Source organism: Thermococcus sp. (assembly GCF_026988555.1).
Classification (GTDB): Archaea; Methanobacteriota_B; Thermococci; order Thermococcales; family Thermococcaceae; genus Thermococcus.
On the sequence record NZ_JALSLB010000036.1, the window covers coordinates 1 to 56,582 of the forward strand.

Annotated in this window: 54 protein-coding genes, 1 tRNA gene, 2 pseudogenes and 1 CRISPR repeat array (1 of these 58 running past the window's edge); of the genes and pseudogenes, 26 read left to right on the plus strand and 31 right to left on the minus strand. The window is 52.7% G+C overall.

The window, feature by feature from the left end:
* Positions 1-29 precede the first annotated feature (29 nt).
* Positions 30-1,338: direct repeats of the CRISPR family, unit length 30 nt; unit sequence GTTTCAATTCTCCTAGAGTCTTATTGCAAC.
* 455 nt (positions 1,339-1,793) lie between these two features.
* The 4 genes from MVK60_RS05125 to MVK60_RS05140 all read right to left on the minus strand — a co-directional run bounded on the left by MVK60_RS05125 (position 1,794) and on the right by MVK60_RS05140 (position 4,917).
* Complete coding sequence (locus tag MVK60_RS05125) at positions 1,794-2,354, minus strand: Maf-like protein (RefSeq protein WP_297437140.1); 561 nt, start codon at positions 2,352-2,354, stop codon at positions 1,794-1,796.
* Positions 2,355-2,452: 98 nt separating this feature from the next.
* Positions 2,453-2,821 (minus strand): hypothetical protein, encoded by a 369-nt coding sequence (locus tag MVK60_RS05130; protein WP_297437221.1) that lies wholly within the window; start codon positions 2,819-2,821, stop codon positions 2,453-2,455.
* A gap of 46 nt (positions 2,822-2,867) precedes the next feature.
* Positions 2,868-3,056 carry a hypothetical protein gene (locus MVK60_RS05135; RefSeq protein WP_297437142.1) on the minus strand — a complete coding sequence of 63 codons (189 nt, stop codon included), beginning with the start codon at positions 3,054-3,056 and terminating at the stop codon, positions 2,868-2,870.
* 52 nt (positions 3,057-3,108) lie between these two features.
* On the minus strand, positions 3,109-4,917 hold the full coding sequence (locus tag MVK60_RS05140; protein ID WP_297437144.1) for a PINc/VapC family ATPase: 1,809 nt from the start codon (positions 4,915-4,917) through the stop codon (positions 3,109-3,111).
* 95 nt (positions 4,918-5,012) lie between these two features.
* On the opposite strand from MVK60_RS05140, the gene minD reads away from it, so the two are divergent.
* The 6 genes from minD to MVK60_RS05170 all read left to right on the plus strand — a co-directional run bounded on the left by minD (position 5,013) and on the right by MVK60_RS05170 (position 12,056).
* Positions 5,013-5,759: a cell division ATPase MinD gene (gene minD, locus MVK60_RS05145; protein WP_297437146.1), complete on the plus strand. Its 747-nt coding sequence runs from the start codon at positions 5,013-5,015 to the stop codon at positions 5,757-5,759.
* A 137-nt stretch (positions 5,760-5,896) separates the two neighbouring features.
* On the plus strand, positions 5,897-7,339 hold the full coding sequence (locus MVK60_RS05150) for an asparagine synthase-related protein (protein WP_297437148.1): 1,443 nt from the start codon (positions 5,897-5,899) through the stop codon (positions 7,337-7,339).
* Between the two features lie 132 nt (positions 7,340-7,471).
* Positions 7,472-8,680, plus strand: coding sequence for a hypothetical protein (locus tag MVK60_RS05155; RefSeq protein ID WP_297437150.1), 1,209 nt, complete (start codon positions 7,472-7,474; stop codon positions 8,678-8,680).
* Positions 8,681-8,717: 37 nt separating this feature from the next.
* A complete protein-coding gene (locus MVK60_RS05160; protein ID WP_297437152.1) occupies positions 8,718-9,752 on the plus strand; it encodes a glycosyltransferase family 4 protein in 1,035 nt (344 codons plus the stop codon).
* Between the two features lie 41 nt (positions 9,753-9,793).
* The gene (locus MVK60_RS05165) at positions 9,794-10,813 is read left to right on the plus strand and encodes an L-threonylcarbamoyladenylate synthase (RefSeq protein ID WP_297437223.1); all 1,020 of its coding nucleotides are present in this window, start codon (positions 9,794-9,796) and stop codon (positions 10,811-10,813) included.
* A 61-nt stretch (positions 10,814-10,874) separates the two neighbouring features.
* Positions 10,875-12,056: a hypothetical protein gene (locus MVK60_RS05170; protein ID WP_297437154.1), complete on the plus strand. Its 1,182-nt coding sequence runs from the start codon at positions 10,875-10,877 to the stop codon at positions 12,054-12,056.
* A gap of 53 nt (positions 12,057-12,109) precedes the next feature.
* On the opposite strand, the gene MVK60_RS05175 is transcribed toward MVK60_RS05170, so the two are convergent.
* The gene (locus MVK60_RS05175; RefSeq protein ID WP_297437225.1) at positions 12,110-12,535 is read right to left on the minus strand and encodes a hypothetical protein; all 426 of its coding nucleotides are present in this window, start codon (positions 12,533-12,535) and stop codon (positions 12,110-12,112) included.
* An 82-nt stretch (positions 12,536-12,617) separates the two neighbouring features.
* Here MVK60_RS05175 and MVK60_RS05180 point away from each other — a divergent pair, with 82 nt between their 5' ends.
* On the plus strand, positions 12,618-13,322 hold the full coding sequence (locus MVK60_RS05180; protein WP_297437156.1) for a nucleotidyltransferase domain-containing protein: 705 nt from the start codon (positions 12,618-12,620) through the stop codon (positions 13,320-13,322).
* A gap of 21 nt (positions 13,323-13,343) precedes the next feature.
* Here the strand turns inward: MVK60_RS05180 and serS are convergent, their stop codons facing one another.
* On the minus strand, positions 13,344-14,711 hold the full coding sequence (gene serS, locus MVK60_RS05185) for a serine--tRNA ligase (RefSeq protein ID WP_297437228.1): 1,368 nt from the start codon (positions 14,709-14,711) through the stop codon (positions 13,344-13,346).
* 100 nt (positions 14,712-14,811) lie between these two features.
* Here serS and MVK60_RS05190 point away from each other — a divergent pair, with 100 nt between their 5' ends.
* The 4 genes and pseudogenes from MVK60_RS05190 to MVK60_RS05205 all read left to right on the plus strand — a co-directional run bounded on the left by MVK60_RS05190 (position 14,812) and on the right by MVK60_RS05205 (position 17,469).
* Complete coding sequence (locus MVK60_RS05190) at positions 14,812-15,288, plus strand: PadR family transcriptional regulator (protein ID WP_297437230.1); 477 nt, start codon at positions 14,812-14,814, stop codon at positions 15,286-15,288.
* Positions 15,281-15,703: a ferredoxin family protein gene (locus tag MVK60_RS05195; protein ID WP_297437158.1), complete on the plus strand. Its 423-nt coding sequence runs from the start codon at positions 15,281-15,283 to the stop codon at positions 15,701-15,703. The genes MVK60_RS05190 and MVK60_RS05195 overlap by 8 nt, the downstream gene beginning before the upstream one ends.
* Positions 15,703-16,700, plus strand: a pseudogene (locus MVK60_RS05200) (ATP-binding cassette domain-containing protein). The gene MVK60_RS05195 and the pseudogene MVK60_RS05200 overlap by 1 nt, the downstream one beginning before the upstream one ends.
* 4 nt (positions 16,701-16,704) lie before the next feature.
* Positions 16,705-17,469 (plus strand): annotated as a pseudogene (locus MVK60_RS05205) (ABC transporter permease).
* Between the two features lie 41 nt (positions 17,470-17,510).
* Here MVK60_RS05205 and MVK60_RS05210 read toward each other — a convergent pair.
* On the minus strand, positions 17,511-18,776 hold the full coding sequence (locus MVK60_RS05210) for a phosphoglycerate kinase (RefSeq protein WP_297437160.1): 1,266 nt from the start codon (positions 18,774-18,776) through the stop codon (positions 17,511-17,513).
* A gap of 142 nt (positions 18,777-18,918) precedes the next feature.
* On the opposite strand from MVK60_RS05210, the gene MVK60_RS05215 reads away from it, so the two are divergent.
* On the plus strand, positions 18,919-21,051 hold the full coding sequence (locus tag MVK60_RS05215) for a restriction endonuclease (protein ID WP_297437162.1): 2,133 nt from the start codon (positions 18,919-18,921) through the stop codon (positions 21,049-21,051).
* Between the two features lie 8 nt (positions 21,052-21,059).
* Here the strand turns inward: MVK60_RS05215 and MVK60_RS05220 are convergent, their stop codons facing one another.
* The 7 genes from MVK60_RS05220 to MVK60_RS05250 all read right to left on the minus strand — a co-directional run bounded on the left by MVK60_RS05220 (position 21,060) and on the right by MVK60_RS05250 (position 30,165).
* Positions 21,060-21,683, minus strand: a complete 624-nt coding sequence (locus tag MVK60_RS05220; protein ID WP_297437164.1) for a hypothetical protein — start codon at positions 21,681-21,683, stop codon at positions 21,060-21,062.
* 58 nt (positions 21,684-21,741) lie between these two features.
* Positions 21,742-23,748, minus strand: coding sequence for a CGP-CTERM sorting domain-containing protein (locus MVK60_RS05225; RefSeq protein ID WP_297437166.1), 2,007 nt, complete (start codon positions 23,746-23,748; stop codon positions 21,742-21,744).
* 33 nt (positions 23,749-23,781) lie between these two features.
* Positions 23,782-24,372: a DUF447 domain-containing protein gene (locus tag MVK60_RS05230; protein ID WP_297437168.1), complete on the minus strand. Its 591-nt coding sequence runs from the start codon at positions 24,370-24,372 to the stop codon at positions 23,782-23,784.
* A gap of 30 nt (positions 24,373-24,402) precedes the next feature.
* A complete protein-coding gene (locus tag MVK60_RS05235; RefSeq protein WP_297437170.1) occupies positions 24,403-25,467 on the minus strand; it encodes an ABC transporter ATP-binding protein in 1,065 nt (354 codons plus the stop codon).
* A gap of 10 nt (positions 25,468-25,477) precedes the next feature.
* Positions 25,478-27,325: an iron ABC transporter permease gene (locus tag MVK60_RS05240; protein WP_297437232.1), complete on the minus strand. Its 1,848-nt coding sequence runs from the start codon at positions 27,323-27,325 to the stop codon at positions 25,478-25,480.
* Positions 27,326-27,527: 202 nt separating this feature from the next.
* Positions 27,528-29,000: an ABC transporter substrate-binding protein gene (locus tag MVK60_RS05245; protein WP_297437172.1), complete on the minus strand. Its 1,473-nt coding sequence runs from the start codon at positions 28,998-29,000 to the stop codon at positions 27,528-27,530.
* Between the two features lie 76 nt (positions 29,001-29,076).
* Positions 29,077-30,165 (minus strand): CGP-CTERM sorting domain-containing protein, encoded by a 1,089-nt coding sequence (locus tag MVK60_RS05250; protein WP_297437174.1) that lies wholly within the window; start codon positions 30,163-30,165, stop codon positions 29,077-29,079.
* Between the two features lie 123 nt (positions 30,166-30,288).
* On the opposite strand from MVK60_RS05250, the gene MVK60_RS05255 reads away from it, so the two are divergent.
* The 3 genes from MVK60_RS05255 to MVK60_RS05265 are packed head-to-tail and all read left to right on the plus strand — an operon-like array spanning position 30,289 to position 34,499.
* Positions 30,289-31,416 carry a tyrosine--tRNA ligase gene (locus tag MVK60_RS05255; RefSeq protein WP_297437234.1) on the plus strand — a complete coding sequence of 376 codons (1,128 nt, stop codon included), beginning with the start codon at positions 30,289-30,291 and terminating at the stop codon, positions 31,414-31,416.
* Positions 31,417-31,446: 30 nt separating this feature from the next.
* Positions 31,447-31,911 carry an Lrp/AsnC family transcriptional regulator gene (locus MVK60_RS05260; RefSeq protein ID WP_297437236.1) on the plus strand — a complete coding sequence of 155 codons (465 nt, stop codon included), beginning with the start codon at positions 31,447-31,449 and terminating at the stop codon, positions 31,909-31,911.
* 5 nt (positions 31,912-31,916) lie between these two features.
* Complete coding sequence (locus MVK60_RS05265; protein WP_297437176.1) at positions 31,917-34,499, plus strand: DEAD/DEAH box helicase; 2,583 nt, start codon at positions 31,917-31,919, stop codon at positions 34,497-34,499.
* A gap of 37 nt (positions 34,500-34,536) precedes the next feature.
* On the opposite strand, the gene MVK60_RS05270 is transcribed toward MVK60_RS05265, so the two are convergent.
* Positions 34,537-35,331: a DUF63 family protein gene (locus MVK60_RS05270; RefSeq protein WP_297437238.1), complete on the minus strand. Its 795-nt coding sequence runs from the start codon at positions 35,329-35,331 to the stop codon at positions 34,537-34,539.
* Positions 35,332-35,395: 64 nt separating this feature from the next.
* Here MVK60_RS05270 and MVK60_RS05275 point away from each other — a divergent pair, with 64 nt between their 5' ends.
* Positions 35,396-36,064, plus strand: a complete 669-nt coding sequence (locus tag MVK60_RS05275) for a hypothetical protein (protein WP_297437178.1) — start codon at positions 35,396-35,398, stop codon at positions 36,062-36,064.
* On the opposite strand, the gene MVK60_RS05280 is transcribed toward MVK60_RS05275, so the two are convergent.
* Together MVK60_RS05280 and MVK60_RS05285 are read right to left on the minus strand one after the other, a co-directional pair.
* Positions 36,051-36,812, minus strand: a complete 762-nt coding sequence (locus MVK60_RS05280) for an energy-coupling factor transporter transmembrane protein EcfT (protein WP_297437182.1) — start codon at positions 36,810-36,812, stop codon at positions 36,051-36,053. The genes MVK60_RS05275 and MVK60_RS05280 overlap by 14 nt on opposite strands.
* On the minus strand, positions 36,809-37,600 hold the full coding sequence (locus tag MVK60_RS05285) for an energy-coupling factor ABC transporter ATP-binding protein (protein WP_297437184.1): 792 nt from the start codon (positions 37,598-37,600) through the stop codon (positions 36,809-36,811). Before MVK60_RS05285 ends, MVK60_RS05280 begins: the two co-directional genes overlap by 4 nt.
* Positions 37,601-37,760: 160 nt before the next feature.
* Between MVK60_RS05285 and MVK60_RS05290 the strand changes: the two genes are divergently transcribed.
* A complete protein-coding gene (locus MVK60_RS05290) occupies positions 37,761-38,279 on the plus strand; it encodes a biotin transporter BioY (protein WP_297437186.1) in 519 nt (172 codons plus the stop codon).
* Positions 38,280-38,283: 4 nt separating this feature from the next.
* Here MVK60_RS05290 and MVK60_RS05295 read toward each other — a convergent pair whose 3' ends face one another.
* Positions 38,284-39,315, minus strand: coding sequence for a pyrolysin (locus MVK60_RS05295; RefSeq protein ID WP_297437188.1), 1,032 nt, complete (start codon positions 39,313-39,315; stop codon positions 38,284-38,286).
* A 128-nt stretch (positions 39,316-39,443) separates the two neighbouring features.
* Complete coding sequence (locus tag MVK60_RS05300) at positions 39,444-40,031, minus strand: molybdenum cofactor guanylyltransferase (protein ID WP_297437240.1); 588 nt, start codon at positions 40,029-40,031, stop codon at positions 39,444-39,446.
* 307 nt (positions 40,032-40,338) lie between these two features.
* Between MVK60_RS05300 and MVK60_RS05305 the strand changes: the two genes are divergently transcribed.
* Complete coding sequence (locus MVK60_RS05305) at positions 40,339-41,517, plus strand: hypothetical protein (RefSeq protein ID WP_297437190.1); 1,179 nt, start codon at positions 40,339-40,341, stop codon at positions 41,515-41,517.
* A gap of 10 nt (positions 41,518-41,527) precedes the next feature.
* Positions 41,528-42,613, plus strand: coding sequence for a hypothetical protein (locus MVK60_RS05310; protein ID WP_297437192.1), 1,086 nt, complete (start codon positions 41,528-41,530; stop codon positions 42,611-42,613).
* 291 nt (positions 42,614-42,904) lie between these two features.
* Here MVK60_RS05310 and MVK60_RS05315 read toward each other — a convergent pair whose 3' ends face one another.
* Positions 42,905-44,800, minus strand: a complete 1,896-nt coding sequence (locus tag MVK60_RS05315; RefSeq protein WP_297437242.1) for a S9 family peptidase — start codon at positions 44,798-44,800, stop codon at positions 42,905-42,907.
* 128 nt (positions 44,801-44,928) lie between these two features.
* On the opposite strand from MVK60_RS05315, the gene MVK60_RS05320 reads away from it, so the two are divergent.
* From MVK60_RS05320 to MVK60_RS05345, 6 genes are all read left to right on the plus strand, one after another.
* The gene (locus MVK60_RS05320) at positions 44,929-47,361 is read left to right on the plus strand and encodes a tRNA(Met) cytidine acetyltransferase TmcA (RefSeq protein WP_297437244.1); all 2,433 of its coding nucleotides are present in this window, start codon (positions 44,929-44,931) and stop codon (positions 47,359-47,361) included.
* 88 nt (positions 47,362-47,449) lie between these two features.
* The gene (locus tag MVK60_RS05325; RefSeq protein WP_297437194.1) at positions 47,450-47,962 is read left to right on the plus strand and encodes a TIGR00288 family NYN domain-containing protein; all 513 of its coding nucleotides are present in this window, start codon (positions 47,450-47,452) and stop codon (positions 47,960-47,962) included.
* Positions 47,959-48,486 carry a TIGR00288 family NYN domain-containing protein gene (locus tag MVK60_RS05330; protein ID WP_297437196.1) on the plus strand — a complete coding sequence of 176 codons (528 nt, stop codon included), beginning with the start codon at positions 47,959-47,961 and terminating at the stop codon, positions 48,484-48,486. Before MVK60_RS05325 ends, MVK60_RS05330 begins: the two co-directional genes overlap by 4 nt.
* 30 nt (positions 48,487-48,516) lie before the next feature.
* Positions 48,517-49,434, plus strand: coding sequence for a calcium/sodium antiporter (locus tag MVK60_RS05335; RefSeq protein ID WP_297437246.1), 918 nt, complete (start codon positions 48,517-48,519; stop codon positions 49,432-49,434).
* Positions 49,435-49,577: 143 nt separating this feature from the next.
* A complete protein-coding gene (locus MVK60_RS05340) occupies positions 49,578-50,735 on the plus strand; it encodes a thiamine ABC transporter substrate-binding protein (protein WP_297437198.1) in 1,158 nt (385 codons plus the stop codon).
* A gap of 62 nt (positions 50,736-50,797) precedes the next feature.
* Positions 50,798-50,874 (plus strand) — tRNA-Arg (locus MVK60_RS05345).
* 263 nt (positions 50,875-51,137) lie between these two features.
* Here the strand turns inward: MVK60_RS05345 and MVK60_RS05350 are convergent.
* The 11 genes from MVK60_RS05350 to MVK60_RS05395 form a co-directional block, all read right to left on the minus strand.
* Positions 51,138-51,491: a hypothetical protein gene (locus MVK60_RS05350; protein WP_297437200.1), complete on the minus strand. Its 354-nt coding sequence runs from the start codon at positions 51,489-51,491 to the stop codon at positions 51,138-51,140.
* 204 nt (positions 51,492-51,695) lie between these two features.
* Positions 51,696-51,839 carry a rubredoxin-like domain-containing protein gene (locus MVK60_RS11230; protein WP_367270849.1) on the minus strand — a complete coding sequence of 48 codons (144 nt, stop codon included), beginning with the start codon at positions 51,837-51,839 and terminating at the stop codon, positions 51,696-51,698.
* Positions 51,832-52,413: a hypothetical protein gene (locus MVK60_RS05355; protein WP_297437202.1), complete on the minus strand. Its 582-nt coding sequence runs from the start codon at positions 52,411-52,413 to the stop codon at positions 51,832-51,834. Before MVK60_RS05355 ends, MVK60_RS11230 begins: the two co-directional genes overlap by 8 nt.
* Positions 52,397-52,651, minus strand: a complete 255-nt coding sequence (locus MVK60_RS05360) for a hypothetical protein (RefSeq protein WP_297437204.1) — start codon at positions 52,649-52,651, stop codon at positions 52,397-52,399. The genes MVK60_RS05355 and MVK60_RS05360 overlap by 17 nt, the downstream gene beginning before the upstream one ends.
* Before the next feature lie 6 nt (positions 52,652-52,657).
* Positions 52,658-52,900, minus strand: a complete 243-nt coding sequence (locus MVK60_RS05365) for a hypothetical protein (RefSeq protein WP_297437205.1) — start codon at positions 52,898-52,900, stop codon at positions 52,658-52,660.
* Between the two features lie 6 nt (positions 52,901-52,906).
* Entirely contained in the window at positions 52,907-53,446 is a 540-nt protein-coding gene (locus MVK60_RS05370; RefSeq protein WP_297437207.1) for a hypothetical protein, read from the minus strand.
* A complete protein-coding gene (locus MVK60_RS05375) occupies positions 53,446-53,736 on the minus strand; it encodes a hypothetical protein (RefSeq protein ID WP_297437209.1) in 291 nt (96 codons plus the stop codon). The genes MVK60_RS05370 and MVK60_RS05375 overlap by 1 nt, the downstream gene beginning before the upstream one ends.
* Positions 53,733-54,074 carry a hypothetical protein gene (locus MVK60_RS05380; protein WP_297437211.1) on the minus strand — a complete coding sequence of 114 codons (342 nt, stop codon included), beginning with the start codon at positions 54,072-54,074 and terminating at the stop codon, positions 53,733-53,735. Before MVK60_RS05380 ends, MVK60_RS05375 begins: the two co-directional genes overlap by 4 nt.
* Positions 54,067-54,759, minus strand: a complete 693-nt coding sequence (locus MVK60_RS05385) for a hypothetical protein (protein ID WP_297437213.1) — start codon at positions 54,757-54,759, stop codon at positions 54,067-54,069. Before MVK60_RS05385 ends, MVK60_RS05380 begins: the two co-directional genes overlap by 8 nt.
* Positions 54,740-54,931, minus strand: a complete 192-nt coding sequence (locus MVK60_RS05390) for a hypothetical protein (RefSeq protein ID WP_297437215.1) — start codon at positions 54,929-54,931, stop codon at positions 54,740-54,742. Before MVK60_RS05390 ends, MVK60_RS05385 begins: the two co-directional genes overlap by 20 nt.
* Positions 54,932-55,160: 229 nt before the next feature.
* Complete coding sequence (locus tag MVK60_RS05395; RefSeq protein ID WP_297437217.1) at positions 55,161-55,598, minus strand: AbrB/MazE/SpoVT family DNA-binding domain-containing protein; 438 nt, start codon at positions 55,596-55,598, stop codon at positions 55,161-55,163.
* 164 nt (positions 55,599-55,762) lie between these two features.
* Here MVK60_RS05395 and MVK60_RS05400 point away from each other — a divergent pair, with 164 nt between their 5' ends.
* Positions 55,763-56,582: the 5' portion of a hypothetical protein gene (locus tag MVK60_RS05400; protein WP_143597840.1), read on the plus strand. 212 nt of this gene lie beyond the right edge of the window; only the first 820 of its 1,032 coding nucleotides appear in the window; the start codon lies at positions 55,763-55,765; its stop codon lies off the right edge, out of view.

Consider the following 56,582-nt stretch of genomic DNA (forward strand, 5'->3'; position numbering starts at 1 on the left):
CTACTGATTTATTTACCTGCCTTATTTAGGTTTCAATTCTCCTAGAGTCTTATTGCAACAGCAAGATGGCAAGTTATACACTAAGAGATGTACTATGTTTCAATTCTCCTAGAGTCTTATTGCAACTTTCTTCAACAGTTGTTGATTGGGCTGACTGGTAAGAGTTTCAATTCTCCTAGAGTCTTATTGCAACATAAAAAATCTCTCGGGATAAAAATTTTTGATGGTACTGTTTCAATTCTCCTAGAGTCTTATTGCAACACTTTCCAAGCTGGTAAATAATCATATAATCGTTGCGTTTCAATTCTCCTAGAGTCTTATTGCAACTAGAAGAGCAGGGAGAGGATGAAGAATGAAGCTAATGTTTCAATTCTCCTAGAGTCTTATTGCAACAGGAGCAAGACAGGCGAGAGACATCATAAAGCTTATGTTTCAATTCTCCTAGAGTCTTATTGCAACGAGAGCCTACAGCTAATTACTACGTTGAGTGTTGTGAGTTTCAATTCTCCTAGAGTCTTATTGCAACGAGGCTTAGGAGCGGGCTAAGGTTCTGTAAACTGAACATCGTTTCAATTCTCCTAGAGTCTTATTGCAACCGTATGCTCTTATCTCCACTCTCATTGTTGCAGTAGGTTTCAATTCTCCTAGAGTCTTATTGCAACGAGGAAGTTCAGGACTATCGCAACCATGACAAAGCCGTTTCAATTCTCCTAGAGTCTTATTGCAACCTGAGTAACTCTAAAGTCTTTGAGCACAAAGTACTTCTCGTTTCAATTCTCCTAGAGTCTTATTGCAACCCCCAACCCTAACCGGCTTGAGTGTTTTTACTCAAAAAGGTTTCAATTCTCCTAGAGTCTTATTGCAACGGTGTTTGAAGTGGGAGTAACCGACACTATAAATAGTTTCAATTCTCCTAGAGTCTTATTGCAACCTATATCTAACGCATATAATGCCCCAATTTCCCTGAGGTTTCAATTCTCCTAGAGTCTTATTGCAACCAATCACCTCCAAAGCCGAACAGGGAGAAACGACGCTTGTTTCAATTCTCCTAGAGTCTTATTGCAACCTGTTGAAACGCTGCAGGGTGATGGTTTCGTTGTTCGTTGTTTCAATTCTCCTAGAGTCTTATTGCAACTTGTGGGGTCGTATGAATACGGGCTGTAGAACAAGACGGTTTCAATTCTCCTAGAGTCTTATTGCAACCTGAGGAAATGAGAAAAATCATTGCCCGGGAAGAAGAGGTTTCAATTCTCCTAGAGTCTTATTGCAACTTGACGTGCATTATCTTGTTCGCGTGCAGGCGCGTGGGTTTCAATTCTCCTAGAGTCTTATTGCAACAGGGCGAAATTTTGGCCCGTTTGCCCTGTAAAGTCCTAAGAACGTTCCAATATTTAAATCTTTCTGGAAATCCCTCCAAAGGAAGTTCCCAGGGGGCTCGAAAATAAGCCATTAAATAACTCGAACATTGAAAACACGAAAGCGGAAAAGCCCGAACTGCTGATGAGCAAAAGCATACACACGATTTCCGGGTCTCAGATAATGCAGAAAACGACAAATAGAAACAGACAAAGGCACCAATGGTAAAAGGAAACGATTTTAACAGTATTTAAGCAGAACCAATTTATTAAACGGCCCTGTTCCAAACCCCGAAGAAAATTCGTTACATTAGTTCAAATTAGTGCGCCAGGAAGTTACAATCAAAAAACCAGTAAAATCGACCCCTCCAAAGCAGGAGGGAGACCTAAACCTACAACCGGACCTGAACAGAACCCCAAAACAAAAAACAAGGAACCTTAATGTGATAGGACCTCAAATCCCAGCTCCCCCAGCTTCCAGATTATCTCAATGGGGAACCCGACGACGTTGTAGTAGTCCCCGCGGATCCACTCGACGAAGAGGGCCGCCTTCCCCTGTATGCCGTAGGCCCCGGCCTTGTCCATAGGCTCGCCGGTGTCGATGTACGCCCAGATGATGTCGTCGTCCAGCTCGCGGAACTTGACCTCCGTAACGGCAACCCCCGAAATCTCCCGGCCCTCATGGATTATGCAGTAGCCCGTTGTGACCCTGTGGACCCTCCCGCTGAGGAGCCGGAGCATCTCGAAGGCCTCCTCTCTGCTCCAGGGTTTGCCGAGGATGTGGCCGTCTATGCTGACGACGGTGTCGGCACCGATAACGGTTCCGCCCACGCGGTCGTACACCTCCCTGGCTTTCCTCCTGGCCAGCTCGAGCGTGTACTCGGCGGGGTTTTCTATGCTGCACTCCTCGCTCGCATTGCTTGGAATAACCTCGAACTCCCGTATGAACCTGGCGAGTATCTCCCGCCGCCTCGGTGAAGCCGATGCCAGAACGAGCATTTCCTCACCCCTCAAAAGTTAAAGGAAAAGTGTCCTACGGTCCTTACGATGATGAGGATTTCGCTAGCTGATGTGTGATGACTACCCCCGCAACTGACCTAGGCGAGGCACTCCTCTATCACCCTCACTATACAATCAACGTCCCTCTCAAACTCAAGGATCGAACCGCGGTTTCCCTCTATCGACGGGCAGTTCTCCGCGATTTTCCTCAGTTTGATGTGGACGGTTCCCTTTTTCCCGTCCTTCTCAATGATGTACTTCCTGTAGAGGACGTCGCACTCATCACCATCCAGCTCCTCAACACTTGCCTTAAAGTTCGCCCTGATGAACCTATCAATGCCATCCACTGCCTCCATGGCTATATCGTAGCTTCTGTCTTCAATGACGATTGGAACGCAGATGTGCTCCATAGTGTGCTTGTCAAAGCGGTGAAAGCTCTCGGGGATTATGACGACATCGTACCTCATGAACACCACCGAAGATGGAAAGGGAGTTAGGGTTTAAAAGTCTGTCTCAACCGGACTGGGGCTTTCCAAAGTTCTTCTGAAGGAATTTGACTGTCAGGTAAACGAAGGCACTCAGCCACAGGAGGTCTCCAATTAGAAACGCTAAGGTGTGTCCTGAAACTAAAACGCCAAGGAGATACGAGAGCAGTCCACCTATGAACAGGGCCCAGAAGAGCCCATCATCCCAGAGCTCCATAATGCCATCCCCCGTGCAGTTGTAGGGAGATCATAAAGAGAAGTTAAAAGGTTTACGTACTGGCCCAGATGGGTATCCCTGCTTCTATGAGTCTTTTCAGCTCTTTTCCTATGGGCGTGCTCTTGCTCACCTTCACGAGACCCTTCTTGCTGGGCGTTGCGGTGAAGACATACTGCTCACCGCCGTAGAACTTGAGCGGCCTCTTCGCGTAGTCCGGCGAGACGTGGAAGACTATGGTTTTCTTCTTCTCCTCGACCTCAACCGGTATCTTCTCCTTTGGCTTCTCTGCCTCGCGCTCGGCGAAGCTTTTGACGTCGATGCTTATGCCGATTCTCTTCTCCAGTTCGGTAATTCTCTTGCCCTTCTTGCCGATTATTGCAGGGATATCGAACTCGTCCGCGTAGACTATCGCCTTGTGCGGGCTGACTACCTCCACCTCGGCGTAGACATCGGGCAGGAACTTCTTTATCTCCTGCTTGAGTCGCCTCTCCGCTAGTTTAAATGCCGGGGATTTCTCCTCCCTTCTGACCGGGACGATGCTGACCTCTTCGCCGTAGGTGTATATCTCGTACTCCAGCTCGCCGGTCTCGAAATCGCGAACCTCTATCACGGGCCTGGCCAGGTCCTCCTCCTTCATGCCACTGGGCACCTTGACAAGGTACTCGAGCGTCAGGACCTTCGAAACGCGGCCCGCCTTTATGAAGATGACGGTATCGGTTATCTGCGGTATCATTCCGAGCTCCACCCTTCCGATGAAGCGCTGGATAGCGTCTATCGGCTTCGTCGCGTGAACAACTCCGACCATACCAACCCCCGCGAGCCTCAAATCGGCATATATCTTGAAGTCGCTGGTTTTTCTCATCTCGTCGAATATCGTGTAGTCCGGTCTGACGAGGAGCAGTATGTCGCCGGTGAGCTCCATCCTGCCGTTCAAAGCGGTGTACTGGGTTATCTCCTCGCCCACCTGCAGGTCCCTCGGCTTCTCCATCGTCTTGACGACCCTACCCATCCCTGCGTACCACTCGGCCAAGGCCTGGGCGAAGGTTGTCTTGCCCTCACCCGGTGCTCCCGCTATAAGGATGCCCTCCGCTTTGTCTTTCAGCCTCTCAAGGAGCTTCTCGCTCAGCTCGTAGTCCTCTATGTTCAGCTTTTTAACAGGTCTGACTGCGGTTATCTCGATTCTGTCCGCGAAGGGTGGCTTGGCGATGACTATGCGGTAGTTCCTGAGCTGGACAACCGTCGCCCCCGGTTCGTCGAGTTCGATGAAAGACTCTGGGTCTCGCTTCGCTCGCTCAACGATGTCATCCGCTATCTCGTGTAACTCTTCATCCATGAGGGATTCCTTTCGTATTGTAACGAGTTGCCACTCCCCGGGTTTCCCCTTCTTGGCAACGGGAGGCATCCCTCCCTTCAGGTGAACGCTCATAGTGGTCTCGTCGAAGAAGTCCTCCAGTTTGTGGCGTAGCTCCCTTTTTGCGTAGAGGTACACCACGTCGATGCCCTTTGCGATGGCGACGTCCCTTTGGACCCTGTCCCCGGTTATCAGTGTGGCACCGAGAGCCTGGGCGACTTCCCTAACCATGTGATCGATCTCACCTGCTTTTGCACGTCGTATCTGCCATAGCTCCGGCCTCCCACCGTAGAACTCGAGGGTTAACTCTCCTCTCTCGGCCATATCACGGAGCTTTTTGAGCTCTTCAAGGCCGGTGTGGCCTATAGCCTTTCCCTCATTTGCCTGATGCTCGATCTCGGCGACAACCGACTCGGGGATGACAACCTTAGCTTCCTCCCCGAGTGCTGAGAGGAACTGTGTAAGCCTCCCGTCAACTATAACGCTCGTGTCAGCGACAAAAACTTTCATCTCTCTCACCCCAGAAATATGAATTTCTCTGTCCTCTGGGAACTCTTTAACTAAAGGTTCATAAAGGTTTAGCAAGATATGGGTACGGTGGGAAAATGGGGCGTCTTATATCCATTGCTTCCGGCAAGGGAGGCACCGGGAAAACCACCACTACCGCTAACCTCTCAATAGCCCTGGGCAAGATGGGGTTCAAGGTTCTGGCGATTGATGCTGACTTAACCATGGCCAACCTCAGTCTTGTGATGGGTATAGACGATGCCAGCATAACTATTCATGATGTACTGGCTGGTAGGGCTGAGATAACCGATTCGATATACGCTACAGCTTTTGAAAACGTCCACTTGATCCCGGCCGCGATCGACTGGGAGCACGTCATCAGGGCGGACCCCAGAAAGCTCCCTGAGAACATAAAGAAGCTCAAGGCCCAGTTTGACTTCGTTCTGATCGACTGTCCCGCGGGCCTTCAGATGGACGCTATGAACGCGATGCTGAGTGGTGATGAGGTTCTCTTGGTCACGAACCCGGAGATCTCGTGCATAACCGACACGATGAAGGTTGGTATAGTCCTCAAAAAGGCGGGTTTGGTTATCTTGGGTTTCGTACTCAATCGTTACGGGAGGAGTGACAACGATATCCCCCCCGACGTGGCGGAGGAGGTGATGGAGGTTCCGCTACTTGCGGTTATTCCAGAGGATCCCTCGGTCAGGGAGGCCACCCTGGAGGGCGTCCCGGTCGTGGAGTACAGGCCCACCTCCAAGGGCGCGGAGGCCTACATGGACTTGGCTAAGGAAGTGGCCAGGATCTCCGGCCTTAAGGCAAAAGTTCTGGGGGGCGCCTATTAGACCCCCCCAGCGCTGATTCATTTGTATCTCCACTTTTTCAGTCTTCTTTCATGTGAGTGTCCCTTTTTTGAAAACGTTTTCATGGAGGAACGGGCAAGGCTTTTCTGTTGGGTTGCCAAGTTTGAGGGGGATAAACCATGTGTCTGGTGGCAGGGGGAATCGGTGAGGGCATCCGGGGAAAGTTCATCGCGATGATCAACGCCGGAAAGCACAGGGGAGGGGATAGCTTCGGTGTTTGGACCGACGGCGGTGTCCTCAAAAGTGAGGACTTCTCCGAGGTTGGTGAGATACCCGACGGTAGTATAGGGCTTCTTCAGTGCAGGCTTGCAATGACGGGTTCCAAGGAGTTTATGCAGCCTTTTTTCAATCGTCTGGTTCTCGTGCACAACGGGGAGGTATACAATCACCGTCCCCTACGGTCTTGGTTAATGGGCAGAGAGGTCTCGTTTGAGAGTGATGTTGACAGCGAGGTCATACTTCGCCTTATCGAGTACCTGCTGGAGAACGGGTTGGGAATCGAGTCCGCGATAAGGAAATCTATGGGGCTCCTGGATGGGGACTACGCTGTGGGGCTGAGCGACGGGAGGGACATCTATCTCTTCCGGGATCCCCTCGGCATAAGGCCCCTCTATTACTCCCGGGGAGGTTTCTTTGCCTCGGAGAAGAAGGTTCTCTGGGCCATTGGGGAGGAAGCCATAGCCGTTCGGCCTGGAGAAGTTGTGAGGATATCCCGAACGGGGGTCGAAAGGAGAAAGGTGTTTGAACTGAGAGCGGTTGGGAAAACCTACCCCAGCATAGAGAGGGCTGAGCTGGCCCTTGTAAAAACCATTGAACCTTCGGTTAAGGGGAGGGTAGGCAGAAAAACGGGTGTCCTCTTCTCCGGGGGGTTGGATAGTTCGGTAGTTGCGCTACTGGCGTCGAAATACTCCGATGTTGTCCTGTACACCGCGGGGGTGGAGGAGAGCCCGGACGTGACGTGGGCCCGCAGGGTCAGTGACGCCCTTGGACTTCCGCTTAGGGAACGCCTCTTCGACGAAGAAGACGTCAAAGAAGCTGTTGAAAGGGTGATCTTCGCCATTGAAGAACCCAGCGCGATGAACCTTGCCATAGGTCTTCCCCTGTACTTCGCCACAAAGCTCGCCAGTGCTGATGGGGTTAAGGTGCTCCTCAGCGGCGGCGGTGCAGACGAGCTCTTCGGTGGCTACGCCAAGTACGTTGGGGACCCCAGCCTGATGGAGGAGGATCTGCGGAACTTGAGTGAGAGGAACCTTGCCAGGGACGATAAGATCACCATGTTGAACGGTGTTGAGGGCCGCTTCCCGTTCCTCTCCCTGCCCGTTGTGCAGACCGCGCTGAAAACGCCCCTTGAGTTTAAGATACGCGGTGACACCCGAAAGCTCATCCTCCGCAGAACCGCCCTCCGGCTGGGCCTTCCAGAATGGGTGGTGAAACGGGAAAAAAAGGCGGCCCAGTACGGAAGCGGGGCCCAGAAAATCCTGGGAAGGCTCGCCAAGAGGAGGGGTCTGAGACTCCACGAATACGCGGAATACCTTTTCAATGGGGTTTTTAAACGGGGGTGAACGGTTCTAAACGTTCCTTAAACTTCCGCCCCTTCACCGCGGCCGTCTTCCTCCAGTTTCAAACCTGACGGAATGGTTTCATGAAAAAGGCTTAAATATGCCGCTTTCGTTATTTTGCAGGAGGGTAGAAGTATGTTAAGTGGAAAATTCGCCGCTCTCTTCCTGGTCATGTTCATCGTACTGGCCCCGCTGGCCTTTTGGCACCCAGTGAGTGCATCCGATTCAAACCTCGTAATCTTGGTGAGCGATAATGAGGCCGACTATGCGCTGGCGAGGGGTGTAGCGACCCTCCTCGGGGCGAAGCTCGTGGTTGCTCCCTGGGGCAACTACAACGCCACTGTAAGCGCCGAAGTTCTAACGGCCGGGCCGGATAAGGTTATCATAATAGGGGGACCGGTCGCGGTCGTGAACGAGTACACGCAGGATCTGAATGATTTCGGCATTCCATACGAGCGCTTGTACGGGGCCGATAGATACGGAACCAATCTCGCTGTTGTGGAGTATCTTAAGATGGAGTTTCCCGGTCAGCTCAGCAAGATCCAGGGTGTTGTGGTGGTCAACGGCCATGACGTACTCGCTATGCAACACTACCTCCGTTACTACAGTGGGATGCAGCTGGGAAAGGGCTGGCTTCTTGTTTTGACCGGTCCGCAGCACATCAACGAGACGTTGGATGTGTTTGAGATGGTCGGCCTTCCAAGGAACCTCACATACATTGCGAGTGTCAGCGAAAACTCCTTGAATCCCATGTTTCCCATTGAGCGGAAGCAACTGGAGGAATGGTTCAGTACACACTTTGGAGGGATACCCTCCGTTAGAATAGACAGAATCTCACCCGGGAGCATGGGAAGGACCTATGAGGTTTTGGTTGATGTCCAGAACAGAACCCGGCGGGCGGAGCGGTACCTCGATGGCCTGAACCTGCCGTATGCCCGAAAGAACCTGGAGAACGCCCGGAGGTATATCTCAAGGGCGTGGGATGCCTACAACTCAGGTGATAGCACGGAGGCATACCTTCTAGCGGTTAAAGCGGCCTTTATGGCGGACTCCGTAATGCTGGAGGTCCACAGGGCCATGAACACGGTGTTCCAGGGATCTCCGAAGCTGCGCCTATCGACGAAACTCCAGTGGATGAAGGAGATCCTGGATTATCTGAAGACCCACGGCTATGATGTTAGTTCGCTGGAGGCCCTGCTCTCGCAGGCTGAGAACGCCCTGAACGCCGGGCAGTTTGAAACGGTTCTGCAGGAGCTTCATCAGATAAAGGAAAAGATGCCGTCCAGTGTTAGGAAGGGCCACAGCCCATGGCACAGAAACGGTGGGGGCCATAGGGGACCATAACCCTTTTTAGCCCCTTTACCTACTTAGCCCGGTCAAAATGAGAATTCTAATGGTAGGTCATTATCCCCCACACGGCGGGGGAGTCGCAACGCATCTGGACAATCTGGTAAAAGAGCTCCGTGTGAGGCATGAGGTTCATGTGCTCACCTACGGGCCGGTTAAAGTTCGAAAATGGGAAGAGGGGCTGGTTCATCAGGTGAACGTTCCGCCGGTCTATGGACTAAGGGGGACGGTTTTTGCCCTTCTGGGGGCACGGAAGATCTTGGAGCTCGATTCCCTGTATGACTTTGATCTCGTGCACGCTCATTTTGTGGGGACCACCAGCTACGCCGCAGCCCTGGCCAAACCCAGAATAAGGAAGCCGCTGGTGATAACCGCCCATGGCAGCGACCTTCAGCACACCGCCACACTGACCCTGGGCAGGTTTTACGTAGTTAAGAGCCTGAAGGCAGCGGATAGGGTTGTAACGGTGAGTCATGAGCTTGCGAAGATCGCGGCAAGGTTGGGGGTAGGCGGTATCAGAGTAATCCCCAACGGAATAAAACACATGAAACGGGGAAGGAACCTCAGGAGAAGACGTTACGTAACTTTTATAGGTGCCCTCCGGGAGTATAAATCTCCTGAAACCTTTATAGAACTTGCCAGGCACTTTCCTGATCGTGGGTTCCTGATCGTGGGTGACGGTCCTCTCAGAAAGAGACTCGAGAAAGCTGCCCCGAACAACGTACGCTTCCTTGGGTATCGGGACGATGTGGGGGAGGTGCTCTCTAAGACCCTCCTCCTCGTGCTCCCCTCCAGCAGGGAGGGCTTTGGACTGGTCGTCCTTGAGGCCAACAGCTTTAATGTGCCTGTGGTCGGACGGGCCGTTGGAGGTGTGCCAGAACTCATCCGGGGCGGAAAGAACGGTTTGCTGTTTCAGACGTTTGATGAACTTCTTAATGCGGTCAGTGTCCTCCTGGAACCAAAATCAAATAGAAAGATGGGGAGCATCGGGAAAAACGTCGTGGAAGCATATCGCTGGGAGAGGGCGGCCTCTGCGATCGAGGGCATTTACCGTGAGCTCGTTGGATAAAGTTTTTAACTCCATTTTTTCGGGATGATGCTGGTGAGATGGTGACGGTTGTAATCAACATGCGAGACGGAATTGACGAGAGGAAGCTTGCCGTGGCCGTCAGGTTCATACTGGATGGCAAACTGGTTGCCTTCCCCACTGAAACCGTCTACGGCCTTGGGGCAGACGCCCTCAACGAAAAAGCCGTCAGGAGGATCTTTGAGGCCAAGGGAAGGCCCGCAGACAATCCGCTTATAGTCCATATAGCGCGTTTTGACGACCTTTACCTGCTTGCGAGGGACGTGCCGGGGGAGGCGAAAGTTCTGGCTCGGAAGTTCTGGCCTGGACCGCTTACGCTGGTTCTCCCCCGCGGAGAGGGTGTTCCCGACGTCACCACCGGGGGCCTGGACACCGTGGCCGTAAGGATGCCCGCTCATCCAATTGCACTTGCCCTGATACGGGAAAGCACACCGGTGGCAGCTCCATCTGCGAACATAAGCGGAAAGCCCAGTCCGACCCTAGCGGAGCACGTGGTTGACGACTTCTACGGCAGGATAGAGTGCATAATAGATGCAGGGGAAACACGCATAGGGGTCGAATCAACGGTGCTCGATCTGAGCTCAGAAAAACCCACCCTGCTCCGTCCTGGGGGTCTGCCCCTGGAAGAGATAGAGGGGGTAATCGGTGAGGTTCGGATACACCCGGCGGTCAGGGGAGAGCTGGTGGAGGTTGCTAGGGCCCCGGGTATGAAGTACAGGCACTACTCCCCAAACGCGCAGGTGATTCTGGTCGAGGGGCCCAGGGATAGGGTCAGGGATAGGGTAACTATGCTGGTGGAGGAGTACCGTTCGAGGGGCCTTAGGGTGGGTGTTATGGCCACCAGGGAGTACGATGCCGACGAGTTTGTGCACCTTGGAAGCACCGATGTGGAGGTTGCTAGGAACGTGTTCAGAGCACTCAGGGAGCTGGACAAACGGGATGTTGACATCATAATTGCCGAGGGTGTGGATGAAAAGGGCCTGGGCTTTGCGGTCATGAACCGACTTAGAAAAGCAGCTGGGTACAGGATAGTGTGGGCATAGACAAGACTTAAATAATGGGGATTCAAAGATAATGTGATTTCAATCACACGGGGTGGGGAATTTGGAGGAGGATATCGGACTTGGATCTCCTGAGGACATGGAACATCTGGCATTCAAAAGGTTCAGCGAGGGTGAAATAAAAGATGGCCTTAAACTGCTTCTCAGAGCGGCGAAAGGATACGAGAGCGAGGGAATGAAAGAGGACGCCGCCAGGCTGTACAAGTACCTTGGACTGCTCCTTGTGAAGAAAATAGGATCCGTTGAAAAGGCCCGCCCCTCTCTCCTTAAAAGCGCGTATCTCTACTTGGATATGATAGACTCCGAACTGGCCAAGCCAGAGGTTGACATTGATCTCCTGGATGAGTACTGCACGAACGTTCTTGAAATATTCCTAGCCCTTAAAGACGAAAGGAACTTGATTAAATACGTGGAAGAGTTCACCACGATATATGAAGACCTGGCCGAGGCATACAAGGACAACGCCGACGTGTCCATGGCCGCCAAAGCTTATGAAATCGCCTACATATACTACAGGATGATAGGCAACGAGGAAGGATATAAGCGGATCTCCGAGACGATGATAACCCTCTATGGTCAACTTGCCGAGGAACGGCTTGAGAGGGGTGATGTTGAAAAGGCCGCCGATGCGTTTTACCGCCTCGCCGCATTCATCCACGCCATCTTTGGATACGACATCCATTTCATCGAGATGATGGATACTGCGGCGAAGAACTACGAAAAAGCTGGAAAACTGGCCTACTCCTCCGGAGACCTTCCAAAGACCACTACCCTCCTTGTCAAGGCCCAGTACGCTTACCTTCTGGCGAGAAACACCAGTAGGGCTAAGCTCATTGGAATCAACACTGTGAAGATGCTGAACCAGCTCGTGAAGAGCTATCGTTCGACTGGGAATGAAGAAAGCGCTTCTAAAAAGCTGGTTGAATTAGCTGAGGCCCTTATAGGCGTGGGGAAATTGGAGGAAGGATTTCAGGCGTACAAAAGGGCCCTGGAAATGCTTACGGGCCTTGAACCCAAGACGAGGGTGCGGCTTGCCGTACTCAAGAAGTTCGCCTCGGAACGGGGTGACGGTGAGGTCTTGGAGAAGATCGAACTTGTTGAGTACTACCTCTCCCGTGGAAAGCAGTCCCGTGCCCTGGACATAGCCGAAAAGGCCCTTATAGTAATCCCCGATGTCGAAAGAATCATGGAGCTGCTCCACAGGGCCGAGGGCATCTACGAGTAAACCGGCTGGTGCCTATGTTGGCATCGGTAAAAGGGAAATGTTCGGGGGTCTGGTCACGACTGGCTCTTGACCTCGACCCTTGGAATCGGGACATGATATGGGAGACGCATCTCCTTGGCCATGATCATGAGCAGAGGTGAGACTTCCTTGGTGATGAAGTTGACTATCTCGGCGAACGTCAGTGACTCCATCTTCTTTTCATCTTCCCAGAGGTTCAGTATCTCGTCTATCTTGTACTTTTGAGGTGGCACGTAGAGGATAACTCCCTCTATGGCTCCGGCCGCTATCCTGGGATTGTACTCTATCTCGTACCTGAACAGAACCTCAATACCGTTCATCTTTCCCGTGGGGGTGCGTATCTCGCCGAGTCTCATCTCGGTGACCCTGGGAGAGAGTCTGACTTCAACCTGTCCCGAAACGGTGCCCACGCCCTCTTTTCCCATCTCGATCTTCGTTATGTTGAATCCAAGTACCGGCATTTTTTTCACCACCATGAACTTGGTAGCTCCATATAAAACGCTATCGGTAGAGATTTAAAAGTTTAGGTAGGAGTATGAGCCGATGCCAAGGGAGAAGGTCGTTAGGATATGGGATGAGAGGGGGGTCATCTATTCCCCGAAGCGATGGAGGTACCTTCGGGAGAAGAGGAAGAAGGCACTCCAGATAATGAGGAAACTGGCCGTTTTTGACCCCCTGTTGTACGGCAGCGTCGCGCGGGGCGACGTGAGGAGGGACAGCGACATAGACATCTTCATACCTATCAGGGCGCCGGGCTATCTTATTGAGTTGGCTCTGGAAGGCCTCGTCAGGAGAAGGAAGATAGTTATGGCGACGCCCTGGCACCTCATCAAGGGAGTAATCGAGATAGACGAGGAAACGACCGTGACGTTTCCATTAATAGAGCCGACCGACAGGGAGCTCGACTTCTACCGCTGGGGTGGAGCGATAGACCTGTGGGGGGTCAAAACCAAGGAGCGCGCTCCCGGCGTTAATAAAAAGCTCATCCTCATAATCCCAACGGAGAGGGGCCACATCGAGAGGGAAGTCGTCGGGCGGGAAAGCGAGGTGGCGAGAGTTTTAGGAGTGAGCACAGACATCGTTACCGAGCGTGTCCATGTTCTCACGAGGAGGGACGCCATCGGAAGGACCGGCATCTACATCAACGAGGAAGTGCCGGACTGGATGAGCTTTGAGGAGGCTCTGAAGCTCATAGCCGACCGCGACCCAGACGTGAGGAGGAAGGTAAGGGAGCGCGGTGGAATATGAGAGAACAGGGAAAGAGGGTGTTCAATTCTCACAGCACCTCTCCTTCATGTAAGCCGGCAGAATCTCCTTGAAGCCCGTGTACTTCCAGATGGCCTTTGGGAGCTTTACGACGCCCTCTGCTGTCTGGTGATTCTCGAGGATGGCAACGATTGCCCTCGACGTTGCTATTGCCGTCGAGTTGAGAGTGTGGACGAACTTGGGCTTCTCGTGGGTCTTGTCGCGGTAGCGGATGTTCAGTCTTCTGGCCTGCCAGCCGGTGCAGTTGCTTGCGCTGACGACCTCCCTGAACTTGCCCTGACCCGCCATCCATGCCTCGATGTCGTACTTCTTTGCCGCAACGTAGCCGAGATCGCCGGTGCAGATGTTCACGATGCGGTAGGGTATCTCCAGAGCCTGGAATATCTCTTCAGCGTTGGCTATGAGCTTCTCGTGCCATTCCCAGCTCTCCTCCGGGCGAGAATAGACGAATTGCTCGACCTTGTGGAACTGGTGAACGCGGAAGATTCCCTTTGTGTCCTTTCCTGCTGTTCCGGCCTCCTTCCTGAAGCACGGGGAGAAACCAACGTACAACAACGGAAGGTCCTTTCCCTCGATTATCTCGTTGGCGTGAAGGCCGGCGAGGGGATGCTCGGCGGTTGGTATGAGATAGAGGTCCTCTCCTTCAACTTTGTATATGACGTCTGCGAAGTCGTCGAAGCTCGTGACACCCTCCTCAACGAAGCGGTGAACCATATATGGGGGTACGACAGGTGTAAAGCCCTTCTCGATGAGTCTGTCGAGTGCGAACCTAACAAGGGCCAGATCCAGTATGACGAGCTCGTTCATGAGGTAATAAAAGCGCGCACCACTGACCTTTGCAGCACGCTCAAGATCGGCACCTTTCAAAAGTTCAAGCAGGTCAACGTGAAGCTTCGGCCTCCATTCCAAGGTCTCGTACTCCATCTTCCCAAGGCTTTCCTCAAGGAACGTGTCCATGAATCCTTTCCACACCTTGGCCTTACCCCAGAACCTTATCGGGACGTTCTCGGTATCGTCCTTTCCAACCGGAACACTCTCGTGGGTGATGTTCGGCAGACGCCAGAGGTAGTAGTCGATCCTCTTCTTGAGCTCCTCGACTTCCTTTTCAAGCTCCTCTATCCCCCTCACTATCTCAGTGCTCTTTGCGAGGAGGTCATCTATGGTTTCACCTGCCTTCTTGCGTTTGCCTATTTCAATCGCCAGCCGGTTGCGCTCTTTTCTCAGCTGATTGATCTTTCTGAGGTCCTCACGCCACCTCGCATCAAGTTCCAGGATCTCGTCAACCCATTTGAGCTTCTCCATCTCCCCACGCTTCAGGAGGTCGTTCTTCACTACCTCGGGATTTTCGCGGATGAGCTTTATGTCCAGCATGAGCATCACCTCTAGATAAGAACGTGGGGAGGTTTAAAAATAATTTGATGGAACCGCAAGGTTTTTAAGTTATCTATCGACCGATACATCGGTGATCATCATGGAGAGACCCAAATACAAAGGACATCTAAAGCTGCTCATACTCAAGATGCTCTCTGAGAAGCCCATGCATGGCTACGGGATAATGGCGGAACTTGAAAAAACATACGGAATTCCACACCCTAGTCCAGGGACCGTTTACCCCATACTCGCTTCTCTGAGGCGTTCCGGTCTCATTGAGATAACGGGGGGAGGGAAGAGGGAAAAGCGTCTCTACATGGCGACGGAGAAGGGGAACGAATACCTGAGGGAACATGGGGAAGAGCTCAGGGAGGTTATGGAGCTGCTCAACCGCTTCAGGGAGTTTTCGCGGCTCGGTGGGAGGGATCTGGGGGAGGCGCTTAAGGAAGTGTTCAACTCCGTCGAGCGGCTCACGGACGAACAGAGACGGGCACTCATAAAGGAATTTGCTGAGTTCACGAAGAGGGTAAGGCTCATCCTCCTCGGCGAGATCCCGGAAGGTGAGGGAGATGAATGATGCACCCGACTGGAGGGGGTACTATAAGGAGATGAAGGATACAGCTCCACTGGTTATACACTACCCTCTCTGCGGAGGCGGGGAAGAGTGCATCTTCGTCTGTCCTTTCAGCGATAAGATCTGGGAAGTCGTGCCAATGAAGGTGAGCCTCTTCGGGGTCAAATACAAAGTCCGTCTCAGGCCCTTCATGGTAAACCCCGAGAACTGCAGAAAGTGCTACATCTGCGTCCAGGCGTGTCCAACCGGCGCGTTGAGGCCCGTTGAAAGGCCTGTAAAGCACCCGGCGCTCGTTTTCCTCTACAATTCTCTAAAACTGCCTTTCAAAAAGAAATACGGTCTTAAGTTTGTCTTCCGCGAGGAGCACGGCGAGAGGTTCAGGCGCAACAACTGGCCGGAGAAGTATGAGGTGGTCTGATGAACGCGATTGAAGTTGAGAACCTCGTTAAGAGATACGGTGACTTTGAGGCCGTCAGAGGAATCTCGTTCGGGGTTAAACGGGGCGAGATCTTCGCTTTCTGGGGCCGAACGGGGCTGGGAAGACGACCACCGTTCACGTTCTAACGACTCTCTTGAAACCCACTTCTGGTGGAGCGACCGTTGCTGGCCATGACGTCGTGGAGGAGCCTGACGCGGTGGGAAGAAAAATCGGTATCGTCTTTCAAGACATGAGTCTGGACAGCGAGCTCACCGCCTATGAGAACATGTTTATCCACGGCAGGATATACGGTCTGGGCGGAAACGAACTCAAAGACAAGATAGAGAGGCTCCTGAAGTTCGTTGAGCTGTGGGGCTTCAGGGACAGACAGGTCAAGACCTTCAGCGGCGGTATGCAGAGGCGGCTTGAGATAGCGCGCTCGCTCCTTCATGAACCAGAGGTGCTCTTCCTTGACGAGCCCACAATCGGCCTAGATCCACAGACGAGGGCCCACATATGGGACTACATCCGGGCCATGAAGGAGGAGCATGACATGACGGTCTTCCTCACCACCCATTACATGGACGAGGCCGAGATGCTCGCCGACAGGATAGCCATAATGGATCACGGGAAGATAATAGCTGAGGGAACGGCGGATGAACTGAAGGGGCTGATCGACAACGACGTGATATACCTCAGAATCAAAGCTCCTGAGGAGCTCAGGTGCCTCAAGGCGAACTTCATCAGGGGGTGCAAACTACTGCCGGATGGCAGGGTGAGGCTCGACGTTGAGAACGCCGCTGGGGCACTGCCAAGGCTCTTTGAGCTCGCATCCCGCGGTGGAATCAAAATCCTTGAGGTGACGTATCACAGACCGACTCTCAACGACGTCTTCTTGCACCTGACCGGTAGGGAGATACGCGAGGATGTCGATGAGAGGGAGGCCATGAGGGTCAAGATGAGGACAAGGATGCGCATGTGGGGACGGCGGAGGTGAGAGGATGAGGGTATTCACGACGATGGTGTATCGCGAGCTGAAGAAGTTCTCCCACTCGCGCGCAAGGGTGGTAGGAAGCATAGTAAACCCCCTGATCTGGCTCATCTTCTTCGGGAAGGGCTGGTCCGGTGTCTTCAGCAATCCGATGGCAACTTCAATATTCGGCGGCGTTGACTACATGACCTACCTAGTCCCCGGAATAGTCGCGATGACGGTCTTCAACATGAGCTTCATGCAGGGGATAACGATAATCTGGGACAAGCAGTTCGGCTTCTTGAAGGAGATACTCGTTGCCCCGGCGAGCAGAACCGAGGCGATACTGGGAAGAATAACCGGTGGAGCGATAAGGGCCATGATGCAGGGCATCATAATCCTGGCCCTAAGCTTTGCGCTGGCTGATTTAAAGCTCCCGGGGGTCCTACCCGCCCTTGGAATGGCGTTTCTGGTCGGGATAGCAATAGCGGGGATGGGCGTCGCGATAGCCCTGAATATGACGAGCATGGAGGGCTTTTAGATGATCATCATGATGATAATGCTCCCGATGACCTTCCTCAGCGGGGCGTTCTATCCGATAAGCACGATGCCCGGCTGGATGCAGTGGCTCGCCAAAATGAACCCCCTTACATACGCGGTCGACGGCTCGCGCTACTACCTGGCCGGTGTCACCCCAGCCTTCGGTATGACTGCTGACTGGCTCGTGCTTGGTGGACTCGCCGCACTCCTTGCGGGGATAGCGGCGCTTGAGTTTAGGAGGGCAACTATAGACTGAGATGGTACGGATGAAAGTGTGGTCTTTAAGGTACCGATGAACTACGGGTGACCGCGGAGTGTGCGGTCTGTACGTCCTTTCACCATATCCCGGAACCTCTCATAACTCACCCTGAACGCTTCAAGAACCGGTAGCCTCTCCCCTGCGAAGAAACTCAGCATAGCACCTCCTCCGGTGGAGACGTGGCTTATCCCCTTTATGTTGTACCGGTATACACCCGCTATGCTGTGGCCACCGCCTACTACGCTGAAGGCCGGACTCTCACCGATTGCCTTGAAGACCCCAACCGTTCCAACAGCAAACTCATCCCTCTCAAAGACCCCCATCGGCCCGTTGGCCACTATTACCTTTGCCTCCATCAGAACCTCGCGGTACTTTCCGATCGTCCTAGAACCGATATCCAGTATCGGGTGATTATCAAACAGCCATTTCTCTTCGCTTAACAGGTCAACCTCGACGCGCTCCCCCCTGTAATCAACAGCGAAATCAACAGGGGTTTTCACCTGAGGATAGAACTCGTCGAGGATTTTCTCGGCCCGATCGATCAGCTCCAGGAGACCCAGCCTTTCCATGAACTCAAGGTTGGCGTCGCCGAGATGGAAACCTTTGGCGAGGGTGAAGACGTGGCCTACCAGCCCACCGGTGAGTATGAGGTCAGCCCTCCCGGTTCTCAGGACGTTCTCGGCAACGCGGAGCGAGTCGCCCACCTTTGCCCCTCCTAGGACGTAAACCCTGGGCCTCTCCTCCGTTCCGTACGCCTTGGTGAGGGCCTTGACCTCCCTCTCCATTAGAAAACCCATTATCATGGGTTTCAGATGGGCGAAGCCCACCAGGGAGGGCTGGGAACGGTGGGCGGCCGCGAAGGCGTCGTTGACCACGTAATCTATGAGTGGGGCGAGTTTTCTCACGAAGAACGTCCTCTCACACTCCTCGATGGGTTTGTATTTGACCTCCTCCGACGCGAAGCGAAGGTTTTCAAGGATCAACGCTTCACCCGGCCTCAACCCCCTGATTTTCTCACGGGCGTACCTTCCGAAGATGTCCTCAACGTACTCCACGTCCTGCCCAAGAAGATCGGTCAGGACCCTTGCGTGTTCCTCCGTGGTCGTGTAGTCCCCCTTGTACGGCTTGCTCTGATGGGTGCCGATGACGACCTTTGCCCCACCTTCGAGGAGGTATATCACGGTTGGTAGGAGGGCCCTAAAACGTGCATCACTTATGATTTTACCCCCCTTCACCGGGGAATTTAAATCGGCCCTGAGAAAAACGGTTTTCCCGTGATAGTCAAAGTCATCGAGCTTGAACATTCCATCACCACGGAAATGTTGAAATTGGTCGGTTAAAAAGTTATTTTGAACACTCCCAGTGATAACGGTGGGAAGAGAAAGAGATTTATAAAATGATAAGGAAAATAGGAGGTGAGTAATTCCTGTTTATCGGGTGAGTGCAATGCAGTGGAACTCTGATCTAATAATGATGGCGCCTGAGGATATCCTCATCAATGGAATCACTGAACTGCTCAGTAGAATGGGTTTCAGGGACTATGAGAGGGTTGCCAACCGTAGGGAGTGGGGAGTCGACATCGTAGCCGTAAGGGACGACCCCCTGACCGGAACGGAAAAGATAGTTATAGCCCTACACAGGCGTGGGCTCGCCTCTTCCAAGGACGTTAACGTTTTTGCCGACCTTGTGAACAAATACAAAGCCGAGAAGGGCATCATAATCTCCCCCGCGGGGTTTACCAAGGACTCCAAGGTTCTTATAGCCCGCGACTATCGCGGTAAAATCGTTCCGTGGGACGGGGATAAGCTGGTTTTTCTCTTCCAGAACTATGGTGTGGAGGCCCCTGAAGAGCTGACTCTTATAAAGAGGGAAGAGGAAAAGGAAGAGAGGTACCCCTTGAACGAGTTCGAGCTGGACGCTCCCCTCCTCTATGAGTTCTCGCCGGAAGGCCTGCTCAAGACAGTTTCCAAGGTAGTAGCCGAGGGGTATCCCATAAAACCAGCTGAGATAAAACTGAAATCCCTTTCCGTGTCCCTCTCCAGTGCGTACATATTCTCCTGGTCCCTGGACGGTGAGGATGTGAGGGATAAGGCGGTTGTGTTTTCCTCCGAGAACGTGACGGTTAAGAGTAGCGAGGATGAGAGGCTCAAGACGCCCGTGACCAAAGCCCTGCTGAACGACAGATCCAGCGTTAGGGCCACCGAGCGTGAGATAGAGGTTTCACTGACTCCCAGTGAGGCGGTTCTCGTCCTCAAAGCCCATGCAGCAAGGGAACTGGGCGTTCCGGAAGGCAGAATCGTAATCCATGAACGGAAAAAGGTTTATATCCCGCTCAGTGCGAGACTGTTGCTCGGTGTGGGAAAGAACACCGCTACGGCATCGGTAGACCTCCGTACTGGGAAAGTCGTGTTTGAAATAAAACCCCTTCCCGATGAGTACTTCTTGAAAACGGCACGCGAGGCAGTTTTCAAAACCGTTAATGAAGAGCCGGAGGTGCTCAAGCTTGAGAGGGATGGTGGGAAGGTTAGGGTAACCGGAGGCACCGCCCGCTTCTCGTTTGAGTTGACCTTCAACGCTTACACAGGGAAACTGGTGCGCCTTGAGTCCCTTATGAACGATGCTGCCCTTGACGGACTCCTGTCCTCGTTGTATCCGGACGGGAACCTTCTCAATCTTGAGAAAGGGAAGAAAGTTGCCGTTGCCGATATCCTGACGGGGGAGGGGATAGCCGTCGTCGAGATAGACCTCACAACAGGAAGGTACTCCAAGGTGAGAAAGCTTCCAAGTCCTGAAACGGCATTTGAGAATTCGAGGGCGATAATAGAAGAGAACTTCCCATTAAGGAACCTCTCACTTAACTCCTACGGGATCCTCGAGCACAAGTACATTGAACTTGAGGCAGTCAGCGGGGACGGGGTTGCCCGGGTCAAGATAGACGGTGCAACCGGGGACATCTTGGATTACTCCGTTTCTATCTCCCCGGAGCGTGCGAGTGAGGTCTTCAGAACGAAGTACCCCGGCTTCAAAATAACATCGCTCAACGAACTGGACGAGGTGTACGAGGTCAGGGCAGAGGATGGACGCCAGGAGGTGACCGTTAAGCTGAGCAAGGACGGCAAGCTTCTGGAGGAAACGGACAGGGTCCTCAAGAGGGAGGTGGTGGAGGAGATAGCCGGGAAGGAAATGGCAGGTATAGACGAGGATGCTACGATACGGGGAGTATCCCTCGATACGAACTGGAGGGTTGAGTTTGCCGGCAGCACAAAGGTCGGAACGCTGACCATTCATAGAAGCACGGGGGAGGTCCTTGAGCGCGACGTCAGGTTCACCGAGATGGCGATTGAGGAGGCGTTCAAAGAGAGGGTCCGGAGGGAACGTGGGGAATCCAACCTCCAGACCGAGAGACTGACCCACTACAAGGACAAGGGCTACATCACGATAAAGCTGTCCGGTGAGAAGGCTCTGTACTACGCTAAAATCGACGTAAGAACCGGAAAAGTGCTCAGTCAGGATAGCGCCCCTGTAAAAGGGATAACGGCGAGATTGAAACAGCTGCAGCTGGACAACAAATATAAATGACGAAGGGACTAAGCCATCAGCATGTTCTCTATCATCCGTATAGCTTCCACGATCTTCTTTTCTGGTTTGTCCTCGTTCTTGGGTATCTCCAAGTTTATGACGAGGCGTTCCTCCTTCTCGTCTTCGAGGTCGTATATCTCAAGCTCCTCCACCTCAACGTCCTCGAATATGCTCTCCAGTTCCGGGCTCAGTATCTTCTTGTCGTTGCCGTAGACCTCAACCCTCACGACATCGTCCGTAGTCGAGGCGACGACCACTATCTCGTACGACCCAACCCGTTTTGTGAATCGGATGATGCTCCCGTATCCCTGTACATCCTCCGTGAATCCCAGACTCTTCATGGTGCTCCGTATCGCCTCGGTCTTGCTCTTTATCCTGGCCAGTATCCTCTCACGGAGTTTATAACTCTCCTGGAGGGCCTTCATTATACCCTCCCCCATCCCTTCAACACTTCCTTCCCATATTCCTATGACTTTTATTCCGGATGATGTTGGTCTGAGCTCCACCCTTATGGATTCAACGTCAAAGTCTCGCATATCGTCTATCTTAAGCTCGCCAACGGTTAGTATATTGAACTCAATTCTCACAAGGTTACCGAAGGCCTTCCCCTTGAACTTCACCTTCATCACCATGGTGGGGTTCAGGGGACGGTTTAAAAACCTTCCCTAAAGGGAAAGAAAAGAAGAGGGCTCACTTCCTCCTTCTCATGAGCAGAGGAAGTATGGCCAGTGCTATGATGGCGGCTGGTCCGCATACGCTCTTACCGGAGCTGCTGGATGTTGTTGGGCTTGGGCTCGATGTTGAGGTCGGGTTTTTAATGCTTACTTCCTTTGTCACGACGGCCTTGTTGCCGTAGAAATCAACCGCCACCAGTTTGATCGTGTAGGTGCCTTGGTCAAGGGGTGGAAGCTCCACGGTGTAGAACGTGTTGTCAGGCTTTCCGCTTCCCACCTCGGCCGGGAACTTGTCCACCTTTCCGTATTTTATCGGGTTCCCGTTCTTGTCGAGGACCTGTGCGTAGAGGTCACGTATTCCGAGGTTGTCCTGGGCCGTGAAGTAGATCATGGAGGTCTTTCCAGGCTTGGGATGACTTGGCTGGAGGTAAGCTATCTGAAGGACGGGCTTCTCTGTATCGGTGCCCTTGGTGATAACTATCTGGGAGACCCCGGTCGGAACCGTTGCGTTCACCATCAGGTAATCGTTGTTGCCTATCTGTCTCTCACCGAGTACGGTGTAGGTGATGTTGGTGTGTTTTGGATCGATCTTCGCCCCGGCCGGTATCGTGAATGTTATGGGTCCGCTTACGCTGTGGTTGAGCTCGTTGATGAATTTGACCGCGGTTCCAAAATCGGTGTTGTGGCGGAACACCATGAACTCCTGCGGAACGGGAACGCTTATGAAGTCGCTCCTGACCTTGTTTCCCTGTATATCAACGGGAGTCAAGGGCATCTCAACGCTGCCGTTCTCCCCCACGAGGAGGAAGTTGGTTCCGTACCAGGTAGGGCTGTGTTTGGGGTTGCTGGCGGGGTTAGTCTCCTTATCGGGGGCTCCTGTTGACGTCAGCGTGAGGAAGTAGTGGACGTGACCCTCCTTGTCAACGTACCTCCAGTACATATCGTGGTGTATGTGGCCGCTCATGGTCAGGGGGATGTTGTACTTGACCACATCTTCAAGGAAGCGCCGCGCGACCGTGAGGTTTCCCTTCCAGTAGTTTCCAACGTAGTTTTCGAGCTCTTTCCAGTCGTTGTCGTTGCTCGGGTCGAGACCGGTTATCACGCCACCGAGGTAGTTCCAGCGCGGGGCGAAGAAGTAGGGGTGGTGGTATAGGATTATTGGGGTGTATCCGGGGTGGTTCTTGAGGACCCCCTCCATCCACGTTATCTCATCCATCGTTGGCCAGCCGCGGTCTCCACCGGTGTCGAGACCTATTATGAGAAACTTCCCGATCGTCACGTAGAACATCGGGTTTGCGATTATCTGCTTGTATATCGTTGGAGGATCATCGTGATTTCCCTTGATGCTGATGTGGGTCTGGCCGTCCGCGGCGGCTTTTTCCATGATGTTGTATATGATGTTGTATCCGACGAGGTCGTTACTGCTGTCAACGTCATCACCGGTGTTTATTATCAGGTCGACCCCCTTCATGGCCCAGTACGTGTAGGCGCTGTCCGTGGCAACAACGCTGTGAAGGGGAATCGGGTTGGAACACATCTTCTCAAGCTGGTAGACGTCGCGCTGGAAGTACGGACCGCAGACGAAACCGATCTTGGCACTGCTCGTGACGTGGGTATCGCTGACCCATGCCACCCTCAGAACCTTGGGCCACTGTTTGTACACTCTCAAACCGTTTGGTAGGACCAGTGTGCCTTTGTTGGTCTTTATCAGGAGGAAGTACTCATCCGGAACCACGTTCTCTGGAACCTTAACGGTCACGATGTTTCCGCTGGTTCCCGTTATTTCAAGGTTGTACGGACCGTGGAGAACTGAAACCGCTTGAACCCCCTCAACGCTCACCCCCTCCTTGACATGGAGTGAGAAGCTGCCCCCAGGCAGGGCAAATGCGGGCACCGCAGGGGCGGGCTGCTGGAGGTAATGGCTGTAGGTGGTGTCGTACTGAGCCGCGCTTGCTGGTACTGCTCCGAGAAGGGCAATAACCCCCATTAAAATGGCAAGACTTGCGATTAACCGCTTGACCATGGTATCACCAAATAATATGGAAAGATGGGGCGGTTAAAAGTTTTCCCGTTGCCCATCAATACGGGGGTTTTCTGAGTTTTTCATTATGTACTCGGCAACCTCCGAGTGTCCCCCGAGTTTCCTGTACTCCCCATACAGCAGTTTTATTTTCTTGGAGAGATCTGGGTCTCTGGAAACAGTAAATCTTGTGAAATGAACCGCCATCTCCAGGAGCATGAAATCCGCCCTGCTCAACGGGAGCTGACGGAGTGAGCCCCCTATCCTACCGGAGGGAACGAACCTCCCCAAGAGCACCTCACTCTCACCGATCTCGTCCTTCCACACTGCCAGCTCGTAGTTCACATCTCCATAGCAACCGGGGAGGCCTGCTATCCACCTAAACCCACCGCCTCCCTCAAATTTGACGTCAATAGGCAGGTTGAGAGCCGCCTTCACGATAAGTTCAACGTCGTTCGTTATCTGTATTGACGCTCGTGGCTTCATCAGAAGGTCTCGGAAGCTCCTGCCCGGGAATAGTTTAAATCTGAGAACGTTGCCTTCTCTGACAACTCCGATTGGAGTGACGTTTGAGGTGGTCACCAGGAGAACCTCGTAAACCTTTCCCTCCTCCATCGAATTCAACATGCTATCACCAAGAAGAATAAGAGAGGGGGTTTAAAGTTGCTGCTTGGGGAGGACGATTATATCGTCCTTCTCTATGTAGAACGTGACGGGCTTTGTGGGTTTTAGGCCTTCCAACCCTCTGTCGCTTATGGTTCTCGCTATGAGCCTCGTCTCTCCGAAGAGACCGATCACTTCAACGAAGAAGCCGTAGTACTCCACGAGGTCGACGGTGCCTGTTAGGGAGACCCCATTCTCCACCTGGTTGAGCCTTATCCTCTCCGGCCTTATGACGAGAACCACGTCATCGCTGTTGTCGGTGTAGTGGAGGCCTTCCATGCGGAAGCTCTCGAACTCCACTGTGACGCGGTCACCGTTCCTCTCGACAACCTTGGCCGGAACTACGTTAGTTTTGCCCATGAACGAAGCGACGAACTCCGTTCTCGGGGTCTCGTAGATCTCCTTCGGCGTTCCGACCTGCTCGACGGTTCCGACGTTCATGACCGCGATCCTGTCGCTTATTGCCATGGCCTCCTCCTGGTCATGGGTGACGTAGATGACGGTGATGCCCAGTTCGCGCTGGATTCTCCTGATTTCCGAACGCATCTCAAGGCGGAGCTTTGCGTCGAGGTTGCTGAGTGGCTCGTCCAAGAGGAGAACCTTGGGTTCGACAACGAGGGCCCTGGCTATTGCGACACGCTGCTGCTGCCCACCGGAGAGCTGGGTCGGATAGCGGTTCTCGAAACCCTTGAGCTTGATCAGTTCAAGTGCCCACTCGACTTTCTTTCTTACCTCTTCCTTTGGCATCCCCTTCAGCTTGAGGCCGTAGGCGACGTTGTCGAAGACGGTCATGTGGGGCCAGAGCGCATAGTTCTGGAAGACAAGGACTGCTCCCTTCTGGTGTGATGGGAGGTACGTCACTTCTTCGTCCCCGAAGTATATCTTTCCGCTGTCCGGGTACTCCAGACCCGCTATTATCCTCAGTGTCGTTGACTTTCCACAGCCGCTGGGACCGAGCAGTGTGAAGAGCTCCCCGTGCTTTATGTCAAGGTCGATGCCCTTGAGGGCAACCGTCTCTCCGAAGGTTTTAACGATGTTTTGAAGCTTAACCTCAACCATCTCAACCACCTCATGTAAGGCCTATGAACGAGTACCTCTGTTTTGTTATCACGTTCGCAATGACTATGGCGAGTATCTGTACTAGCATGAGGAAGACACCCAGAGCCGCCGCGAGGCTGGCACTTCCGACGGCTCCCATGATGAGCTCCCTCATCTTGGCCGTTATCGGATACCACGTGGAGTTGATGGAACCAAGGGTGATGCCGACGCTTGTTTCGCTCATACAGTATACGAAGCTCAGCATGGCTCCTCCGAGCAGGTTCAGGAGTATCATAGGTATGAGGATGCTCGTGAGGGCCTTCCATCTCCCCGCTCCAAGGTTCACCGCTGCCTCTTCAAGGGAAACGTGTACCTGCTGGATCCCCGCGGAGATGGAGCGGGCTGCGAAGGGCAGGCGCCTTATGGAGTACGCTAGTATCAACGCCGCCCCCGGGAAGAAGGCGAGCAAGTTGGTTGGATCCAGTATCGTCCCCTTGAACGGCGGAACCGTGGAGAAGAAGAAGAAATAGCTCATGGCGATGACTATCCCCGGAACCGCTATGGGTATCGTTGCGAGGCTGTCGAGGACAGGTGCGAGTTTGGCCTTCTTGAACCTCCCGGCGGCGTATGATGCGGTGAGGGAGAGCAGTAGGATTATCGCTATGGCTACCGTTGAATATATAAGACTGTTCTCGATAACCCGGACTATGTCCGGTTGAGTCATGAGGGCCTTCATGTTGGCCAGGGTGAATCCCTCGGGCCACGTCCCGTACCACCTCCTGGAAAACGCCAAGAGAACGACACCGATCTGCGGGAAGATGGTGATTAGAAGGAGCGGTACAACCACCAGGTATATAATCGCCGCCTGCCATCCCTTTGGCTTTGCCACCCTTGGCTTCCATCTGCCGCCCTTGCTGAGCATGGCGTACTGCTTCATGCCGACGTACCAGCGTATTGTCAGGAACATTATGAGGGCAATCGTGAGCATGATGAGACTCAAAGCGGCCATCTGGGGATTCCCAATTGCAAACCCTGAAACGAACGAGCTGTATATCTGGAAGGACATGAGTTTTTTGGCTATGGCGGTTCCCTGGAATACTATGGGCGCGGCGAGGTCCTCAAGGCTGAATATTCCAACGAGGGTGGCACCAGCCGCGATTCCCGGGAGGGCCAGCGGAAACGTTACGGTTCTGAAAAGGTGGAACCCCCGGCTGCCCAGGTTCTCGGCCTGCTCCTCAAGGGAGGGGTCGATGTTTATGAAGCTGGCGTAGGCGTTGAGGTACACGATTGGGTAGTACGTTATTGACTGAGCTATGATGACACCCACGAGTCCGTCTATCCATATCGGGTGTGGGAACAGGTGAAGGTGCTGGTAGAATATCCAGTTTATTAGGCCGTTGGGGAGGAACATCTTCTTAACGACGACGACGTTGACGAACGGAGTCACGAGAAGCGGTACGAAGAGGAGTATCCTCATGATGTTCTTCCCGGGAAAATCGTACCTGGCCATCACAAAGGCAAATGTCACACCCAGTATCGTCGTCAGGAGCATGACCGTCAGGGACACTAGGATCGAGTTTATGACCACCCCAAAATCCCAGCCTGAGAGGTAATAAACCGTCTGGTTACCCTGCTGGATGGTCGTCACTAGGGAACCCTCGGGGTGCAACGGATTGAAGTAGTATGGTGACCCGAAGATGCTCTTGAACCAAAAGAGGGATATGTGTCCGTGGTAAAGGAAAGCCGTTAGGAGCATCACGAGCACTGGTATTATTAAAAACGCTATCAGGTAGATAAGCGGGAACAGGAAAGAGGATATAACGACAGCATCCGGCATTGGGGTTCCGAAAAACCTTTCAACCCACTTGTTGACCGCCATGATCTTGACCTCCTCTGGATTTTTCATGCATCACGCACATGCCTACGGTTTTTGATGACCTGAGTTTTAAAGGTTTCTGCAAAGCTCGTTTAAAAATTCAACCCCGACTCATCTCCCCGATGTACCCCGCGGGTCTAAACGCAGAGATGTCAAAAAACTGGGGTAAAGCACTGAAAATTGAAGGAAAAATGGAAACAATTCGTCAGCCGCTCATTGACTTGAGGTCGCTGAGGACCTTGTTGTACTTCTTCTGAGCAGCGGTCCTCCACTCCTGCATGATCTGGCTCTGGAAGCTGGCGTCTGTGGATATCTTGTCGTTTATCTTGGCCGCGTAGGCCTCTGTGAATGTAACGGTCTTCCCCGTGAGCGGGTCCTTGAACTGGATCGGTGCGGTAAGCTCGTTTTCAAGCTGTTTGAACTGGCTCTCGCTTATCTTTCCACCCTTGTAGGCCTTGACTATTGCAGTCCAGGCCTGGTGGAGCGGCCCGTTAACGTCTATGAGTGTTGCTTTGAAGTAATACTGGAGAGAGTTGACGGTTTTAAGGGCTTCGTTGTCGTTGAAGGGTATCCCCTTGCTGGTGAGGGCTATCTGGTAAGCCTTGAGGAGGGCGGGTCTGGCCTGTCCGTAGGTCTTGCCCGCGAACTTGCCGTTGAAGAGAACCTTGGAGTACTCCTGGGTTATGGTCTGGTTAAAGATACCGCCCCATATCGGGAGCCTGTTGATGTCCGGACTCATCCAGACGGCCTGACCCTGGGTGAGGACCCAGTAGATGAAGGCCTGCGCGGCCTCTGGATGCTTGCTGTACTTGAGAAGCGCAATCGGGTCACCGTTGATGATGCTCTCACCCTGCGGGATGACGTAAACACAGTTCGGGTTCTGCTTCATAGCGGTGTAACCATAGAAGTCGATGGTGTTTCCGGCGGCAATCTCACCGTTGATGACGGCGTCCCTGACGGCATCACTCGCCTCATATATCTTGGAGTTGGCGGCGATGAGGGTCATCACACGCCAGCCCTGGTCCCATCCGAAGGCCTGAAGTATGATCTGGTATATCCTGGTGTTTGAGGTACTTCTGGTTGGGTCGGCGATTCCGTACTGCGGCGGGTTAACCGCCCAATCGGGGGTCGCGAGATCTTCCCATTTGTTGGGGAATGGAAGGTTCCACTTCTGGAGTTCTTTCTTGTTGACGGTAAAACCGAAGGACGACAGGGCCGCCGCGATCCAGTAGACCTTGGTGCCGTTCTTTCTGATCATCGGCATGCCCGCGAGGCTCTCGGGTATCTTGGTCCCGATGAGGCTGAGAACCTTCTGGTTGGTTATGGGGACTAGGTACCCCATCTTGTACATGTCATCGAACAGCGTTGGACCTCCGCCCCAGCCGACGTCGGCACCCTGCTTGATGTACTGCGGCCACAGTGCCTCAGGAACGCCTATAAACTTGAGGCCGGTTATGTGGTACTCCTTGGCTATCTCGCTCTTCAGGAAAGTCTGCTTGACCTTGTACTGGATGGTTGCGTCGTGTCTGGTCACAATAACCAGTGTTATGCCGTTGGAGCTCTGGGTGGCGGTGCCGCTTGAGCCGCTACTTGAGCTGCTTCCACTGATGCAGCCGCTGGCTACTACGCTCAATCCCAACACCAGAACGAAAAACAGGGCCATGAACTTCCTCTTCATGTGAATCCCTCCTGGGAAGTTAGGAAGGTTCTTTAAAAAATGCTGTGGTTCAACTATAAAAATAAAGGAAAGGTCGTCACTTCTTCCTCCTCAGCAGGAGTGGAAGTACCGCCAGTCCAACTATCAGAGCCGGACCGCAGATTCCTCCACCGGAGGTCCCCTCCTTCTTGGTCATCTCAAGGCTCCACTCAAAGACGTTGGTTATGACGGTCGGACCGTCGAGGTTGACACCGTAGTACTGGCTGGCCCACATGGGCTCGTAGCCGCCGATCGGGGTCTCACCGCTGACGATGATAACATCGGGGTTCTTTCCACTGAGCTTGACTATCTGGGCGGCTATGATCGGGAACTCGCCTGTCTGGCCGGCCTGGTAGGCGTTTCCAGCGGGGGCGTTGTTCTCTGTGATATCCGAACTGGCGTTGCTATGGACTATAACGTAGGTATCGGCTGGCTTAACGTTGGTGTTGAGTGGGTGCCAGTTTCCGCTCCCGTCCTTGCCGTCAATCCAAGCGACGACGCCAGGACCGTGGGCGAGGATCCTTCCACCGTACTTGAGGTTCTGGGTGAGAATGCTCCTCTTCGGTGTGTCCTTCCATGGGTCGTCAAAGGCGACGACACGGTAGGACTTCCCACCCGCGTTGCTGACGGCGTCCTCAACGGAGGTGAGGTCAACGCGCAGGTTGGTTATGTTTAGCTGGTCGAGGAGGCTGTCGACGAACTGCTGGGTCTTGGCACCGTTTCCGTAGTCGCTGTCACCGGCTATCCAGAGGACGTGGCCACCCTCCTGAAGCCACTGTTTTATGGCCTTTATCTCCGAAGGAAGGAACGGGCTCGTGGGCTGGCCGAGAACGAGTATCGAAACGTTGTTGTTCTTGAGGGCGTCGTAGGTTATCTGTCCCCCGAGGTCCTTGATTCCAAGCTCGTCCTCATATTTGGTGTCGCCGAAGTAGACGAAGGTGTACTGGGTCAGGGTCTCGACCATTCCAGCCGTCAGGGTTTTGTTCTTGTAGGTCACAGGCAGGAGACCCTTGGGGTTCTCCCCATGTATGAGATCAACCGCTATCACTGGCTTTCCGGTTGTTGCAGCGCTGGCCATTGGTGTGGCAAAGACACCAAAAAGAGACAGCAGCACGAGGGCCGCCATTAGTATAGCAACCTTCTTCATGGTATCACCTGCCTATGTAACGCTTTAGAAGTTATAAATCTTATGAATCCTAACTTTAACAAGCCAGAAAAACTTCCGCAAAGTCCTTAAAGGCTTGCACCGTTTTGCCCTCAGGTGGTGAGCATGGATATTGAGAGAAGGATAGAGCTCATTAAGAGAAGGCCCACGGAGGAGCTTCTGACGGAGGAGAACCTCAGGCACCTGCTTGAAGTCGGCGTTCCAATGCAGCACTACATCGGGTTCGAGATAAGCGGTTACATTCACCTCGGAACCGGGCTTATGGCTGGAGCGAAGATAGCCGACCTCCAGAAGGCTGGAATCAAGACGAGGATATTCTTAGCGGACTGGCACAGCTGGATAAACGACAAGCTCGGTGGAGACCTCAAGGTCATTCAGAAGGTCGCGCTGAGTTACTTCAAGGAGGGCATGAAGCAGAGCATAAAGGTCATGGGCGGCGACCCGGAGAAGGTCGAGTTCGTTCTCGCGAGCGAGATACTGGAGAAAGGCGACTACTGGCAGACGGTCATAGACATATCCAAGAACGTTACCCTCGCGAGGATGATGCGCTCGATAACGATAATGGGTCGCCAGATGGGAGAGGGGATAGACTTCGCCAAGCTTATCTACCCGGCGATGCAGGTGGCTGACATCTTCTACCAGGGCGTCACGATAGCCCACGCCGGAATGGATCAGAGGAAGGCCCACGTCATAGCGATTGAAGTCGCTCAAAAGCTGAAATATCATCCCCTTGAGTGGAAGGGGGAGAAGCTCAAGCCTGTGGCTTTACACCACCACCTCCTGCTCGGCCTTCAGGAACCGCCGGTCTGGCCGATAGAGGACGAGGAAAAGTTCAAGGAGCTGAAGACCCAGATGAAGATGAGCAAGAGCAAGCCTTACTCGGCGGTCTTCATCCACGACACGCCGGAGGAGATAAGGCAAAAACTCAGGAAGGCCTTCTGTCCGGTCAGGGAGGTCAGGTACAACCCCGTCCTCGACTGGGCGGAGTACATAATCTTCCGGGAAGAACCAGTCGAGTTCACAATCCACAGGCCGACCAAGTTCGGCGGCGACGTTACCTACACGACCATTGAGGAGCTCAAGAGGGACTTCGCCGAGGGCAAGCTCCACCCGCTCGACCTCAAGAACGCGGTGGCAGAATATCTCATTGAGCTCCTCAAGCCCGTCAGGGACTACTTCGAGAAGAACCCGGAGCCCCTTGAGCTGATGCGGGAGATAAAGATCACCCGCTGATTTTTCCTTCCCTTTTAGCTGGTGGAGCCGATGCCGGGGATAGACGAGAAGGATAGGGAGATACTCAGAATCCTCCGGAAGGAGGGCAGGATAACCCTCACAGAGCTCGGGAAGAGGGTTAGCCTGTCCCCGGCGAGCGTGAAGAACAGGGTAGAAAAGCTGGAGAAGCTCGGGGCAATTAGGGGCTACTCAGCCATCGTTGACCCGGCTTTTCTGAATGAATTTATTCAGGCCCTCTTTGAAGTCCGTTTATCCGTCGATGATAGGAGCGTCGATGGGATCCTCAGGAGGATTGCTTCCTTGGACAATGTCTGCGGGGTCTACCGCAGGACCGGAGAGAATCAGGTTTTGATAAAGGCCCATTTTAGGGACATCACAGGGGTGAAGGAGTTCGCGGGCCTTTTAAAAAGGAGGTACTTTGGAAAGAACCTTGAGAGGGTCGAGGTAACGATAATCCTGGATTCATTTAAGGACAACTGGGTTAAGCTCTGGTGATTCTGATGCTCTTCGTTGTGAGGCCCGGCAGGAAGAAGAAAGAGCTTGAGGCGTTCTTCATCGAGAATGAACCTGAAAAGCTCACCGCGATGAAGAACCTGAAGGCCGATGCGATATATCGCTTCATAATGCATGAGGGAAGGCTCTTTAAGGTCCTTGAGGGGAGCAGCTACCGAAACCCAAAGGAGATGGAGAAGCTCCTCCGCGGGGCGAGACTCGTTCTGGTGAACGCGGACGAGTGGGAGGACTACTTTAAGCGCAGGCTCCAAAACAAGCGCGTTGAGAAGGCCGAGCTCTGCCGTCTCTGCCTCCTCGACGGCAGGATAACCGTCCTCACCGGGGGCAACCGCATTAAATATCACGGCGAGTACATCTGCGAGCGCTGTGCCGAGGACGAACTGAAGAGGGAACTCCGCTTCAGGTTCAAGAGCGTTGCCATGTTCGACCAGGCGAAGAAGCTCCTTGACCGGTTCAGGGACCTCGATAAGGTTCTTTACGCCTTTGACCCGCGCTTCGACCCGACGAGGCACCCGGAGATAACCAAGTGGGACGAGCTGAAGGCCAAGCATCTCAGGGTAGAGAAGGTAAAGGTTGACGAGCTCCCGCTTCCCGGGAAGTTTAAATTCGTTCTCAAAGCTGAAGGCGTTAACGAACTTCTCCCGGTCCAGAGTTTGGCTGTAAAGAACGGCCTCCTTGAGGGCGAGAGTCTCCTTGTGGTTTCAGCCACTGCGAGCGGTAAGACCCTCATCGGTGAGCTGGCGGGAGTTCCAAAGGCTATGAAAGGAAAAAAGCTCCTCTTCCTCGTCCCCCTCGTTGCCTTGGCGAACCAGAAGTACGAGGACTTCAAGCGGCGCTATTCTAAACTCGGCCTCCGCGTGGCGATAAGAGTTGGCATGAGCCGCATAAAGACCCGGGACGAGCTGGTTGTGGTTGATACTGGGATAGATGCGGACATAATCGTTGGAACCTACGAGGGAATAGACTACCTCCTCCGCGCCGGCAGGAAGATAGGAAACGTTGGAACCATAGTTATAGATGAGATACACACCCTGGACGACGAGGAGCGCGGGCCGAGGCTGGACGGTTTAATAGCTCGCTTAAGGAGGCTTTACCCAGATGCCCAGTTCATAGGCCTGAGCGCCACCGTCGGGAACCCCGACGAGCTGGCCAGAGAACTCGGGTTGAAGCTTGTCCTGTACGACGAGAGGCCGGTGGATCTGGAGAGGCACATAATCATAGCGAGGAACGAGAGCGAGAAGTGGCGCCACATAGCGGTTCTCTGTAAAGCCGAGGCGATGAGGAAATCCCCGCAGGGCTACAGGGGGCAGACGATAGTCTTCACCTTCTCGCGCAAGAGGACGCACGAGTTAGCCGCCTACCTCACGAGCAAAGGCCTTAAAGCCAAGCCCTACCACTCCGGCCTGCCCTACAAGCAGAGGAAGCTCACCGAGATGGAGTTCTTAGCGCAGAGGTTGGACGTTGTCGTTACCACAGCGGCTTTGGGGGCTGGCGTTGACTTCCCAGCCTCCCAGGTAATCTTCGAGAGCCTCGCGATGGGCAACAAGTGGCTCACCGTCAGGGAGTTCCACCAGATGCTCGGAAGGGCGGGAAGGCCCCTCTACCACGAGAAGGGCAGGGTCTACCTCATCGTCGAGCCAGGGAGGAAGTATTCCGCCCAGATGGAAGGCAGCGAGGATGAGGTTGCATTCAAGCTCCTTACCGCACCGATTGAGCCCGTCATCGTCGAGTGGAGCGACGAGCTGGAGCAGGACAACGTTCTGGCCCACTCCTGCGTCTTCAACCGCCTCGACGTCATCGAGGATGTCCAGTCCAGATGCCTCGGTGCCAACCAGAGCGCGGAAAAGGTTCTCGAAAAGCTTGGGGAGTTCGGCTTCGTCCGGCTCAGGGGCTCTTTAGTTGAGGTCACGCCCTACGGGCGAGCGGTCAGCATGAGCTTCCTCCTGCCCAAGGAGGCGGCGTTCATAAGGGACAACCTCGGAAAGAAGCCGGCCCGGTGGATAGCAGTCAAGCTCCTGCCCTTCGAGAACCTCTACCTTAGCGGAACCCTCCAGAGGGAGCTTGAGGGCGCAGTTAGGGGAAGGCTGAGTGCAAACGTCTTCTCGCCGAGCTTTGCCTCAATACTCGATGAACTGGATAAAGTGATTCCCGAGCTCAGTCCGAACGCCGCCGAGAAGCTCTTCACTATTTACCAGGAGTTCTTCATGTGTCCCGAGGAGGACTGCACCGACTACGCGATGGAGCGCGTGAGCGATATGATAATCGAGCTGAGGAGAAACGGCAAACACCCGACCCAGATAGCTGAGCACTTCAGGAAGGTCTACGGGCTGATAGTCTATCCCGGGGATGTCTTCACGTGGCTTGACGGCATCGTGAGGAAGCTCGAGGCGATAGAGAGGATAGCTAGGGTCTTCCGCGTGAGGAACGCCGAGGAGGAGGCCAAGCCCCTTAGAAGGGAAATTGAGGAGGGCAGGATGATACGCCGGGATTACGGGGACAAGAGGGGGTATCAAAGGCCTGCAAGCCATAGAGACCAAAGAAAAAGGGGAACACAGGACCAGGCCCAGTGAAGGGCGGAAGGAAGAGGAAAAAGGAACGGCTGAATGCTCAGCCTCCTATCTGCATCACCATTTGCGCCGGATCCCTTACCGCGGGTCCCAGTCCAAGGATATATATGGCCAGGTACCAGTACTTTCTCTCTTCCTCATCTGGCACGAGGTACCTGAGACCGTAGTAAACCGCTATCAGTATCACCGTTATCCAGGGGTAGTAGACGTAGGCTCCGAACCAGTCCACCAGGTGGTGCTCTATCCAGTGAACCTCGTAGTAACCGTAGAAGTGGATGGCAACCACGGTTGACCCCATGTCGTAGAGATGTGCCAGTACGGGATAGAGGTACATCCGGTCAAAGGGCCTCCATCTATAGAACGCCAGAACGAGGGCCCAGCTGATGAATGTGTGCAGGAGCGTTAGCCCGTAGGGTTCCCAGCTCTTTGCGTGGGTGAAGAGAAGGTAGTTCGCCCATAGCGCAAGGAGGGTGCCCCACCCAACGGTGACCTTTGGGTACATCTTCGTCTTCGCGTCTATCACGAGCGCGGGCACTATGAGAATGAACGCGGTGAAGAAGATTCCCGGCGTCAGAATCCACGGGTTCTCCGGCAGGACACCGCCGTCCACAAGTGCCCTCACCGTGGCGCCGAAGACGACCATGGGCGTGACGGCCCAGAACAACCTCTCATCAACCTTTATCTTGAGGGGTTTTATTATATACCTGTATGAGTATATGACACCGAGTCCAAATAGGAACGCGTACAAAAACGTGTTAACGGCGTTGTATCCGCTGCGGGTATACATGGGTGTTATGAAGTACTGATTGAGGAAGTTCCACAAGGATTCGAGCATTCCCATCCCCCCATTAACTCGGCCGCCCCCTTTAAAAGTTCTCCCCTCGAAATCTATAAAAGGAATGGACGACTATATCCCAGCGATTAAGATGCCGGTATTCATAAAGCCATCCGATATTCAATTGAGGGAGGTCAAACCGTTCGACGCGTTTCCCCTGGGATTTTCCGAAGGCAGTTTATCGGCCCTTCTTTTTGGAGATGAGCTTTCAAAGGCCCTCTTCATGCGGGGCATCATTTCCTCGGTCCCCTCCGAGACGGGGATATATAACATCGGACCGGCCGGGTTGATTCCCCCGAAGGGTCCCTTGGGTGGCACCGAGAACCTATACCTTGGCAGGGTGTACTCCCTCGATGAACTGGTCTCGGCACTGGGCCTCGTTGAGGAGGCCTCTATCGTCGTTGTTAGTGGATTTTCGGCCCTGCTTAACAGGAACGTGGAGGGGCTTGTTGAGACGCGGCGTATCGCCGATGAGAGAGGCCTGACCCTGATCCTCACACACGAAACAATGGAGATGAACGAACTCAACCTTCCCGCGGAGTTCACCGAGCACTTCCTGCTCCCAGGGCTGTTCGATTCCCTCATCGTTCTAAGAACGAACTCATACCGCGGCCACTACCGCCTGAACATAACCATCCTGAAGGCGCCACTGGACGCCGTATCCGCCCTAGGTGACCACTCCATCCCCGCGGACTCCCTGGTCAAGCCCCTTCTGAAACTCATCCGTGAATGATGATGTGCCCCATCCCAAGGCCGTAACGGATGTACAACGCCGCTGCTAGAAGGAGTAGAACGGTCGCCATCGCCGCGTAATCACGACGTTCCATCCGTATGTCATGGAGGAACGTTCTCTTTTTGCTCGCGCCAAGTGCCCTGCTCTCAAGGGCTATGCTGAGTTCGTGGGCTGTTTTTAGGGATGAGATAAGGAGGGGAATGAGAACAACCGTCGTTTTTCGGATCCTCGTTATCATGTTCCCCTTTTCCATCTCCCACCCCCTGCTCTTCTGTGCGTCCATGATGTTGGTTGCCAGGAGATACAGCGTTGGAATGTAGCGTAGGGCTATGCTTACTGTCAGACCGAACTCGTAGGGCAGGCCTAACCTAACAAAGCCGAGGATCAGGTCCCTCTGCTGGGTCGTCATCAGCAGGAGAAAAGTAACGAGGGCGAACGTGAGGAGTCGAAAGCCGAAGGAGATCCCAAACAGAAGTCCCCTCAGCCGCGGGGTGTAGATTATGGGCCACAGGATCACGGTGATCATGGAAATTGGGAAGATGGGTTTCAGGAGCTTCAGCTGCTCCTTTATCCCTGTTCTTCCCAGGAACCTTCCTCCGAACAGGATGAGGAAGAACAGTCCCATCAGCACCGCAGGATCGTTAAAGAGCAGCATGGCAGCTATTCCTGCGCCACTCCCCACTATCTTGACGCGTGGGTCGAGTCTGTGAAGGAGTGAATCTCGCTCTACATAAAATGAGTACATCATCCCCCATCGCCCCGAATGGCGTCTATGAGTTCGTGGGAGTCCCTCACAAATCCAACGCCCAGTCCCTCGCTTATCCTCAGCAGCTCCGGTTTGACAAGGGCGTATCCCTTGAGTTCCATCTTGAAAAATTCCTCAACGGGACCGTCGAAGATCTTCTCACCCTCAAAAAGCAACACAACTCTGGACGCCACCTCCAGAACCAGCTCCATGTCGTGGGTGATGAGGAGGATCCCGTGTCCTTCCGAGTGGAGCCTTTCGATGACCTCAACAACGCTCCTCGTGCTTTTAGCGTCCAGTCCCGTAGTCGGTTCGTCGAGGATTATATAGCGTGGTCTCATGGCCAGAATGCACGCTATGGCCAGCCGTTGCTTCTCTCCCCCGCTGAGCGAGTAAGGTGTCCTCTCCTCGTAGCCTTCAAGATTGACTGCCTTAAGCGCCCACTCAACACGTCCATCTATCTCCTCTTCACCTAACCCAAGGTTTCTTGGACCAAAGGAGACTTCCTTATAAACCGTCTCCTCAAAGAACATGTTCTCAGGGTTTTGAAAGACGTAGCCAACCTTCCTTGAAATTTCGGCGACGGTGCTTTCTCGCGTATCCAGACCATCAACCGTTACCCTGCCACGGTTCGGTTTAAGCAAGCCGTTCAGGTGTTTGGCAAGAGTCGTCTTTCCAGAGCCGTTGGGGCCAACTAGGGCAACGATTTCGTTTTCCATAGTGAAGTTTATTCCCTTCAGGGCAATCCTTCCGTTTTCGTATATATGCCAGATATTCTCTGCCCTCAGCATCACCTACCAGTCACCGTCAGCAGCTTAAAAAAGTTCCCACCAGGGTCATTGGCGTGAAAATGATGCCAGTCCTAGCTTTGGTTTTTTCACGGGCCACATGGGTCGGCTCCCCAACCGGAACCGTTTTAAACATCGGGATGTTCCCCGTCCCGGTGATGGGATGGACTCCCGAGAGGTTGCATACGCCGCCCTCTTCATTGCCCTGACTGCGGTCGGTGCGTGGATAGAGATTCCCATCGGTCCCGTTCCTGTGACTCTGCAGGTTTTGATGGTTCTGTTGGCCGGTTTGCTTCTCGGGGCACGGCTCGGTTTTGTGACCGTTCTGCTCTATGTCCTGGCGGGGGCGGTTGGCTTTCCTGTGTTCAGCGGTTTTTCGGGCGGTTTTGCCCACCTTTACGGCCCGAGCGGGGGCTACATAATCGCTTTTCCCCCTGCCGCGTACGTTGCCGGCCTGTTCGCCGAACGCTGGGAGGATGTTAGAGGATATCTGCTCGGCTCCCTTCTGGCTGTAGGCCTGATATATCTTCTGGGATGGCTTCGCCTTGGTTTTTTCATGGCGGGGGACTTCAGAAGGGCGTTCGAGCTTGGCGTGTTACCCTTTGTGCCGTTCGATATCCTAAAGGCTATTGTGGCCGTGGGAGTTGCAAGGCGGGTGAGAAAAATGGTGGAATTGATGTGATGGCTCACCAGTCGGCCATCGCATCGTTGAGTATCTTTACGGCCTGCTTCTGATGAAGCGCCGCCTTTCTCAGGTCTATGAAGATGTAGATTCTCGGGAAGTTTGCCACAACCGGGCCGTACTGACTTGCGTTGGCGTAGTAATCAGCGGCTGTCTCGTTTTGGATGGCCGCCAGCCCCAGGGTCTCGTTGTCCATTCCCCCTGCAACGGCCTCTTTGTACAGGGAGTTGTATCTCTCAAGGTTCCGGTGGTACTGGACGTAGTAGTAGAAGTTGAAGAGCATTATGTTGAGGCCCTTCGCCGTTGGAACCGGTTGCTGCGGACCGACCTTTGAGTAGTCCAAGTTGGCGAGGATCATCTCCCGGTAGAACTCCTGCCATTCAGGCCCTTTTCTGGCAACGCTGTATTCCAGAGTCAAACCGGTGACGAAAACCCTGCCGTTCCCGAGGGTGTATATCGCGGTACTTGGCTTGCCGTAGTCTGGGCTTCCGGTGGGTGCCTGGACGGTTATTATCTCTGCATCGGCCGGGAGGCCGACGAAGTAGCCGTGGCTGGCGTAGCTGCTGTAAAGCGTCGTGTTGTTGGCTATCACATAATCGTAGCTCGAATAGCTCCGCACTATCGTGACGTTCCTTGGGAGGGGTGTCGTCCAAAGCCCTCCGTTCCATCCCCAGTTGGCGGCATGGATCTCAAGAACCTTCCCGGCCCTCACGTACTCTTCCAGCTTGCCCATCTGGAGCCCTATCTGGTCGTAAAAGCTCTGGGGCTGGTCGCTGATGAGGATAATCATATCATACGCGTCTATGAGCTCTTGGGCCGTTTTGTTCTGGAGCTCAGTACTCGTCATGACATCGTACGGGACGCCCATGTTGTTGAGGGTGTCCTCGACCGCCGGTGAGTTCCATGCATCCACGTTCTTCAGTATCAGCACGTTGTATCCGCTCAGCGGTTTTGCAGAAACGGCGGGGGGCCCTAACACCGCCATCAAACTAAACAGTACTAGCAGCGAGAGCGCTGCGCTCAGAATTTTTTTCATAATAAATCTCTCCTTTTGGTCCGAACCGGGCAGAAGAACCTGTGGAGCCCTACCCTTAATATACTGTAGGTCTTACACTATTTAAGTATTCTCGCATTAATTTGGGAAATCTCCAAAGTGAATTTGCATCACAGCTTCCTAAGGGTCTCGGCCGCGAATCTAACGTCAAAGGAGTTCCTCACTCTGAAAAAGCTCAGCGTCACCTTGGGGTTCCTCTTCGCCAGCTCCTCAATGGGCAGCGGTTCGTAGTCGAGGAGCTCTGCTATTCTGCGCAGGTTCCTGTAGCCCTCTGCCAGCACCGCTTCTATGGCGTCCATGAGGGCATCGGGCTCGTAAATTGCGTGCGTGACCTCCGCCGTCCCGTCCTTCCAGATCGGTATCAGTGCCTCCGGCTCGTTCTCGTAGAACAAGCCTGTTAAATAGTTCACCAGGAAGGGCATTATCAGGGGCATGTTGCCCTCGGCCAAGAAGAACGGCTCTCTGGGCAGGGCTTTCAGGAGGGCCTCCATCCTGCTCCTCATGGAAACGGGAAGGGGATTCGAGACGTGGAGGGAATAAGTTTTGAGCTTGTCCCTCCGAACTACCGTGATGACTTCGTCTATCCTCTTGCTCATTAGAAGCCTTCTCTCGGTGAGCTTAACAACCGGCTCGTCCGCAACGGGGAGGGTGTAGTTCTCCCACCGCTTCTCCGGAAACGCCAGGATTACCCCGAGCATGATTGCCATCTCAACTCACCCTTTAAAAATTCAGCGTTTGAAATTTTGCATGCGTTTTGTTACTGGAGCCATTGGGCAAACACGAGGGATGCTTCCAACCATAGCTGGAACGCTCTTTGTGTTTGTTGGCGGAGCTATTAGAGCTCACCTCCGGAAATCAAGAATACCCACCCGAGTACTTCGAGGGGAGCAAGAACGTCTGGGACTACACGCTTTGATGCCCGTCTTATAATTTCAGCCTACCTTTCTTTACGCGTTTAAGGAGAAAGTTTTATAAGGTCTCTTCTGGATTCCAAACGGTGGTCGGGTGAAAAGAGTCATCTCAATGATTATATTAGTATTTCTTCTCATTCTTCCTCTCGTCACTGGTGCAACCTTGAAATGTCCCCCCAAAGCACCAACTCATAGAGTTGTTTGCAGGTTTAAAGGTAATGGGACGGGGGAGATTTATCTAAAGAGCGTTGATGGCTTACCCCCGAGAGCATACCTAATCACGATAAAGAACTCGGGAGGATACAAACACTCCATCAATGATGAGTGGGATACTTTCAAGCTTCCAGCCAATGTGAGTTTTAGCCCGGTGTCTGTCTTGGGCAGGATAAAAGATTACTACTTCTCCTTTGTCCCCGACTGGGTTCTGTTTAACAAGGAACACACATTTACGTTTGTTTTCATCGAAGAAAACGGAACTCAAAAAGAATTCGACGTACGTGTTTACCTTGAAGGAACGTCGAACTGGACTGAATTTAAAAAAGATTTGGAATGGATGATTATTTCCTTTTTATTCACCTGGTTCATCCTCTCTGCCCTTTTCGGAGTTCTCTGGCTCTTTAACAGACGTCTCACTCAGCGTCCCGTAAAATTCCAAATTGTGCCAACAACCAGCGGCTGGATTGCAGCTGTTATCTTCGGAATGTATCTTTCCCATCCCTTTATCTTTGGACTTCCCTACTACTTCGGAGGTGGGTCGAACCTGTGGGGGGACATAGTAACTGGGTGGAGTATTTGGGCTCTGGTGATGGTTGTTCCCTTTTACATTGGAAACTACTTACTGATACCCATCCACCTTAAGAGCACAGCTTATCACAAGCCCCTCCCGGTGCTTAAGAAAAGAAAATTAGCATTCTGTTCCGGGCTTGTTTGGATTATTGTTCCCCTTCTGCTGATCTCAGGAGCACTGGACTCAGAGATTAAAAGCCTTCTCCTCATGTCCTTTGCCGGGGCTTTTGCGGTCTTTACACATCACATTCTCAAAACCCTAAAGCCAGAAGGCGTCCTTTTCATAAACCTATCAATTGTGGGTTTTCTTACACTCAAATACCACCCGGATTTCGTATTCGTGGTCCTCTTGGTTATTCTCCTCTTCGTCGTTTACCTACTCCAGAGGGGGTGCTTCATCAAGTTCAACGAAGAGAAAGAACGCCTGATTGGGGAAATCTACGAGAAGGTCAAGTTGATCCAAGGCACCGAGAATTCAAAGAATTGAGGTGGCCAGTATGAGAACACTCCCTGTATTGATCTCCCTGTTAATGCTCCTGATCTCCCTTCCGTTCGTTGCTCCAATTCATGTGGATTGCAACAACACTGCTCATTATAATGAGGTTAGCGGGGGCTGGGTAGTGGAGTGCCACCTGGGTAACACCTCAGAAAATCTTGAATACCTGGCAAAGATTGGAAAGAGAACAACGGTCCCGAGAACAGTCAGCGGCAGCTCTTTTGAAGTCTGGATTCGCCCCTCTGAATTAGTCAACTTCTCCTCTTTAATACTATCGGACGCTGTGTTATCTAACACCAAGGTGCCCGTAACTGTTCATATTTTTAGTTACGACCCGAATGGGAGCTTCGAAATAACAATGAAGCACTTTGATGTTCACCTGGGAACACCTCTAAAAGTGTATGTGTTGTCCTCGATTTGGGGTGTCATGGCCCTAATACTGTTCTTAGGGACGGGCTACGAGAAACACGAGAGCGGCAGTAGTTTAGTTTCCAGTATACTCGGCATCCATTTAATATTCAGGGGAACGGAGGTGACCACACTTTCATCCATTATCCTCATCCCTTTTATACGATATTCCCTGCTAATACAAGAAAAGAGTGAGATCTCGCTTCTCGTCCTATCCGGACTCTCAGCACTCCTGTTATTCGAGAGCGGTTATGCTTTTGGACTGTATAAATCAAAATACCCGAAGGTCTCCTTCTACACAGGGCTCGGCTGGATTGCTGGCATTCCTATAGTGTTCAACTTTTTCTGGGATGATTTTCTGATTCCGTTTTTTGCAACGTTGATCCTGGCGATTCCAGTGGCAGTGGTAATCTGGAAGTACACCGAATTGCCATACTCCAGCTGCCACAAAGCCCTCACTCTGTTCAGGACATATTCCATACCCCTGGGCGTGGGGGTTGCATTAGTACTTGCACTTCAGTACACGACCGAGGAAACCCTTCCGCTGTTTGCTGTGTTCCTTGTCTCCTTGCTTCTCTACGCTTATGCATCAAAGCTCGCCTTCAATCGATTGGAGTGGGCAAAAAGAAAGTTCGACGAGGATATCGAGGGAATTAGAAAGAGGATGATTATGGGGTAATCTTCATCGAAGCTCTGGGCACAACCCCGCGGCACATTGCAATCGCGTTATTCCCTGGACTGATGGGGATGACCTGAACCAAAAGAAGGAGAGTTTGAGATACTTGGCTTACTCATTTGTATCCTCTTTGGGACCAATTGTTTATGCAGTCATTATACACATGCCTTCAACAGTGGATGCCTGCCCCTTTCCCCCTTAAGGAGTGTAACGGCTGGAACTCTGATTATTTTGCGACTTTCATGATCCTCAGTACCCTCTAGAGGGTACTAAAGGAGAGGGGTTAAAAAGGCACTAAACCTTCAGCCACCTCTCCATCCATTCCGCTATCAGCTCCAAGCGCTTTATCCTGTGCTTCGGCTTTCCGCCCCTGCTGAGGTCGTGGTTCTCGCCGGGGAAGATGGCCAGCTCAACGGTCTTTCCGAGGTATTTGAGCGCCGTGTAGAACTGGAGAGCCTCGGGGAGCCAGCACCGGTAGTCCTCCATCGAGTGGATTATGAGGAGGGGAGTTTCCACGTTCGGTGCGTACTTCAGCGGGCTCTTCTCCCAGTAGCCTCCCGTATTGCTCCACGGGTCGTCGCCTATCTGGTCGGGAGCGAAGTAATAGCCTATGTCCGTTGTTCCGAAGAAGCTCACCCAGTTCGAGATGGAGCGCTGGGTTACCGCCGCTTTAAAGCGCTTCGTGTGCCCCACAATCCAGTTGGTCATGAAGCCGCCGTAGGAGCCGCCGGTGACGCCAATTCTCTCCTCATCGATGAAGTCGAAGCGCTTTATGGCTTCGTCAACGACCTCCATTAAGTCCTGATAATCCCTCTCCCCATAGTGCCCCCTTATATCGGCGAACTCCTCACCGTAGCCGTCGCTTCCCCTCGGATTTGAGAATATCACCACGAAGCCTTTCGCTGTTAAAACGTGGAACTCGTGCATGAAGGAGTAGCCGTAGGCTGTCTTCGGTCCTCCGTGAATCTCAAGCACGGCAGGATACTTTTTGCCCGGCTCAAAGTCAACGGGCTTCATAATCCACGCGTCAATTTCAACGCCGTCGCTGGCCTTGACCTTGAAGTGCTCCGGCTTCGAGAGTTTGTAGTCCTTAATCCATCCGTTGAAGTCCGTAACCTTCTTTTCCTTCCCGTCACGGAGAACGTAGAGCTCCGTTGGAGTGACCGCGTCCTGGGCGGTGACGGCTATGTAGTCCCCGATGGCAAAGCTCTCGACGCTTCTATTACCACTGATGACACGCTCGATTCTCCCCTCAAGGTTTACCCTGAAGAGGTTCGCCCTCGGGCCATCCGTTGCCACGTAATAAACCCAGCCGTCCCTGAAAACCAGCTCCGCCCTCTGGCTCCCCCTGACGTCGCAGTTGAGGGAGTTGTAGGCCGAGCGGTCGAGTTCCGAGGTGAGCTTCCTCATCTCGCCCGTCTCCGGGTTGTAGTGGTAGATGTGTGTGTTTGTTGGAATGCCCCTCTCGCGGGTGTTTGCCTTGAGGATGAACGTACCGTCGTCGAGGGGAATGAAGTCCTGAACGCTCCACTCTCCGGGAGTGAGCCTTTTCGCCTTCCTGCCCTCAAGGGCGTAGAGGTCGCTCACCATGGGCTTCCTCTCGCGGTCTTCCTGGGCAATGAAGTAGAGCCTGCCCTTGTGGAAGCGAACCTGCGAGACGTCGAGGTTCTTGGGGGTTAAGCGCCTTTTTCTGCCCGTCTCGATGTCCACCAGATAGACGACGCTCCTCTTTCCGTAGACCCAGCCGACACCGTTGAACCAGAAGGGAATCTCCTTGATGACGTGGACGTCGTCCTTCGGCTTCTTCTCGATGTCCACTGGCGTGACGACCGCTATGCCCTTCCCGTCCTCGGTGAATCGGAGGTTCTTAATCCCGTACTTGAACTTCGCCAAAAGCCTTGCCTCGCCGCCGTCGGTCGGGATTACGTACAGCTCGGCCTCGTCGCCTTTATCGCGCTTTGAGGTGAAAGCTATCAGCTTCCCGTCCGGTGAGAAGCGCGGATTCCCGTCCTTCTTTCCTGAGGTGAAGGGCCTGACCTTTCTGCCGTCGTAGAGGTAGAGCCTTGAGAAGTAGTCGTCCTTCTCAACGCTTATCTCCGTCACCTGAAAGACGAGCCTTCTTCCGAAGGCGTCGATGTTTCCCACGAGCTTGAACTTCCCGAGGTCTTTAATGCTCAATCCCTTAGGCATAAGAATCACCGAATAAACTGGATGTATTTCGTATAAAAGCTTAGCGTTTCGATGATTATCGAGAAGCTTTCAAACCCGCCTAACCTTTTTAAATCCCCCTTCTCCCTTTTATCCGGGAGGTGGCGGCCGTGACCGTCAAGGTCCGCTTTGATAAGGAAGTGAGAGACTACGCCAAAAGTGAGAAGATTAAGGATCAGGTTCTCAGGCTCACCGAGACGGCTTTAGCTCAGGCGCTTGAGAAGTTCCACAGGAGAATGATAATCATAGAAGGGGACACACTGAGGAAGGCGGAATTAGCGGGAATCCTGGCCGGCGCATCGGCCCGGGTTCTCAGGGATGTCCTGGATGAGCTCAAGGAGAAAAGGCTGAGGGATGAGAGTGAGGATAAAATTGAGGTCCTCTACGCGACGGACGCGCTCGGCGAGGATACCTTTGGAAGGAAGCGCTACGAGGCTTTCAGGAAGCACTTCGACCTTTTGGCAGGGGGTGCCGAGGTAAAGGCGGTTACCTTCAAGCACACCCGCGACATCCTCGGAAGGACGTACGACCTGCTCGTCCTTGATATGAGCTACGATTACTTCCCCAACGACCTTGGTAGGATTATCGAGACCGTCCGCGGCGGAGGACTCATCTTCATACTCGCCCACCCATTCGAGAAGTGGAAGAACATGTGGACGGGCTTCCACAAGAGCCTCGTCACGCCGCCCTACACGATAGACGACGTCAAGAAGCGCTTCAACAGGCGCCTCATCAGGAAGTTCACCGAGCATGAGGGCATCTACATCATCACCGAGAACGGAAAGCTCAGGAAGAAGCCAAAGAGGAACAAAACTCAGGCAAAGATCAGAGCGAGGAAGGGCGTTGAGATTCCCGAGGAGACTATCTTCCCGCGCGAGCTCTACGAGATGGCCCTCACCGAAGGGCAGGTTGAAGTCCTTAAGGCCTTTGAGGGTCTGGTTGAGGAGGAGGGCATGCTTGTCCTCACCGCTGACAGGGGCCGTGGAAAGAGCGTCTCCGTTGGAATAGCCGCGATCGGACTCGCAGTGGCGCTCAAGAAGAGAACCAGAATAGTCGTGACTGCCCCCGAGCCGGAGAACGTCCAGGCCCTCTTCCGCTTCGCCAAGAGGGCCTTAGAGAGGCTCGGGTTCAAGCCGCACGTCGTCGAGGAGAGGGGCCTCATCAAGGAGCTCTACGCGAGGAAGATCGGCCTCCGCTATTATCCCCCCGCTGAAGGCTACAAAAAGACCGCCGACCTGTACATCCTCGATGAGGCCGCCGGAATCCACGTCCCGATACTCCACAGGTACCTCAGCAAGCCGCGTGTGGTGTACTCCTCCACCATACACGGCTACGAGGGAGCGGGAAGGGGCTTCTCGGTCAAGTTCCTGAAGAGGGCCAGGGAGAAGCGCTCCTTTAAGGAGCTCCACATGGAGGAGCCGATACGCTACGCCGAGGGCGACCCCATTGAGAAGTGGCTCTTTGACGTCCTCCTGCTCGATGCCGAGCCAGTTGAGCTTACCGATGAGGACTACGAGCTCATAAAGAGCAAGGAGGTCTACTTCGAGGAGCCCGACCTCGACGACTGGTTCGAGAACGACAGGGAAGACCTCAGAAACTTCGTCGGCATCTACATTTTAGCGCACTACCGCAACAGGCCCAGCGACGTTGCCCTGCTCGCCGATGCGCCCCACCACAGGGCGAGGGTTCTCCGCCTCAAGAACGGCAAGATAGTTACGGCGATTCAGATAGCCGAGGAGGGCAACATACCCAAGAAGGTCATCGAGAAGATGGCGAAAGGCTACAAGCCGCGCGGCAACATAATCCCGGACATGATGGTCAAGCACCACATGGCGAAGGAGTTCGCGAAGCTGAGGGGATACAGGATAGTTAGAATTGCCACCCACCCGGACGCGATGGACATGGGACTTGGAAGCAAGGCGCTGGAGCTCCTTGAGAAGGAAGCGAGGGAGAAAGGCCTCGACTGGATAGGCTCGGGCTTCGGTGCGAGTGAAGAGCTTGCCCGCTTCTGGGTCCGGAACGGCTTCGCGGTGGTGCACCTCAGTCCAGCCCGCAACCCGGTCAGCGGTGAGTTCACCGCGATAGTCCTCAAGCCGATAAGCGAGAGGGCGAAGAAGATCATCAAGAAGGCCAACGACGAGTTCCGCATAAGGCTGACGGAGTGGCTGGGCGATACCCACAGGGAGCTTGAGCCCGGGATAGCGCGCTGGCTTTTCGAGACGCCCTTCGGTGAGGCCGTGGATTATCCGGTTTACCTCACTGACGTCCAGAAGAAGAGACTGGACGCCTTCACGGGCAAGGTTCTCACTTACGACACCGTGCTTGACTCTGTCAAGCCGATAGTGAAGCTCTACTTCCTGGACGGCTGGATGAAGCCCTACCTCGACGAACGCCAGATAAAGCTGCTGATCTACAGGGTCCTTCAGTCTCACAGCTGGGAGGAGACGGCGAAACTCATAGACAGGACTGAGACCTTCACGATGATAGAGGTGCGGGACATCATTAGAGGGCTCTGGTACTACTACAAACGGGTAATGAAATAAGATTTAACCAATCCTGACTAACTTTTTATACCCCAACGTCATACCGGGCATTAGCGGGTATTGATTTATTATAACATCGGTGACAGCTATGGCGGGTGGAAGTTGGGAAAAGATAGTTTCGATAACCAAGGGTGGCATGAAGAGCATAGGAATGATGAAAAAACGTATAGGTCGCGGAAAAAAGATAGCACTGCTTATAGATGGGCCAAACATCCTCAGGAAGGAGTTCGGGATAAAGCTGGAAGATATAGTTGAGGCTCTCGAGGGCATAGGAGACATCAGGGTGGCCAAGGTTGTCCTCAACCAGTACGCCCCCCAAGGACTCATAGAGGCTGTGTCCAACCAGGGCTTTGATGTTGCTGTTGTCTCCGGGGAGACGGGGGTAAAGCTGGCCGTGGAAGCTATGCGTGAGATTTACAATCCACACATAGACGTCATCGCGCTGGCCACACGCAACGCGGAGTTCCTCCCGGTCATACTAAAAGCTAAGGAAAAAGGAAAGGAGGCGGTGGTCATAGGGATAGAACCCGGGTTTTCGGTGGCCCTCAAGCATGCCGCCGATTACACCATAACGCTGGGGGAAGGCGGTGAGGGGCGATGAAAGAGACCCTCTTTAAGGTTCTTAGAAGGGGAGAGAAGGAGACCAAACCCCCGGAGGAGAAACCTCCCAAGCCCAAGATTAGGAAAGATATAGGCCTGATAATCGATGGGCCTAATATCCTCCGGAAGGAGTTCGGGATAAAGCTGGAGGACATCATGGAAGCCCTTGAAAAAGTTGGGAAAGTACGCATAGCCAAGGTTGTCCTCAACCAGTACGCCCCCCAAGGACTCATCGAAGCCGTAGTCAATCAGGGACTTGAACCGATAATCGTTGCTGGGGATACCGACGTCCGGGTGGCGATCGAGGCCATGGAGATGATTTACAGCTCCGACGTTGGGGTCATCGCACTGGCGACCCGTGACGCGGATTTCCTGCCGATAATAAACGAGGCAAAGAGTCAGGGAAAGGAAACCATAGTAATTGGGGCGGATCCAGGTTTTTCGGTGGCCCTTCAGAACGCGGCCGACTACGTTATAAAAATGACGAGCCGTGGAGATGCTGAGAGGAGTCCGAATGGTTTTTAAGTTTCTTCCCTAGATTGTTTGGTGGGGCATTTGATGGTTGAAATCGCTCTATTTGTACTTGGTTTTGTCCTTCTAATCTGGGGTAGCGACGTCTTCGTTGATGCTGCATCCCGTGTTGCGAAAGGCTTTGGTGTCAGCGAGTTCCTAATTGCCCTAATCCTTGCGAGTATAGCCACGACCCTTCCAGAGGTGACCGTGTCCGCTGTAGCGGCGTTTCACAAAAACAGTGGCATAGCCCTTGGAAACGCGGTGGGCAGTGCCCTCGCCAATATCTCCCTCATCCTCGGCGTTTCCTCCATCATCCGTCCCCTGGAGGTGGACACCGACGCATGGAAGAACGCCCTTTTTATGCTGGGGATAACCCTTTACTCGGCCATCCTCATGTACGATGGCACGATAAGCCGTCTCGACGGCCTCACGCTTGTACTCATCTACTTCGGTTTTCTGTACTTCCTCCACTCCAAGCACGTGCGGCTGGGGTACGGTGAGGTGGAGGGAGGAAACCCTCGCAGAGACCTACTGATAATGCTCGGCAGTGGGCTGGCGGTTGTTTTAGGGGCTAGGGTAGTCGTCAGCACAGCTGTGGAGCTTGCGAGGACGCTGGGCATCCCTGAGGTTGTCATAGGGTTGACCCTCGTTTCTGTGGGCACGTCCATGCCGGAACTTGCCAATTCTCTGACCGCCACACTGAAGAACCTTCCCAACATAAGCGTTGGGAACATAGTAGGTGCAAACATCCTGGATATCCTGATGGTGATTGGGATAGCGGCCTTGATACACCCGATACGGGTTGATCCGGGTATCTTCTCTTTCACCCTCCCGCTGACGCTCCTCGTCATGGGCCTACTGACAGGAATCCTGAGGTTAAGAAGTAGGGTCGACAGGATGACCGGTGCGGCCTTCCTCGCGGTGTATTCGTACTTCCTCTACGTTCAGTTCGGAGGCTGAGGCCGTACCGTCTGTTTTTAGATTTTCTTCTGCCCGGAGATTAAGCCGTGATTCCCACATCTGGGAAGCAAACCTTTATTTACCCTGTTATCACCATCTCTTTGAAAATGATAACTTGGTATTAACATCTTGGAGGTGAGCGGATGAGAAAACTCGCCGTGCTGATGATTCTGGCGCTGCTGATTGGGATGGCTGGATCTGTCAGTCCCGTTAAGGGCGCGGAAAGCAAAGAACTCACGATCTACACCTACGACAGCTTTGTGAGCTACGGTCTAGCAAACGCCACCATACCTGAGTTTGAAAAGGCTTATGGGGTTAAAGTCAATGTGATAACCGCGGGGGACGCTGGGGAGGTCCTGAACAAGCTGATCCTTGAAAAGGGCAATCCTCAAGCCGACGTCGTCATCGGGATAGACAACAGCCTCGCGGCCAAGGCCATCGATGCGGGCGTCCTTGAGGTTTACAGACCCCCCAACATCAACGTCGTTCCAAAGGAGCTGATAGACGCACTTGACCCCACCTATCACCTAATCCCCTATGACTACGGTGCCATCGCCATCGTCTACAAGAAGAATCAGGTGCAGAACCCTCCGGAGACTTTTGGGGACCTCCTTAACCCCAAGTGGAAGAAGAGTCTTATCCTGGAGGATCCCAGAACGAGCTCCACTGGGATGGCATTCCTTCTGTGGACCATCGCGGCCTACGGAGACCCCGGCTGGCTATACTACTGGGAGAAGCTAAAACCCCAGATATACCAGATAACCAAGGGCTGGGACGCTGGATGGGAGATGTGGGATAAAGGTGAGGCTCCCCTGTTCCTCAGCTACGCAACAGACCCTGCCTACGACGCCTACTATTACACCAACGGTACGGAACCAAACATAGGTGCGATTCTGCTCAACAACACCGCTTACATTCAGGTTGAGGGCATTGGTATAGTAAAGGGCTGCAAGCACCCGGATCTCGCAAAGAAGTTTGTGGAATTCGTCCTGAGTAAGGAGTTCCAGAGGGAGGTGCCCCTTCATAACTGGATGTTTCCGGCGAGTAAAGAAGTTGGGCTTCCTGGAGTCTATAAGTACGCCGCGAAGCCCAGGAAGATCCTCGATCCAAAGCCCGGGGAGATAAAGGCTAACTACAACAGGTGGTTGCAGGAGTGGACGGAGCTTATGGTTGAGGGCAAGAGTCCAGAGGAGATAATAAAAGAACATGAGACCAGGACCGGCTCGGAAAAAAGCATATGCGGTCCGGTGGCGATAGTCGCCCTCGCGGTAATTCCGCTCCTCCTCAGGAAGAGGAGGTGAGGTTTCTCCTTTTCCTTTCCCACCGCAACTTTTATAAGAGCGCCCCGGCACCTTAGGAGCGAGGGCCCGTAGCCTAGCAGGATAGGGCGCCGGCCTTCTAAGCCGGAGGTCGCGGGTTCGAATCCCGCCGGGCCCGCCATTCTCGAAATAATCGCTTCCATGCGCCTCACCTTCTCTAAATGCTCTTTAAGAAGCTTGTTTGTGAGGGCCGAGATGTTAAAGCCCTCTTCCTTGAGACCGCCGACCACTTCTTTATCCAAGTACAAATGAACGCGCGTCTTTCGCCTTTTCTGAGGCTTTCGAGCCCGATGAGAGCCCTGTTTAGACGGCCCACTACTACCCACTTTGGCCCACCTATGGGATAATGGCCGGAGGTGGATATTAAGACTGCGGTCATGCGGATCACCAAAGGTCCTTTAGATCTCCAATCTGGAATTTCCAAAGTTTGGCTATGGTCTCCATGCGGTTAGAAAAGCCGTCGCTAAGAATGTATGACTTATCAGAGCTTATACGGAGCATTTTCAGGGCCAGCATTTTCTTTATGACTCTAAAGTACACCACCTGGTCGCTCTTGTCCTTGAACATCTCCTTGTAGTCATCTGGATAAAGGCGGCCCTGCTCCTTAATGCGTTCGAGGACTTTGTACGCTATCTCCAGGCTCCTGCCGTCGAAGATTAGTTCGAGTGGGCTATCGGCCGGCTCATATGTGGGGATTTTGAGAGCGACATAATCTGGAAGTTTTCTTCGCCTTGGCATACTAACACCACCTTTTAGTTAGCCAAACAATCTAAAATATTATTCTCCAAGTTCCACTCACGGAATTGGAGAGTATAGTAACAGTTCTTGTTAGTATGAGGGGTTTGGTGGCGATTGGAGTTGGTTGTTCGCGGGAAAGTTTTTGGAAAGACGGATAATATACAGAGGCTGTTAGTATCTTGAACGTTAACATCCATACGAAAGTTAACGGTCATTTTTCAACCCCCAATACAGCCATGGCATGACTTTCTCAGAGCCGCACTTTGGGCATTTATCTGGTACAGTAAGCCTCTTCCAAGTGTGGCCACAGTCGAGACACTTCCATTCGGGCCTCAAATCTTTAAACACCAACCTTCACCTCCACAGGCTCCTCTTCCATGCGTATTATAATCTCCTCTGGAGTCTCCAACGCCACAAAATCCAGGCCATTGACTATGAACTCAGCCTTTCTGACCATCGAGAAGATGAGAGCCTTGTATTCGTCGAGCGTCATCTTGCAGGCGCTCTTGAGGAACTCCCTCTCACTTTCATGCTCCTTGAGGAACTCTCTATAAAGCTCCCCGAGCACTTCCCTCTCGGCCTTCAGCATGCCGGCAGGAGTTCCCCTGTACTTCTCCTGGTAGCGCTTCCGTATGAGCCTACCAACTCTAGTCCTCCCATCCCAATACCGCCCCTTCCTCTTTTCCCACTCCTTCACGAGCTGTCTTTCGAGTTCAAAGATTTCCATAGCTTCCTCGTCTGGTTCGAAGAACGGGCACTTTCTCGCGTAAGTTGAGGAGACGTAGAGGGAGAAGTCCGCCTCCCCAAGGCCATACGTGCAGAAACCCCTCTTCCTAATATTGTCTTTGAAGCGCTCCTCATAGATCCTGATGAAGTGCCTACACACCCTACAACTCCTTCCAACCTCACTCACGGCCATCACGCTCCTTACCTTGCGAGTCGAAAGATTCTTCGACTGCCAAGGTCAGCCAGTCCAAGAACTCCATAATATTCTCGCCTTCTTTTTCTGTTAGCTCTTTTGTGACATTAGTCCAGTCGAACCTGACAATGTATTTGTGCCGTTTCGAGTCATATCTGAACGTCAATGCGATGTCGTCATGACTCTCATTGTCCTCAATCTCATAGTAACCCCATTCTATCTTTTTCACCCGAATCGCCACGCCCCGTCACCCCTCCTCGATTTTTCCCACGACCTTGTATCCCCGTTTGAGGAGCTCATCAGTGAGTTTGTTGAGCTCTTCAAGACTGCCCGCATCAACGATGAGAACCATCTCTGCTTCAATGAACTCGCCCCTCATGCACAAATCCCAATGAGGGCAATTTCTGTCGCACTGCCTGTTGTGGTACGGGTGGTTCTCTTCCTTCAGACAAATCTCAAACCACTTATTCTCAACCCTAACTCTAACCACGCCCCGTCACCTCCTTTCGAGGAGGAATTTTAAGTCGGTCCTGAGGTCTTCGAGAGAGTTTGAAACGATTAAGTCATCCATGTCTAAAATTGCATAATAATCCCGCTTCTTGCCCTCATACCGAGTCTCGAACTGAGGCTTCACATTTAAAACGTTGAACATGACGAACTTCTCCCCGCCAATGCTAACGAAATAGTAAAGAGGGACCCTCAGCATTCTGGCAACCCTGCGAATCCTGAGGAACTGCCCGCCATTCAACTCCAACTCCCGGCCTTCGACAGTTCTCGGGCTCTTGAACTTTAACTCAAAAGCTGCTAACACTTTCTCGTCCCTAAAGCGCCCGAACCGGTCATAAACCGGCTTGAAGAGTATTGAATCCACATCAGTCATCCTGTACTGCCTGTAAAACAAGTGCTCAATAAGCCTGCTGAAGTACATCCTATTCCTCCCATCCTTCACCATGCGCTCCATGTAATCAAAAGCCGGGTCAAAATAATTCGGGCCCGCCTTCACATCAAAATGAACCATAGTAGCGCGGGAAGCCATCAACTCACCTCCGCTAAAGCGGTTTTAATGACCTCATCCAATGGCTTCAGCAACTCCTCCGCTCTGATAGGCTTCATCCTGTGCGCTCTTTTTGGAGCGAGGCTGATGTCCATGACCTCCGCGTGGCCATCTCCTGACATCTTCCACGCCTGCGTCTCCAAATACACCCGCAACAGCCACCTCTCGTAAGCCCTCTTCGCCACCTCATAATCCTCAGCCTCAATGACAACCTCTTCAAAAACCAACTGCCTTCCCCCATCCCTCACCTCAAAAAAACCGTAAGCCTTCATGCCCTCACCTCCCTGAGGGCCTCAAGGAATCCCTCGTAGTATTCACCGCCGCCCTCAAACTGCTTCATGAACTTCGCCTTCTCCTCCAGCTCCTGAATCCGCTTCTCCAGCTTCTTCAACCTCTGTAAAGCCGCGTTAATAACCTCCAGCCGCCCCTCCTCGTAAGCCGCCTTGAGGGGCTCATTCCTGAGAGAATACGAAAACCTCAAATTCTCCGCCCTGGCCCTTTCGCGCTCAAGCCACGCTACCACGTCCGCCACTGTGGGCCTTTCGGCCTGCTCCAACACCGCCCGCTCCCGAGCCACAAACTCCCAAAACCCGGCTTCCAACTCAGACATCTGCATTCACCTCCAGCTTCTTAACCTTCCAGCCGAGGAGACCGACCTCATGCGAAGGCTCAAGAACGAGGCCGAGCTCCTTAGAAACGAAAACCTTGCCCCCAAGCACAAACCAACGCTTCTGGAACGCTTCTGCCTTCTTCATCAACGCCTCGCCCTTCTCAGAATAACCAAGCCTCCTGAACAATTCGAGGAGCTTGAGCTCCTTATAAGTAGAGAGAACTTGATGAATTTCTTCCCTAAGCTCAGTAGCTTCACGGTCTTTCTTCGACAATTGTTCCATTTTGAGCTTCTCAAGTTGGAGAACAAGTCTCTCGATTTTCTTGTCTCTCTTCTCTAATTCTTCTTGCAGTTTTTCAATGATTTTGTCTTTCTTCTCGTTCTCTTTAATTAGATGGGCCGTGAACTCTTTTTCTTGTTCCAGAAGCTCTTCCAACTCCCTGACCTTGGCCATTAGGTCAATGATGTTCTGGTTTCTGTGTTCAAGAAGCAAAATAAACCCCTTCGGCCTTGATATACCCAACTTCTTACACATCTCATCAAATTCAAGAAACTTTGATTGTGGCACGTTCATTGAAAGTAGACGCAATGGTTCTCCGTATTCAGAAGGCCTTCCCGGGCCGGCCCTGACTTTCTTTCGTTTTCTGGCCATGGGGAAAACACCTTCATAGACCAGTGTTTCCATTGGAGACCACCAGAAGCTTATTTGCCTTGTAGAACTCCCACATGTCGAGGATTAGGTCCCCCCAACTCATTTTGTGCTCATTTTTGTATCTCTCCATCTCTTTGACCGCATCGGGAGGCAGAAGTGCGTCAATTCTGACACTCCGAACCCCATACTTTGGTTTCCGTCCCATCGTCATCACCTTGTGAGTATATTGCTCACGTGAGTAAATTACACACACAAACTTATAAGCTTTTTGGTCTGCCGTAATATTTACAAAACCGTTGCGTAAAATGTACAATTTTGGCAGAATTTTTACTGTATAAATTTAGAGCTCAAGAAAGCGGTCATGAGAGGTCTGTATCAATCTGTAAAAGGGGTGAGATAGCTTAGAATAGATGAATTAATAATTACTGTAATTATTAAACTTGAAATAAATAACTATAACTAAGCTGTTTGAGCAAGTTGTATTCCTCTCCAGGGGACATGATTTTTGCCTGAGAAAAGGCCTGAATACGCTTCATTAACTCTTTTCCTTGTGGACTTATAAGCTTGTCGAATTTATGGATGGCTAAGATGAGAACTTCTACGGCATCTCTATGAGATAGATTCAACTCTACACGGGCGTTTGTTGGTACGACAATGTATCCTCTGACTCCAACTTTTGCAATAATGAATGCACTGCCCAATATTTGGACAACTTTAGATTCACTATTCAATTCTATCTTTCTGATAACAGCCTCTACATAATCGTTCCCCTCTATTCCTAAAACTTCCCTATCCCCTTTGGGGATTAAGACTCTGCCCTTTGGATCAAGTCTTGCATGAAACTTTGCGAGTGGTTCTTTGCTTTCCCTCACTGTCTCACCTCTTCGCATGCTGATTTTACGAATTATTCTTACGGTATGAATGTTTAAAAGGTTTGAGAAAATTTCTCGTGGGTGGGATTTTTACCCTTAGCGTGAATTACCCACAATCCTTTTAATTTCCTTTTGAGTAATTTTTACGTAAGGAATAAATGGTGGTGCTCATGGGATTCGGCGACTTCTTTAAGAAAGTTGGAGAAGCCACTAAAAAGGCAATGGATAAAGCCGCCAAGGAAGCGAGGTATCGCGCCAAGGCGCTTGAGATTAAACGGGAAATTGCAGAGGCAGAGAGAAGATTTAAAGAAGAAGTTACGAGAAAGGAGTTTGAGGCTAAGCGAGAAATTCTTTCTCAGCTTAAGATGAGGCAGCTTGAGGCTGTTTGTGCTGCTAAAGGTATTCCTACTTACCGAACACAAATAGTGAATGGGGAGGAACGCCGTTACAAAATAAGGAACAAAGACGAGCTGATTGATGTTGTGGCAAGTCATTTAACCGTGGAGGAAGTCGCCGAGGTCGCGAAGAGGTATAAGGTAAAGTCTCGGCATGTAGTTCAGCACTTCACGAAGTGGCTTGAAGAGGCCAATGAGGCTCTAAAGGCCTTCAAGGAGCAGAAGCAGAAAGAGCTTGAGGAATACAAGGCTCAACTTTTTGGAGAGGAATCTCATGAGATTGCTTCCATTGAGCTTGAGTCTGAGACTGTTGAATCTCTTGGTGGAGAGGAGCTTGGAGGGTATTCACTTGAAGAGGACAACCATCAGCCCGAACTTGATGTTGTAGATATTCTCTTTGATTTCGAGCCGGAAACTGTGAGGGATGAAGAGGATCTTGAAAAGCAGCTTTATCAGTACCTTAGGGCACGCCTTGGGAGGCGTGTTGTCCGCCAGTATCCTGTTGGAGATCAGAAGATTGATATTGCTATTGATGGCAATGTTGGGATTGAACTCAAGATTGCTGAGAGTCGGAGTAAGCTCCAGCGTC

Excerpts from the sequence above, each read along its gene's own strand:
- MVK60_RS05125 (WP_297437140.1), bottom strand. The coding sequence starts at position 2,354 with ATGCTCGTTCTGGCATCGGCTTCACCGAGGCGGCGGGAGATACTCGCC.
- MVK60_RS05130 (WP_297437221.1), bottom strand. The coding sequence starts at position 2,821 with ATGAGGTACGATGTCGTCATAATCCCCGAGAGCTTTCACCGCTTTGAC.
- MVK60_RS05135 (WP_297437142.1), bottom strand. The coding sequence starts at position 3,056 with ATGGAGCTCTGGGATGATGGGCTCTTCTGGGCCCTGTTCATAGGTGGA.
- MVK60_RS05140 (WP_297437144.1), bottom strand. The coding sequence starts at position 4,917 with ATGAAAGTTTTTGTCGCTGACACGAGCGTTATAGTTGACGGGAGGCTT.
- minD (WP_297437146.1), top strand. The coding sequence starts at position 5,013 with ATGGGGCGTCTTATATCCATTGCTTCCGGCAAGGGAGGCACCGGGAAA.
- MVK60_RS05150 (WP_297437148.1), top strand. The coding sequence starts at position 5,897 with ATGTGTCTGGTGGCAGGGGGAATCGGTGAGGGCATCCGGGGAAAGTTC.
- MVK60_RS05155 (WP_297437150.1), top strand. The coding sequence starts at position 7,472 with ATGTTAAGTGGAAAATTCGCCGCTCTCTTCCTGGTCATGTTCATCGTA.
- MVK60_RS05160 (WP_297437152.1), top strand. The coding sequence starts at position 8,718 with ATGAGAATTCTAATGGTAGGTCATTATCCCCCACACGGCGGGGGAGTC.
- MVK60_RS05175 (WP_297437225.1), bottom strand. The coding sequence starts at position 12,535 with ATGCCGGTACTTGGATTCAACATAACGAAGATCGAGATGGGAAAAGAG.
- MVK60_RS05180 (WP_297437156.1), top strand. The coding sequence starts at position 12,618 with ATGCCAAGGGAGAAGGTCGTTAGGATATGGGATGAGAGGGGGGTCATC.
- serS (WP_297437228.1), bottom strand. The coding sequence starts at position 14,711 with ATGCTGGACATAAAGCTCATCCGCGAAAATCCCGAGGTAGTGAAGAAC.
- MVK60_RS05190 (WP_297437230.1), top strand. The coding sequence starts at position 14,812 with ATGGAGAGACCCAAATACAAAGGACATCTAAAGCTGCTCATACTCAAG.
- MVK60_RS05195 (WP_297437158.1), top strand. The coding sequence starts at position 15,281 with ATGAATGATGCACCCGACTGGAGGGGGTACTATAAGGAGATGAAGGAT.
- MVK60_RS05210 (WP_297437160.1), bottom strand. The coding sequence starts at position 18,776 with ATGTTCAAGCTCGATGACTTTGACTATCACGGGAAAACCGTTTTTCTC.
- MVK60_RS05215 (WP_297437162.1), top strand. The coding sequence starts at position 18,919 with ATGCAGTGGAACTCTGATCTAATAATGATGGCGCCTGAGGATATCCTC.
- MVK60_RS05220 (WP_297437164.1), bottom strand. The coding sequence starts at position 21,683 with ATGGTGATGAAGGTGAAGTTCAAGGGGAAGGCCTTCGGTAACCTTGTG.
- MVK60_RS05225 (WP_297437166.1), bottom strand. The coding sequence starts at position 23,748 with ATGGTCAAGCGGTTAATCGCAAGTCTTGCCATTTTAATGGGGGTTATT.
- MVK60_RS05230 (WP_297437168.1), bottom strand. The coding sequence starts at position 24,372 with ATGTTGAATTCGATGGAGGAGGGAAAGGTTTACGAGGTTCTCCTGGTG.
- MVK60_RS05235 (WP_297437170.1), bottom strand. The coding sequence starts at position 25,467 with ATGGTTGAGGTTAAGCTTCAAAACATCGTTAAAACCTTCGGAGAGACG.
- MVK60_RS05240 (WP_297437232.1), bottom strand. The coding sequence starts at position 27,325 with ATGGCGGTCAACAAGTGGGTTGAAAGGTTTTTCGGAACCCCAATGCCG.
- MVK60_RS05245 (WP_297437172.1), bottom strand. The coding sequence starts at position 29,000 with ATGAAGAGGAAGTTCATGGCCCTGTTTTTCGTTCTGGTGTTGGGATTG.
- MVK60_RS05250 (WP_297437174.1), bottom strand. The coding sequence starts at position 30,165 with ATGAAGAAGGTTGCTATACTAATGGCGGCCCTCGTGCTGCTGTCTCTT.
- MVK60_RS05255 (WP_297437234.1), top strand. The coding sequence starts at position 30,289 with ATGGATATTGAGAGAAGGATAGAGCTCATTAAGAGAAGGCCCACGGAG.
- MVK60_RS05260 (WP_297437236.1), top strand. The coding sequence starts at position 31,447 with ATGCCGGGGATAGACGAGAAGGATAGGGAGATACTCAGAATCCTCCGG.
- MVK60_RS05265 (WP_297437176.1), top strand. The coding sequence starts at position 31,917 with ATGCTCTTCGTTGTGAGGCCCGGCAGGAAGAAGAAAGAGCTTGAGGCG.
- MVK60_RS05270 (WP_297437238.1), bottom strand. The coding sequence starts at position 35,331 with ATGCTCGAATCCTTGTGGAACTTCCTCAATCAGTACTTCATAACACCC.
- MVK60_RS05275 (WP_297437178.1), top strand. The coding sequence starts at position 35,396 with ATGGACGACTATATCCCAGCGATTAAGATGCCGGTATTCATAAAGCCA.
- MVK60_RS05280 (WP_297437182.1), bottom strand. The coding sequence starts at position 36,812 with ATGATGTACTCATTTTATGTAGAGCGAGATTCACTCCTTCACAGACTC.
- MVK60_RS05285 (WP_297437184.1), bottom strand. The coding sequence starts at position 37,600 with ATGCTGAGGGCAGAGAATATCTGGCATATATACGAAAACGGAAGGATT.
- MVK60_RS05290 (WP_297437186.1), top strand. The coding sequence starts at position 37,761 with ATGGACTCCCGAGAGGTTGCATACGCCGCCCTCTTCATTGCCCTGACT.
- MVK60_RS05295 (WP_297437188.1), bottom strand. The coding sequence starts at position 39,315 with ATGAAAAAAATTCTGAGCGCAGCGCTCTCGCTGCTAGTACTGTTTAGT.
- MVK60_RS05300 (WP_297437240.1), bottom strand. The coding sequence starts at position 40,031 with ATGCTCGGGGTAATCCTGGCGTTTCCGGAGAAGCGGTGGGAGAACTAC.
- MVK60_RS05310 (WP_297437192.1), top strand. The coding sequence starts at position 41,528 with ATGAGAACACTCCCTGTATTGATCTCCCTGTTAATGCTCCTGATCTCC.
- MVK60_RS05315 (WP_297437242.1), bottom strand. The coding sequence starts at position 44,800 with ATGCCTAAGGGATTGAGCATTAAAGACCTCGGGAAGTTCAAGCTCGTG.
- MVK60_RS05325 (WP_297437194.1), top strand. The coding sequence starts at position 47,450 with ATGGCGGGTGGAAGTTGGGAAAAGATAGTTTCGATAACCAAGGGTGGC.
- MVK60_RS05330 (WP_297437196.1), top strand. The coding sequence starts at position 47,959 with ATGAAAGAGACCCTCTTTAAGGTTCTTAGAAGGGGAGAGAAGGAGACC.
- MVK60_RS05340 (WP_297437198.1), top strand. The coding sequence starts at position 49,578 with ATGAGAAAACTCGCCGTGCTGATGATTCTGGCGCTGCTGATTGGGATG.
- MVK60_RS05350 (WP_297437200.1), bottom strand. The coding sequence starts at position 51,491 with ATGCCAAGGCGAAGAAAACTTCCAGATTATGTCGCTCTCAAAATCCCC.
- MVK60_RS05370 (WP_297437207.1), bottom strand. The coding sequence starts at position 53,446 with ATGGCTTCCCGCGCTACTATGGTTCATTTTGATGTGAAGGCGGGCCCG.
- MVK60_RS05375 (WP_297437209.1), bottom strand. The coding sequence starts at position 53,736 with ATGAAGGCTTACGGTTTTTTTGAGGTGAGGGATGGGGGAAGGCAGTTG.
- MVK60_RS05380 (WP_297437211.1), bottom strand. The coding sequence starts at position 54,074 with ATGTCTGAGTTGGAAGCCGGGTTTTGGGAGTTTGTGGCTCGGGAGCGG.
- MVK60_RS05385 (WP_297437213.1), bottom strand. The coding sequence starts at position 54,759 with ATGGAAACACTGGTCTATGAAGGTGTTTTCCCCATGGCCAGAAAACGA.
- MVK60_RS05390 (WP_297437215.1), bottom strand. The coding sequence starts at position 54,931 with ATGGGACGGAAACCAAAGTATGGGGTTCGGAGTGTCAGAATTGACGCA.